This window comes from Photobacterium sp. GB-50 (assembly GCF_003026755.1).
Lineage (GTDB): Bacteria > Pseudomonadota > Gammaproteobacteria > Enterobacterales > Vibrionaceae > Photobacterium.
Genome location: NZ_PYNX01000010.1, coordinates 57,672 through 115,342 on the forward strand (window position 1 = coordinate 57,672; position 57,671 = coordinate 115,342).

The window sequence follows — 57,671 nt, forward strand, 5'->3', positions numbered from 1 at the left end:
TCGACTTTGGATCTTGCTCAATAATTTTTTGGCTTGATCACTGCCACCTTGTGCTTCGTGAATTAAAATTTGGCGCTTCACATCAGCAAAGCGGACTTTGTAGAACTCATCTGTATTGCTGGAAAAAATACCGAGAAATCGTACTCGTTCAATGAGAGGAACAGACTTGTCTGCTGCTTCTTGTAATACTCGTTCGTTAAAAGAGAGCCAACTTAGCTCTTTTTCAATATATAGATTTTCGGTAGTCATGCGCGGTGTTCGTCCTTGTTACTTTGCATTATAAAACTAAGCTGTTTGTGGCAAATATAAGGTATTAGCGTTACAGTGAGATGTAAATTTGAGTGATTGTTTTATCAGCCAGATATTTAAATTATTGTTCAATATCTATGGTTAAATCATCGGCTAATAATTCTAATTGTTCTTGTACGGTATCCATGCTGAGATCGGTTGGCAGCTCGAGTTGAAATTGCGCGGTAAAAATCGGGTATCCCCAGTTAGGTGCGCTTTCCGTTTTCGTTTTGAGCTTGTAGATGTTTATGCCTAGTTGATGCAGATGGGTAGTGACGTCTTTAACAATCCCTAACCGATCATTACCTGTAACGGTTAATTTCTGCATTTGCTGTTGTGAGGAAGCTTTGATTTGTGCTTCTACAATGTGGATCTGCAACCCCGAAATTTGCGATAATGCATCGCTAAGTTGTTGAATGTGTTGAGGGGAAACTTCAACTTGAACAATCCCTGCAAATTGGCCGCTTAGCTGAGTTAATGAACTTTTTAGCCAATTCGCATGGTTGTTATATACCGTGTCTGAAAGTTGCTCTACCAGTCCCGTTTTATCTTTACCTATAACAGTAATTATGAGTTGTTTCATTACAGCTCTCCTTATTTGTAATGGTTGTTGATGCCGTGACAATTAGCAACAAACTTATTGATACTTATCAATAATTATCCTAATAACCATTTATGCTGTCTATGGTTGAAATGGACATAAATGAGTAAATGCGTAAGTTGTCATGATTTATTGATTGTTAATGACATTCTCTTTCAGTTCTGATTTATAAATTTGTGCACTATGTAATTTTGAGTAATATCACCTGTAATAAAAGTGTCATGTAATAGAAATACACTTTAGTCCGTATAAATAGGTTTGAGGTAATAATGGCACACGCCAGTTCGTTTTTAATGGGAGAAAATCATCTTCGTCGAATGAAAGATAAGTTAGCGCGTTTAGGTGTGACGGCTGGCGGTATTTTTGTACTTGTAACCTTGGTACTGATTTTTTTCTATTTACTCTACGTTATTGTTCCGATTTTCTCTTCTGTTTCGGTTAAACCAACCTCCCAGTTCTCATTGACCTTGCCGGGGCACACTGCGCGAGTAGGCATTGATGATAGTAATACCTTAGCTTATCGTTTTACCACGGAAGGTCAGGTAGATTTTATCCGACTATCACCACCGCCAGCATCAGGACAGGTGATTAAACAACAGACACTCGTTAATGATCCTACTGCCGTTGCAACCAGTTTGCCGCGGGATGGATTGGTCGCCTATGCATTGGCAGGTGGCCAAGTAAAAATAGTGAAAGCGGATTTTAATTTCACGTTTGATCAAAACAAAAAGCAGCTATTTCCGGTTATTGATTACCCTGTTGGAAAAGCGTCGTTATCTATCGTTGCCAAACAAGATATTATTGATAAATTAGCCATATCAGGGCGTGATAACACTATTATTTTAGCCGCTTATACTAACCAAGATAAACTCTCTGTGGTTAGGTTCTCTCATTCAGAAATGAGCGCAGCAGATGATAAAACATGGCAGCAATTTCAATTTAATATTGATGATGTACCTGCGAGTGTTGAGCAGCTTGTATTAACGCCTGACGGTAAAACACTTTATGTTTTAAGTGGTAAAACACTCTTTACTTATTCTCTTCAACATCAGCACGCGGTATTGAGACAAACAACGAAACTCTCTAATGATAAAACAGTAACGCCTGAGCGGATTAATTTATTATCAGGGGCGAATTCCTTATTAGTAACAAACTCTAATAATACGATCACCCAATGGTTTGAAGTGGTCAAAGAGGGGAAACGTCAATTAGTGAAGGTGCGAGATTTCCTTTTTTCTTCTAGCCCTATTGTGAAAATCGTCCCTGAGTATTACCGCAAAGGCTTTTTTGTTATTCAACAAGATGGTCGAGTATCGGCTTATTATACCTCTGAGCGCGATGTGATTTATCAAGATCAGGTATTTGAGACTGTCCCTCAAGATATCGCTATATCACCAAAAGCGAATATGTTGCTCACGCTAGATAATGGTAAGTGGCAAACCTATAAAGTGAATAATTCCCATCCGGATATTGGTATTTCCTCACTGTGGCAAGAAGTGTGGTACGAGGGATATCCTGAGCCTGATTATGTTTGGCAATCAACGTCAGCAAGTGACGAGTTTGAACCCAAATTAAGCTTGGTACCGATTATTTTCGGCACATTGAAAGCTGCGTTTTTTTCGATGTTATTTGCTATACCGTTGGCACTGGCGGGGGCGATTTATACCGCTTACTTTATGTCCTCTAAAGTGCGTCGATTAATCAAGCCAACGATTGAATTAATGGAAGCTTTACCGACGGTGATCTTAGGTTTTTTAGCTGGAATTTGGCTTGCACCTATCGTTGATCAGAATCTGACTGGGGTTGCATTAAGCTTTATTACATTACCGATAAGCATGATTGTAATTGGTTTGATTTGGTCAATGTTACCTGGACAATGGCGTTCACGTATCCCTCATGGTTTTCACATCGCTATTTTGATCCCGATGATCGTCTTGATAGGTTATGGCTGTTTTGCTGTTAGTCCTTGGTTGTCTCAGTGGCTATTTGGCAGCGATTTACAAAGTTATTTATCTCATCATTATGGTATTGGTTACGATCAACGTAATGCGTTAATTGTTGGTATTGCAATGGGATTTGCGGTGATCCCCACTATTTTTACGATTGCAGAAGATGCAGTGTTCTCTGTCCCTAGCCATTTAACGAAAGGCTCTTTGGCATTAGGTGCGACTCAATGGCAAACCTTAACCAAGGTGGTTTTGCTAACAGCAAGCCCAGGTATTTTTTCTGCGGTAATGATGGGGCTAGGTCGAGCTGTTGGAGAAACGATGATTGTACTGATGGCGACGGGGAATACCCCTGTCATGGATTGGAATTTATTACAGGGCTTAAGAACATTGGCTGCAACCATTGCAATTGAAATGCCTGAGTCTGAAGTGGCAAGTTCGCATTATCGCGTATTGTTTTTAGCGGCGTTTGTATTGTTCGTCTTTACCTTTGTATTCAATACAATCGCTGAGGTTGTGAGGCAACGTTTACGTGAAAAATACAGTTCACTATAAGAGAGGGAGGTGATCATGATTAAATGGTTTAAATCTGGCTCTCCTTGGATTTGGGTAACTGCGGGTGCGGTTAGCCTAAGCCTTGTTGCTGTTTTAGGATTATTATTACTTATTGGTTATAAAGGCTTAAGCTACTTTTGGCCTTCACCTGTTTATCAATTCGATATTGATATTGCAGGTAAACACCAAACCGTGATTGGTGAGTTATATGACAGTAAGGCGATCCCGTTGCAACAATTGCGTGAAGCTGGGGTTGATGTATCTCATATGCCAGGTCCGGTTGAGATGCGTTATCTCATTAAGATCGGTAATCGTGAACGAGTGGGGACCGACTTTTTTACGGTATTAAAAAGCCAAATAAAACATCAAGAAATAGCGAAAAACATTGCTGTTGTCGATCGAGAAACGAATGGTAAGTTTTATGGCTATCCTATCGCAATTATGGCAAATGGTGTGCGTAATAGCATGGACTATTTACCTATCGCGTTAAGTGAAGCTTCTGCAATTAGAACTGAATTAAAGAAACTACAACAGATCGAAATTGCAGATACGAATTGGCATTTAGAAAAGCTACGTTTAGAAAAGCGTCAATTAGCTTTAAAAGATAAATTAACGTCTGACGAAAAAGCACGGATTGAACGTGAGGAACTGAACTATAAAACGATTTATAAAAACATTGAAAATCGTTTGTTTTCATTACAGTCTCAACTAGATAGTGCCAGTTTATTACTTCGAGATAGCCAAGGTAAAACGATCACCTTATCGATGTCTCAAGTACTAGATATGTGGTACCCCAATAAATTAACCTTCATTGAAAAGTTTCAGCATTGGGGGAAACAGGTTTATAAATTTTTAACCGAAGCGCCCCGTGAAGCTAATACCGAAGGCGGTGTATTTCCGGCAATCTTTGGTACAGTATTTATGGTGTTGCTAATGAGTGTCATGGTGACGCCATTAGGCGTATTAGCAGCAATTTATCTTCATGAATATGCAGGGAATAATAACTTTACAAGGATCATACGTATTGCGGTGATTAACCTTGCGGGTGTACCGTCTATTGTTTATGGGGTGTTTGGGTTAGGCTTTTTTGTGTACATGGTAGGGGGGACAATTGATGATGTCTTTTTCTCTGCTCAATTGCCAACACCCACATTTGGCACCCCTGGGATTTTATGGTCGGCATTAACATTGGCGATCATGACATTACCGGTTGTTATTGTTTCAACAGAAGAAGGTTTATCGCGAATACCGAGTTCAGTGCGAAATGGCTCTTTGGCACTAGGTGCAACTCAAGCGGAAACCTTATGGCGTATCGTGCTTCCTATGGCAAGCCCTGCCATTATGACGGGGTTGATTTTAGCGGTCGCAAGGGCGGCGGGTGAAGTGGCGCCGTTGATGTTAGTTGGGGTCGTAAAAATGGCACCAACATTACCCGTTGATGTTCATTTTCCTTTTGTTCACCTTGATCGTAAGTTTATGCATTTGGGGTATCATATTTATGATGTTGCGTTCCAAAGTCCAAATGTTGAAGCGGCAAGGCCCTTGGTTTATGCGACGTCATTTTTATTAGTGACGGTGATTGTAAGTTTGAATTTAACCGCAATTGGGATCCGTAATCATCTGCGTGAAAAATTTCGCTCATTAGAATTGTGAGCAAACGTAGTGCGATGAATAGTCGATTATAAACAGAGAGAACATTATGTATTCTGCTTCACCATCAATAGGTTTATTTGAACCCGTCGATCTCTCTTCGTTACCCGATGAGCAAACGGCATTATCGATTGAAGGTTTGAACCTACACTATGGTAAAACGCAAGCTTTGTATAATATCAATATGCGTATTCCTAAAGGTCAGGTTACTGCATTTATCGGCCCTTCAGGTTGTGGTAAATCAACGTTATTAAGTTGTATTAACCGAATGAACGATTTGATTGAAGGCTGCCATGTCGATGGTAAAATTATGCTACATGGACAAAATATCTACGATACAAAAGTGGATGTTGCGTCATTACGTCGTCGTGTAGGAATGGTGTTTCAACGCCCGAATCCCTTTCCTAAATCCATATATGAAAATGTGGTTTATGGTTTACGTCTACAAGGGATCAGTGATCGACGTATTTTAGATGATGCGGTTGAAAGTTCATTGCGTTCGGCAGCGTTATGGGATGAAGTAAAAGACAGGTTGCATGAAAATGCGTTTGGTTTATCAGGAGGCCAACAGCAGCGTTTAGTGATTGCGCGTGCGATTGCTATTGAACCTGAGATATTACTACTTGATGAGCCAACATCAGCGCTGGATCCAATATCAACCTTAACGATTGAAGAGTTGATCAATGATCTAAAAACCAAATATACCGTGATTATCGTGACACATAACATGCAGCAAGCAGCACGGGTGTCAGATCAAACAGCTTTTATCTATATGGGAGAGCTGGTGGAATACTCGAGCACCAATGATATTTTCACCACCCCAAGAGAAAAACGTACTGAAGATTATATTACAGGACGTTATGGTTAAGGACACACCATCATGTTAAATAACATTAGCCTTGGTCGACATATTTCTGGTCAGTTCAATCATGAATTAGAAAGTATTCGTACCCATGTTTTAGCGATGGGCGGCTTAGTTGAACAGCAGTTGGCAGATGCCTTAAAAGCACTGCATAAACAAGAAGAAGATTTGGCGAAACGCGTGATCCAAGATGATCGCAAAGTTAATGCAATGGAAGTCGCAATCGATGAGGCGTGTACGCGTATTATTGCTAAACGCCAACCGACAGCCAGTGACTTACGTCTTGTTATCGCAATTATAAAAACCATTACCGATTTAGAACGTATTGGTGACGTGGCGGAAAGTATTGCTAAAGTCGCACTAGGGAATTTTACTAATAAGCAATATAACTTGTTGGCATCGCTAGAATCTTTAGGTCAAAATGCAGTACGCATGCTACATGAAGTGCTAGATGCTTTCGCCCGTATGGATGTTAAAGCCGCGATTGATGTTTATCAAACGGATGATCGAATTGATCGAGAATATGAAGCAATTATTCGTCAACTGATGACTTACATGAAAGAGGATCCCGATTCTATTCCTAGTGTGATGAAGGTGATGTGGGCGGCGCGCTCTATTGAACGTGTGGGGGATCGTTGCCAAAATATTTGTGAATACATTATCTATTTCGTGCAAGGTAAAGATATTCGCCACACTAACCCAGAAGATATTACTAACTTCCTATAATACTCGGGATACATGAATCTGTAATAAGGGCGCTGAGCTTGATTTAGAAACTTAGCGCTCTTTTTAGTTGTGTTCATTTACCGGCTTATTCTCTTCTCAGCTTAGATTTGACACTTTTGATCGTATCAATACTTGTCACTGGGATTTGAAAATCATCAAAGATGGCGTTGCCCATATGTGCACTAGAAGTGTGATTTAATATTTTACTGGGGCGCGTTGTTTTACCAGAAAGATGCACTTCTTTTATTCCCGTCTCAGCAACTAAGGTTTGAACATTATCTGGTGTGACGCCAGCACCTGCCATAATACTGAGCCTATCACCACAATAGCGAACCATTTTTTTGATCATAGCGGCGCCTTCAGGTGCGGTAGCTTCAAGCCCAGATGTCAGTACGCGCTCGCAGCCGCAGCTCATAATGGTATCTAATGCTGCAAAAGGATCGACACATTGATCGATGGCTCGATGAAAAGTCACCCCTAAGCCTTTCGCTTGTTTTATTAAGCTCGCAACGGTTGTGCTATCGATAAGGCTTTGTTCTGTGAGTGCGCCAATGACGATTCCTTGTAATCCTGCTTGATGGGCTGCATGAATGTCGGCAAGCATGATCTCAATATCGTCACCACTAAATAAAAAGTCCCCTTGGCGTGGTCTGATCATGGCGTAAACCGGAATGTGTGCTTGTTTTGCGGCTAAGTGCATAAAACCAGCACTTGGCGTTAACCCGCCTAGTGCGAGAGAGGAACACAACTCGATACGTGTTGCGCCACCTTGTTGGGCATAGTGGAGTGATTCAAGATTATCGATACAAACTTCAAGTTGAATAGACATAATTTTTAATGAAATAAAAAGCGTGTATTGCAGTGTAGAGGATTGGCAAGGTAGGAGCGAACAAAGACGGGATATAATGTGCGATTGGTTGTAAATTACAGATAAAAAAAGGGCCTGGTATAATCCAGGCCTCATTATATTTCTTATCTTTGAGCTGACTGTAGCTTTATGTTTAGCTGATTGTCAGAAATAACACCGTGAGCATGGTGTTATTAGATAATTATTTCTTACCTAGGTCTGCAGTGTGCTCAGATAGGTAGTCTGCTACACCTTTTGGTGATGCGTCCATACCTGCTTTACCTTCTTCCCACTGTGCTGGACATACTTCACCGTGTTTTTGGTGGAAGTTTAATGCGTCAACCATACGTAGCATTTCGTCGATGTTACGGCCTAGAGGTAGATCGTTAACCACTTGGTGACGTACAAGGCCATCTTCGTCGATTAGGAAAGAACCACGGAAAGCAACGCCTGCTTCTGGGTGCTCAACGTCGTAAGCTTTACAAATTTCATGCTTAACGTCAGCAACTAGTGGGTACTTAACTTGACCGATACCGCCGTCTTCAACAGCAGTGTTACGCCATGCATTGTGAGAGAATTGAGAATCGATAGAAACACCAATTACTTCAACACCTTTCGCTTGGAAATCTTCGAAACGCTTGTCAAAAGCGATCAGCTCAGATGGACATACGAATGTGAAGTCTAGTGGATAGAAGAAAACTACCGCTTTTTTACCTTTAGTGAACTCTGCAAAGTTGAAGTTATCAACGATTTCGCCGTTACCTAGAACAGCTGCAGCAGTAAAATCTGGTGCTTGACGACCTACTAGTACCATTTTGGTGCTCCTGAGATATTGGGTTTTGCTAACCTTCGGTGGTTAGCTCCATACTTGGACGAGACAAACTATAGCCAAACTGTTAAATTGAAAAAAGCGGAATAAACAGATTGAAGTAATCGAAAAATACGATGAATAAGTTTCCCTCGTTAAAACAATTGCATTACCTAGTTACTCTATCGGAAACCCGGCACTTTGGCGAAGCGGCAAAAAAGTGTTTTGTGAGCCAGTCGACACTTAGTTCGGGGATCCAGAATTTAGAAGATTTATTGAGTTGCCAACTTATTGAGCGTGATAATAAATCCCTTGTTTTTACCAGTATGGGGGATGAGGTTGTGGTGCGTTCCCGTGAGTTACTGGCACGCAGCCAAGATTTAATTGAATTGTCCCATTCTGCCGGTGATGGTATGGAAGGTCCTCTTCGTGTGGGATGTATTCCAACGATAGCGCCTTTTCTATTGTGTGATTTGGTGCAGGAGGTTAATCGACGCTATCCCAACCTTAACTTACTCTTACGAGAAGATACGACCACGAATTTACTTACAGCTCTACGCAATGGTGAAATGGATGTTCTGATCCTTGCACTACCGATTGAGATTAACGGTATGCACAGTAAAGTGGTTGGGCGTGATGCATTTAAAATGGTGATCAGTAAAAACCAAGCTGAACGTGTCTCTGTACCGTTACGTTATGCAGATTTACCTGATGAATCCGTCTTCTTACTAGAAAAAGAGCATTGTTTAACTGAGCATGCTGTTTCTGCGTGTAAGCTAACAACGAAAGAAAAAATTAATCCATTCACTGCAACTAGCTTGCATACCTTGGTTCAGATGGTAGCCAATGGATTAGGAACGACATTTATTCCCCAAATGGCAATTGAGCACGGTATCTTAGATAACCAGAATCTGGTGGTGATTGAGCCACCAGGCCAAGCGGCATTTCGTGAAATAGGATTAGTTTGGCGACCAACGTCTAGTAGGGTTAATACCTTTGAAAAGCTTGCCTCTCTCGTTGAAACCTTATTATAAGTAAATTATCACTATATTAGAGAAGTCTGAATGGGTGCCGTTATTATTTGAAATGATAATAAGTGGTATTTTTCAGGCTTTTTTTATTTAACTTTGTCGTCATAATAAAAAATCATTAATTTGGATTAAAATATCGAAAATTCTCAATTAAACGGTATTTTAATCTTTTTGTTGTAATGGGTTTAAGTTGCTGTTTTGATGGATTATTTTGTTTTGCGTCACAAACAAAGAATAGTGATATTTATCAGTATATTCCTCCTTTGTTTAACTACAGTCTTAATAATTACTTTTAAAATATATTAAATCAGATAATTACCTTCCCTTGATAAAATTATTTTTGTTTAAAACAAATATTATCAATAAATTCTAACTTCCTCGTTATGTAATAAAATTACGTAACTACCTACAAAAAATATCATTATTAAAACAAGTTGTTGATTCCGAGTTATTTACTGACTTTTGTTTTAATTCAGTGTTTTGACTTTTTACTCTAATTTTTTTAACTTTTTGTTTTTGAAGGGTTTTGTTGTTTTATTGTGATTTTGGTTAGAAAAGGTGAAATTTGCTTTTTGTTATATGTTGCGGCAACGTAAAGGGAAAGTTAAGAAGTAAATAACATTAAAAAGCTCTTGAGGCTTATTGATAAAAGTAGTGATTAAGTTACAAGGATGGGGCGTTATGGCAGATACTGCGGTTCAATCTAATTACCAAATGAAATTATCATTACAGCAACCGTTAACAGAAACTCAGCGTGAAATCCTAACTGATGACGCGTTACTTTTCTTAGAACGCTTAGTGGATCGTTTTGCTGAACGTGTTCCATTGTTGCTAGAAGATAGAGAACGTCGTCAATGCCTGATAGATAAAGGGCAATTACCTGACTTCAACCCTGAAACAGAGTCTATTCGACAAGCAGAGTGGAAGATTCAGAATATTCCAGCAGATTTGCAAGACCGACGAGTTGAAATAACAGGCCCTGTCGATCGTAAAATGGTTATTAATGCACTTAACGCCAATGTGAAAGTGTTTATGGCTGACTTTGAGGATTCCTTCGCGCCGGCATGGAATGAAGTTATTGAAGGTCAGCGTAATCTGCGGGATGCGGTGAATGGTACGATTAGCTATACCAATCCCAACACTGGTAAGCATTATCAACTTGCTGATGATCCTGCAGTATTAATCTGCCGTGTGAGGGGATTACACCTTCCAGAAAAACATGTGCTGTGGAATGGAAAACCCATCCCTGGGGCGCTATTAGACTTTGCCTTATACTTTTTCCTGAATCAAAAAGCATTACTAGCCAAAGGCAGTGGTCCTTATTTCTACCTACCAAAACTACAGGCTTATCGTGAAGCCGCATGGTGGAGTGATGTGTTTAGCTACACCGAAGATGAGTTCGGTTTAATGCGCGGAACAATTAAAGCAACGGTACTTATTGAAACTTTACCTGCCGTGTTTGAAATGGATGAAATCCTTTTTAGTTTGAAAGAACATATTGTTGGGCTTAATTGCGGTCGTTGGGATTATATCTTTAGCTACATTAAAACCCTTCGCCAGTATCCCGATCGTATTTTGCCTGATCGCCAAGTTGTAACCATGGAAAAACCGTTCCTTAATGCTTATTCACGTTTGCTGGTGAAAACCTGCCACCGTCGTGGCGCATTTGCGATGGGAGGCATGGCCGCTTTTATTCCATCTAAAGAAGCAGAGCGTCAAGCATGGGTGCTTAATAAAATTCAAACAGATAAAGCACTGGAAGCGAGTAATGGTCATGACGGTACATGGGTTGCACATCCAGGTTTGGCTGACACCGCTTGTGGAGTCTTTGATCAGGTACTGGGTGATCGTAAAAATCAATTAGATATTACCCGAGACGGCGATGCACCCATTACTGCTGATGAGTTATTAGCGCCGTGTGATGGTGAGCGTACAGAAGAGGGGATGCGTCATAACATTCGTGTTGCGGTGCAATATATTGAAGCTTGGATCTCCGGCAATGGCTGTGTACCTATCTATGGCTTAATGGAAGATGCAGCAACAGCTGAAATATCGCGAGCTTCAATATGGCAATGGATTAAACATGGTAAAGCATTATCAAACGGTAAAGTCGTAACTAAAGCTTTATTTGAGCAAATGCTAATAGAAGAAATGCGAGTTGTAGAAGCTGAGCTCGGTGATGAGCGCTTTAAGCAAGGGCGATTTGATGAAGCTGCAGCATTAATGGCAAAACTAACGACAAGTGAAGAGTTAGATAATTTCTTAACCCTTCATGGCTATGAATATTTGAATTAAACGCAGTCGCGTTTGAGTAAAACTGAGGATCCGCGGTAGTTGAGGGTAAGCAGTAATAGAACCACCTTAGAACGTAATATCAATTGACCATCATACCAACGGATTAATGCGGACAGAGACGAGGGATAACCATTATGACATTAACACGCCAACAGCAAATTGAAGCAATTGAAAAAGACTGGGCAGAAAACCCACGTTGGAAACATGTTAAACGTACCTATACTGCGGAAGAAGTCATTAACCTGCGCGGCTCATTTGCACCTGCAAATACGATTGCCCAGCGTGGCGCAGATAAATTATGGCAATTAGTGAATGGTGATGCCAAAAAAGGCTATGTAAATTGTCTTGGCGCTTTAACTGGCGGTCAGGCAGTACAACAAGCAAAAGCCGGGATTGAAGCGATTTATTTATCAGGTTGGCAGGTTGCGGCTGATAATAATACTGCGTCGACCATGTATCCTGATCAATCTCTCTATCCTGTCGATTCAGTACCTGCGGTTGTTAAACGTATCAATAATTCGTTCCGTCGCGCAGATCAAATTCAGTGGGCGAATGGTGGTAACCCTGAAGATGGCGTTGATTACTTTTTACCTATTGTTGCTGATGCAGAAGCCGGATTTGGTGGCGTATTAAATGCGTATGAATTAATGCGTAGCATGATTGAAGCAGGGGCGGCTGGTGTTCACTTTGAAGACCAATTAGCATCGGTAAAAAAATGTGGTCATATGGGCGGCAAGGTATTAGTACCGACACAAGAAGCGGTACAAAAGTTAGTTGCAGCTCGTCTTGCGGCTGACGTGGCGGGAACCACGACTTTAGTGATTGCTCGTACCGATGCCAATGCAGCAGATTTATTAACGTCCGATTGCGATCCGTATGATAAAGATTTCATTATTGGAGAGCGTAGCGCAGAAGGTTTTTATCGTGTTCGTGCAGGGATTGATCAGGCCATTGCTCGTGGCTTAGCGTATGCGCCTTACGCTGATTTAATTTGGTGTGAAACAGCAACACCATGCTTAGAAGAAGCACGTAAGTTTGCAGAAGCCATTCATGAACAATACCCAGATCAACTCCTGGCTTATAACTGTTCACCTTCTTTTAACTGGGAGAAAAACCTTGATGCTGAAACCATTGCTAAATTCCAGCAAGAACTTTCCGACATGGGCTATAAATACCAGTTCATTACATTAGCGGGTATTCATAATATGTGGTTCAACATGTTTGAATTAGCCCATGCTTATGCGCAAGGTGAAGGTATGCGCCATTACGTTGAAAAAGTTCAGCGCCCTGAATTTGAAGCAGCCGATAAAGGTTATACCTTTGTTGCTCACCAGCAAGAAGTGGGAACAGGGTACTTTGATACCATGACCAATACGATTCAAGGGGGGAATTCTTCAGTGACCGCATTGACGGGGTCTACAGAAGAAGAGCAATTTAAGTAAACCTAAAAACAGTTTTAAGATAACGTGTTTATAGTAGTGACTATCCTAGCAGTGTTGTTATCAACAGTACTCATGTATTAAGCCGCATATAATACCAGTACTTGTTAATTACGTTATCATCGGGGAGCAGTGATGCTCCCCTTTTTTATTAATCAAGAATATCAAGGGTATCTAAATCAGGCTCAATAGGATCGACTTCTTCTTGCATTTCTAGCAGTGAAATTGCAATTGATACAAAATCACTATCTGTAATAATACCCACTAATTTTTTATTTTTTAGTACGGGTAAGCAACCTATTTTATGCTTTTGCATATAAAGTGCTGCTTCTTTTAATCCTGCACGATAATCCACACTCATTATTTTTGTTTTCATGCCTTGTTCAATTAAAACATCAAGTGGGGAAGACAGTGGATTTTCAATAATTGATTTTAGATTGGAATCTTGGGCTGACAAAATATCGCGCTGGCTTACTAACCCGATAAGTTCATTGTTGTGGTTGGTGATCGGTATATGGCGAATAGATAAAGTATCCATCATTTCTTTCGCATCAAGCAACGTATCATTACGTGACAAAGTACGCGGTTGGGGTGTCATCATATCGGCAACGGTAAACATATAAACCTCCATGCAATACTGCAAAAAATCGCGAACTGTGGTTCTATTCGCTGATCTTTTTTCAATATATCGGAATACGTTGTTTGCACGCATGATGAATATCAAATATTTCAATATAATATTTGTGGTCTTTATTCCTTGGTGGGATGAGTGTCTGATATCAGACGATATGAAAGAAATTCTCATATTACGAGATCTAAATTACAGTTGGGTTTCGCATCTTAAGGGAAGTTAAGTATATAATGCCCGCTTGCTGTGATTTAGGGCGTAATACAATGCAAGTTTCAGATTTTGATTTTGACTTACCAGATGAGCTGATTGCTCGTTATCCTCAACCTGAACGTACCGCGAGTCGTTTATTACAAATGACGGGCAATACGGGTGAATTGGCACATAAAGGTTTTAAAGATGTGCTAGATCTTGTACAAGCTGGTGATTTACTTGTATTTAATAATACTCGTGTGATCCCTGCGCGTATGTTTGGACATAAAGCTTCAGGTGGTAAAATTGAAGTTTTAGTTGAGCGTATGCTTGATGACAAATCTATTTTAGCGCATGTTCGTGCCTCTAAGCCGCCGAAACCAGGTAATGAATTATTATTGGGTGAAAATGGTGAGTTTTCAGCTGAAATGGTTGCCCGTCATGATGCATTGTTTGAAATTCGTTTTAATAGCGATAAAACAGTGCTGGAGATCTTAGATGCAGTGGGTCATATGCCGTTGCCTCCTTATATTGATCGCCCAGATGAAGATGCTGATAAAGAGCGCTACCAAACAGTATATAATGCCAAGCCTGGTGCGGTAGCTGCACCAACAGCAGGCTTACACTTTGACGATAAGCTAATGGCGGATCTAAAAGCAAAAGGTGTTAATTTTGCTTTTGTCACTCTGCATGTCGGTGCTGGTACGTTCCAGCCTGTGCGTGTTGATGATATCAATGATCACCATATGCATTCTGAATATGTGGAAGTTCCTGAAGAGGTTGTTACTGCTGTTAACGAGACGCGTGCAAATGGCGGACGAATTATTGCTGTGGGGACAACATCTGTACGTTCATTAGAAAGTGCCGCACAAGATGCCCTAAAAAATGGTACTGAATTTAAGCCATTTTTTGGTGATACTGAGATCTTTATTTACCCGGGTTATCAGTTCCAACTCGTGGATGTGTTGATTACTAATTTCCACTTACCAGAATCAACATTAATTATGTTAGTTAGTGCTTTTGCGGGTTATGAAAACACCATGAATGCCTATCATGAAGCAGTAGCAAATAAATACCGCTTCTTTAGTTATGGCGATTCAATGTTTATCACTCGTAAAGATGTATAAGGCTTAATAGGTATACATTTTTACCAAGAAAAGGTTGAGGCTGCTTTTTGTTACAATTGCAGCCTTTGTTGTGTCTGTAGCATAGTATAAATTCTATGATATTAAGCCAGCCACAACGTTACGTTCTTCCGCTACGCTTTAGGTTGTCATTGCCAATATGGTTTGATGAGTTAAGGTGCAGTCGGCAATCATATATCTATATATTGTGATTGTTTTTTGTGGCTGATCAGGCGTTTGCCTGTGGGGCTAGGTCCTGTAATGGGAAATACGTCAGATTGTTTCTCTGGCTTTTGGAGGTTTTGTGAAATTTGAATTAGATAAAACGCAAGGTCGTGCTCGTCGCGGTCGTTTGCAGTTTGAACGTGGTACGGTAGAAACACCTGCGTTTATGCCGGTAGGTACTTACGGTACTGTTAAAGGCATGACACCTGAAGAAGTTAAAGATACGGGTGCTCAAATCTTACTGGGTAACACGTTCCACCTATGGTTACGTCCTGGTCAAGAAGTGATGAAGTTACATGGTGATTTACATGACTTTATGCAATGGCAAGGTCCGATCCTTACCGATTCAGGCGGTTTCCAAGTATTTAGCCTTGGCTCTTTACGTAAAATCACTGAAGAGGGGGTTCACTTCCGTAACCCTGTTAATGGTGACAAGATTTTCATGGACGCTGAAAAGTCGATGGAAATTCAAAAAGATCTTGGTTCTGATATCGTAATGATTTTTGACGAGTGTACGCCATATCCAGCGACACACGACGAAGCGAAAAAGTCGATGGAAATGTCACTACGTTGGGCACAGCGCAGCCGTAATCATTTTGATAAGCAAGAAAATCCAAATGCACTGTTTGGTATTGTTCAAGGTGGTGTATACGAAGATCTTCGTGATGTTTCTGTTGAAGGTCTAACCAAAATTGGTTTTGACGGTTATGCAGTAGGCGGTTTAGCGGTCGGTGAGCCTAAAGAAGACATGCACCGTATTCTTGAGCACACGTGTCCACAACTGCCAGAAGATAAGCCTCGCTACCTTATGGGTGTAGGTAAACCTGAAGATTTAGTGGAAGGTGTTCGTCGCGGTATTGATATGTTCGATTGCGTAATGCCAACACGTAATGCCCGTAATGGTCACCTATTTGTGACTGGTGGTGTGATCAAGATCCGTAATGCGAAACATAAAACAGACACAACGCCTTTAGATCCGCATTGTGACTGTTACACTTGTAAAAATTACTCTAAAGCGTATTTGTACCATCTAGATAAATGTAATGAAATCTTAGGTGCACGCTTAAATACAATTCATAATTTACGTTACTACCAACGCCTAATGGCAAGTATTCGTAAATCAATTGAAGAAGATCGTTTCGATGCGTTTGTAGAAGAGTTCTACGCGCGTCGCGACCGTGAAGTTCCACCATTACAAAATGTTTAAAACGAGGACGTTATAAATGAGTTTCTTTATCTCACAAGCACACGCAGCAGCAGAAGGTGCCCCTCAGGGCGGAAGCATGCAGCTATTTATTATGCTTGGTTTATTTGCTGTTATTTTTTACTTCATGATTTATCGTCCACAAGCTAAGCGTGTGAAAGAGCACAAAGCGCTAATGAGCTCGATGGGCAAAGGTGATGAAGTAATGACGAACGGTGGTCTACTAGGCCGTATTACTAAAGTTTCTGCTGAAAGTGATTACATTGTTCTAGCACTTAACGACAATACGGAAGTAACAATTAAAAAAGATTTCATTACGGCTGTTTTACCAAAAGGCACAATGAAGTCGCTTTAATATAAAAACATTCGCTTTGAAGGATCATAGCAGTGCTTAACCGATACCCCCTGTGGAAGAACCTGATGGTGTTGTTTGCGCTTATCATTGGTTTGCTTTATGCACTTCCTAACGTATACGGTGAAGATCCAGCGATTCAAATTACCGGGGCGCGTGGCGCCTCGGTTAATATGAGTGCTTTGGATACTGTCATCGAAGATTTAAAAAAGAACAATATCCCATACAAGTCAGCTGTTTTTGAAAAAGGTTCAGTGCTTGTCCGCTTTAATGATACTGATACCCAAATCAGTGCTCGCGATATCTTAAATAGTGAGTTAGGTAATGATTATGTTGTTGCACTAAACCTTGCAGCTTCCACTCCTTCTTGGCTTGAATCTATTGGTGCATCACCAATGAAATTGGGTCTCGATTTACGTGGTGGTGTTCATTTCTTAATGGAAGTGGATATGGATGCGGCTATGGATAAACTTCTTGGTCAACAAGAAGAAACATTCCGTACTGAGCTTCGTGAAGAAAAAATTCGTTACCGTGCAATCAGTAAAACAAAAGACAGTGTTCAAGTTCGTCTTCGTGATGAAGCGCAATTGGAACAAGCTGAACTCGCGTTAGAAAAATTGCATCCTGATATGCTGTTCACAACCAGTAAAATCAATGGTCGTTATGTATTAACGGCGAAGTTTACTGAAGAACGTTTACAGGAAATCCGTAATTATGCTGTCGATCAAAACATCACCATTTTACGTAATCGTGTAAATGAACTCGGTGTTGCTGAGCCATTAGTACAGCGCCAAGGCGCAAACCGTATAGTGGTAGAGCTACCGGGGGTTCAAGATACGGCTCGTGCAAAAGAAATTTTAGGTGCGACAGCAACGCTTGAATTCCGTGAAGTTGATAATAATGCTGATTTAGCTGCGGCTGCGGCTGGACGAGTACCGGCTGGCAGTGAAGTAAAAATGACCCGTGATGGCCGCCCTGCGGTACTAAAAAAACGTGTCATTCTTGCGGGCTCTCATATTACGGATTCAAGTTCGAGTGCGGATGAATATGGTCGTCCACAAGTTAACATCTCGCTAGATACCGAAGGTGGTAGCAAGATGACAGCTTTCTCGAAAAATAATATCGGTAAGTTGATGGCAACGGTTTTCACTGAATATAAAGACAGTGGTAAGCGAACGCCTGAAGGGAAAGTTATCCTGACTAAACACGAAGAAGTTATAAACCAAGCAACGATTCAATCTGCACTTGGCCGAAGCTTCCGTATTACAGGTATCGACTCTCAAGCTGAAGCACACAACTTATCATTATTATTACGAGCAGGTGCATTGATTGCGCCAATATCGATAGTTGAAGAGCGTACGATTGGTCCATCAATGGGTCAGCAAAACATCGATATGGGTGTACAAGCATGTATCTGGGGTATGGTTGCGGTAATGCTATTTACGCTGCTTTACTACCGTGGGTTTGGCATGATTGCTAACTTAGCATTGATAATGAACTTAGTGCTTATTATCGGCATTATGTCGATGATCCCGGGGGCTACCATGACCTTACCAGGTATTGCTGGTATCGTACTGACTGTCGGTATGGCGGTTGATGCCAACGTGCTTATTTTTGAACGTATTCGAGAAGAGCTTCGTGAAGGACGTAGTCCACAACAAGCAATTCAACAAGGCTATGGAAATGCGTTTAGCACGATTGCAGATGCAAACATCACAACCTTAATTACAGCAATTATTTTGTTTGCTGTGGGTACGGGCGCAATTAAAGGTTTTGCCGTGACATTATCGATTGGTATTTTAACGTCGATGTTCACCGCAATTATTGGTACACGTGCCGTTGTTAACTTGATCTATGGCGGTAAACGCGTAGATAAGTTGTCGATTTAAGGAGTCGCAGAGATGAGAGAGTTATTGAATGCGAACAAAGTCGTCGACTTTATGCGTTGGTCAAAGTTTGCCTTTATCTTTTCATTGATAATGATCATGGGATCGATTGCCACTATCTCGACCAAAGGTCTAAATTGGGGCTTAGATTTTACTGGCGGAACGCTGATCGAAGTTAGCTTCAAAGAGCCTGCTAATTTACCCTTAATACGTGAATCATTAGAGAAAGCGGGTTTTGGTGATGCCGTTGTGCAAAACTTCGGTACTGCGCGTGATGTGATGGTGCGTTTGCAGCCTCGAGAAGGTGTTAAAGGCGAAGTACTTGGTAACCAAATCCTTGATGCACTAAAAGACGGTACTGCACAGTCGGTTGAAATGCGCCGTATTGAGTTTGTCGGTCCTAATGTTGGTGATGAACTAGCAGAAGCCGGCGGCATGGCTATTTTAATCGCTTTGTTGTGTATCTTACTTTACGTATCACTGCGTTTTGAGTGGCGTTTAGCGGCAGGTGCTGTGTTGTCGTTAGCACACGATATCATCATTACTGTTGGTATTTTCTCTGTGCTACAAGTAGAGGTTGATCTAACGATTGTTGCGGCATTACTAACAGTAGTTGGTTACTCACTTAACGATACTATTGTTGTATTTGACCGTATTCGTGAAAACTTCCGCAAAATGCGTAAAGGAAGTCCTGCTGAAATAATGAATTGTTCAATTTCGCAAACATTAAGCCGTACCTTAATTACATCCGGTACAACCTTGTTTGTTGTCATTGCGCTATTTGCTCAAGGCGGATCAATGATCCATGGATTTGCATTAGCACTTCTGATTGGTATCACGATTGGTACTTATTCTTCTATTTACGTTGCGTCAGCATTAGCGCTTAAATTGGGTATTACCCGTGAGCATTTAATGCCAACGCCAGTAGAAAAAGAAGGTGAAGAGCTTGATGCAATACCATAATCAGTTGGTATAAGTTATGAATGAGAAAGGACCGCTTGCGGTCCTTTTTTTATATTTTTATTCTAGCTGCTCAGGATAGACAGTTTTAGAAAGTTGATGCAGTGATAATGTCTTTTTCATATCTACTTGGTATATAGTGCTTTACAGTGATTGCAATGTACGCTGTTTAATTATGACATTATTTAATTATAATATTGTTATAAAAAAACGCCCTGCTGTATAACAGCAGGGCGTTTTGTAATCTTACTGGATAATCAGTGGATTATTTTGCTAATGCGTCACTACCGAATTCACGGATTTTTGCAAGCATTGGCTTAACTACACGCGCATTACCAGCAACAATGTTGCCAGATGTTAGGTAGTTAGTGTTACCAGTAAAGTCAGCACAGATAGCACCAGATTCGCGAGCGATTAGTTCGCCTGCAGCAAGTTCCCAAGGCTTTTGGCCTAACTTGAATACACCGTCAACACGGCCAGCCGCTAAGTAGCAAAGATCCAATGCAGTAGAGCCTGATTGACGCATGTCATCACAGTCTGCAAATAATGCATTTTGGATTTTTAGGTAGCTTTCTGCATGCTGTTTAGCGGCAAAAGGAAGACCCGTTGCTAAAACAGTTCCTGTTAGATCACGAGGTTGTGATGAACGGATACGCTGGCTGTTAAGCTGAGCACCTGCACCGCGAGTTGCAGTGAATAATTCGTTACGTACAGGATCGTAAACAGCAGCAACTTCAGTGCGACCACGCATACGTAGTGCAACTGATACTGCAAAGTGAGGGTAACCGCGAACGAAGTTCATGGTGCCATCCACTGGGTCGATAATCCATTGACACTCTTTGTCACGTCCTTCTTTGTTACCAGATTCAGCTGCAATGATGCAGTGATCAGGGTAAGCCTTAAGGATAGTTTCGATGATGATAGCTTCAGCTTCATGATCGATATTGGTAACAACATCATTACCTTTATTAGCAACCTCAATAGATTGAGGCTTTTCTAGAGATTTAATGACATGGTCACCAGCCTTTCGCACAGCGCGAATGGCAATATTAAGCATCGGATGCATAGGATCTTCCCAACGGATGTTAAAGAACTAAAAAGCGGCGGCGAGTATAACAGAGCTAAAAAAAAAAGGAAGTGGTTATTTTTTCGACATTGTTCAGATTGTAGTGTGCGCTTTTGCGAGGTAATACGTATAAGTTACTAATAAATAGTGTTGATTATCGTTATCTGATTATTGAATAGCAGCAATAGATAATTACTGCTATCAAAAACACATGTTTTCACCACTTTTATTATGGCTGTGCTAAAATCTGTCAGCTTTAGTTAATTGTTGGAATGTTGCTTCATCATGTTAGATAAAATTCGCGTTGTTCTTGTTGGTACGTCACATCCAGGTAATATCGGTTCAGCTGCACGTGCAATGAAAGTTATGGGATTGACGAATTTGGTATTAGTTGATCCTGCCTGTGAAATTGACGGCCACACTATTGCATTGGCGGCAGGTGCTGCTGATGTTGTCGAAAACGCAAAAATTGTAAAAACATTAGATGAAGCGGTTGCAGATTGTGGTTTTGTTGTTGGGTCAAGTGCACGCTCTCGTACCCTTGAATGGCCACAATTAGATCCACGAGAGAACGGCATCAAAGTGGTTGCTGAATCTAATCAGCATCCAGTCGCTATTCTTTTTGGCCGTGAGCGAACAGGGTTAACTAATGAAGAATTACAAAAGTGTCATTGCCATGTCTATATTCCAGCAAATCCTGAATATAGCTCATTAAATTTAGCAATGGCTGTACAAACAGTAAGTTATGAAGTCCGTATGGCTTATTTGGATTCTCAAAAGTATACGGGTAAAACGGAAGTTGAAGAATATCCTCGCGCTCAAGAACTTGAAATGTTTTATGAGCACCTCGAAAAAGTCACTCGTCAAACCCGCTTCATAAATAAAAACCATCCAGGTGTAGTGATGGCTAAATTACGCCGTTTATTCACCCGTGCTCGCCCAGAGCAGCAAGAGTTGAATATTTTACGCGGTATTTTATCGTCAGTAGAAAAGACGATAGAAACACTAGAAAAGACTGAAAAATAACCACTTAAACTTAATGGTTTAATAACCAACTAAAACAGTCAAGTAAATACTTGACCATTTTAGTTGGTTATGAGAAGCTTGCTTTAAATATTCAAGCAGGTAGCAGTGTTATGAAGTTGACTTCAAAGGGAAGATACGCGGTAACAGCAATGTTAGATGTTGCATTACACTCGCATAATGGACCGGTTCCATTAGCGGATATTTCAGAGCGCCAAGGAATATCGCTGTCTTACTTAGAACAATTATTTTCGCGTCTTCGCAAAGCAGGGTTAGTAACCAGTGTACGTGGTCCTGGCGGTGGTTACCGTTTAGGCGAAGAAGCATCTGATATTGCTGTCGGTATGGTTATCGCTGCAGTTGATGAATCAGTTGATGCAACCAAATGTCATGGAAAAGGGGACTGCCAAGGTGGTGCTCGTTGTTTAACTCATACGTTATGGCATGACCTAAGCGATCGCATTAGCGGCTTTTTAAATAACATCACTCTTGGTGAGTTGATGAAAGATAATGATGTACAAAGCATTTCTGATCGTCAGGATGAAATCCTACAAGGAAATAGCAAAGCATCTTTTGGACATAAAAAATCACACGACAGCGCCACAATAGGTGTCGATGTCCGCTCCTAGAGACCAGACGTTCGTGTTTTCGGAGAAGAAAATGAAACTGCCAATATATTTTGATTATTCCGCTACTTGCCCTGTAGATCCTCGCGTTGCCGAGAAAATGATGCAGTGCCTAACTATGGAAGGTAACTTCGGTAACCCAGCATCACGCTCTCACCGTTATGGTTGGCAGGCAGAAGAAGCAGTAGATACTGCTCGTGAACATATCGCTGATTTAGTAAATGCAGATCCTCGTGAGATCGTATTTACCTCTGGTGCAACGGAATCTGATAACTTAGCGATTAAAGGTGCGGCACACTTTTATAACAAAAAAGGTAAGCACATTATTACCTGTAAAACTGAACATAAAGCGGTTCTTGACCCATGTCGTCAGCTAGAGCGTGAAGGTTTTGAGGTAACGTACCTTGAGCCTGAATCTAACGGTTTGATTGATTTAGCTAAGCTACGCGATGCTATGCGTGAAGACACAGTTCTAGTTTCAATCATGCACGTGAACAATGAAATTGGTGTGGTTCAAGATATTGCAGCAATCGGTGAACTTTGCCGTGAAAACAAAACAGTTTTTCATGTCGATGCAGCACAGTCAGCAGGTAAATTACCGATTGATGTACAAGCAATGAAAGTTGATTTAATCTCTTTCTCAGCGCATAAAATTTATGGCCCTAAAGGTATTGGCGCACTATATGTTCGTCGTAAGCCTCGTATTCGCCTAGAAGCGCAAATGCATGGTGGTGGTCATGAGCGCGGCTTCCGTTCTGGTACATTACCAACGCATCAAATCGTAGGTATGGGTGAAGCATTCCGTATCGCGAAAGAGGAAATGGATCAAGATTATCAACACGCGGTTAAATTACGCGATCGTTTGTTAATGCGTTTAGAAGGCATTGAAGAAATGTCTATTAACGGTGACTTAGAGCAACGCGTACCCCAAAACTTAAACATTAGCTTTGCTTTTGTGGAAGGCGAATCACTGTTAATGGCATTAAAAGATCTTGCTGTATCATCAGGTTCAGCGTGTACCTCTGCAAGTTTAGAACCTTCTTATGTACTTCGTGCATTAGGTCTTAATGATGAACTAGCACATAGCTCTATTCGTTTCTCATTTGGTCGTTTTACGACGGAAGAAGAAATTGATTATGCAGCAGCCCAAATTAAAGGTGCCGTAGATAAACTACGCGAAATGTCACCACTTTGGGATATGCATAAAGAAGGTATTGATTTAAACACAGTTGAGTGGGCGCACCACTAATCTGCGGCTAGACTGTTTTCGAGGAAATTTATCATGGCATATAGTGAAAAAGTCATCGATCATTATGAAAATCCGCGTAACGTGGGTTCATTTGACAAAGATGATCAAAATGTAGGTAGCGGCATGGTGGGTGCACCAGCATGTGGCGATGTAATGAAACTTCAGATCAAAGTAACTGAAGAAGGCATTATCGAAGATGCAAAATTCAAAACCTACGGTTGTGGTTCTGCAATTGCTTCTAGCTCACTAATCACTGAGTGGGTTAAAGGCAAAACATTAGATGAAGCCGCATCAATCAAGAACTCTGCAATTGCTGAAGAACTTGAGTTACCGCCGGTTAAAGTTCACTGTTCAATTCTTGCAGAAGATGCAATTAAAGCGGCAGTTAGCGATTATAAAAAGAAACACGAGCAAAAATAACTTTCTGAGGTTTGTTGTATGGCCATTACTATCACTGAAGCGGCAGCAAGTCGCGTATCGACTTTTTTAGCCAATCGTGGCAAAGGCCTTGGTTTACGACTAGGTGTTCGCACTTCAGGATGTTCTGGAATGGCTTATATCCTTGAGTTTGTAGATGAACTCGATGAAGGGGATCAGGTCTTCGATGAAAAAGGCGTTAAAATTATCGTTGATGCAAAAAGTTTAGTTTACCTTGATGGAACTGAACTGGATTTTGCCAAAGAAGGCCTAAATGAAGGTTTTCAGTTTAACAACCCTAACGTGTCTAGCGAATGTGGTTGTGGCGAAAGCTTCAACGTATAAACGTTTTTAGTGTTTCAGTTGAACCTGACTGCTAATCGTCTTTGGCGAGTTAGTCGTCAGGTTTAATTTTTATTAATGGTCATAATATGAATCATTTCGAATTATTCGGGTTACCTTTTCAGTTTGAATTGGATAACAGCCTTCTTGCCTGTCAGTTTCGAGAATTACAGCGTCGCTTTCATCCTGATAATTATGCGACAGCGTCCGAACGTGATCGTTTGTTGTCAGTTCAAAAAGCTGCACAAATTAACGATGCATTTCAAACCTTAAAAAATCCGGTATCACGTGCCGAATACATGTTGGCTGAGCGTGATGAAGATATTCGTGGTGAACAAAAAACCTTGCAAGATATGGCTTTTTTAATGCAGCAAATGGAACTGCGCGAAGCATTAGAAGCGATTCCTGATTCATCCGATCCTGAAAGTGCGTTATTTGATTTTGAGCAGCAAGCTTCTGCGATGTATAAAGAACAATTGGCGCAACTTGCTGAGTTATTGAATAATGAACAATGGCTCGAAGCGGCTGATGGCGTACGAAAATTAAAGTTTATTGTAAAATTGCGTGATGAAGTTGAGCGCCTTGAAGAGTCGCTATTCGATTAATCATCCACATGCGTTATTTAGATAGGAATGACAATGGCACTGTTACAGATTGCTGAACCGGGTCAAAGTGCTGCACCGCATCAACACAAGTTGGCGGTGGGTATAGATCTAGGTACAACTAATTCACTTGTTGCTGCAGTACGCAGTGGCGTTGCAGAAACATTAAATGATGCAGAGGGGCGTGCTATTTTACCTTCTGTTGTTCATTTCGGTGACAATGAAGTCCTAACCGGTGATGCAGCCCGCGCTTTCGCTCAACAAGATCCAACCAATACTATTTTATCAGTTAAACGTCTAATGGGACGTTCACTGGCTGATATTGAGCAACGTTACCCGCAACTACCATACCAATTTGAAGCATCGGATAATGGATTACCTCAGCTTATTACGCGTAGTGGCAATGTAAACCCTGTTCAGGTATCTGCTGAAATTCTTAAATCATTAAGTCAACGTGCGGTTGATACGCTGGGTGGTGATCTTGAAGGTGTGGTGATTACGGTCCCTGCTTATTTTGATGATGCGCAACGTGCAGGCACAAAAGATGCAGCGAAATTAGCTAACCTTAATGTGCTTCGTTTACTTAATGAACCAACAGCTGCCGCGATTGCCTATGGCTTAGATTCAGGTCAAGAAGGTGTGATTGCTGTCTACGATTTAGGTGGTGGTACGTTTGATATTTCTATTTTACGTCTTTCTAAAGGTGTATTTGAGGTATTAGCGACGGGCGGTGATTCGGCATTAGGTGGTGATGACTTTGATCACTTGTTAGCAACGTGGATCTTAGAACAAGCGGGTTATACTGAGGTACTTACAGCGCAGCAACGTCGTGCGCTACAAGACACGGCACAAGCGGCAAAAGTGGCGTTGACTGATGCTGATAGCGTTGATCTTGATGTCTTAGGTTGGCAAGGTCAGATTAGCCGTGAGCAGTTCGATGCACTTATTCAACCATTAGTGAAAAAAACACTGATGGCGTGTCGCCGTGCATTAAAAGATGCTGATATAACCACTGATGAAGTCATTGAAACAGTGATGGTTGGTGGTTCAACACGCGTACCATTGGTTCGGGATATGGTCGGCGACTACTTCGGTAAAACACCGTTAACCTCTATCGATCCTGATGAAGTTGTTGCGATTGGTGCTGCTATTCAAGCTGACATTTTGGTGGGCAATAAGCCTGATTCTGATATGTTATTGCTTGATGTGATCCCACTGTCACTAGGTATTGAAACGATGGGAGGCATGATTGAGAAAATTATTCCTCGTAATACGACGATTCCTGTTGCTCGTGCTCAAGAGTTTACCACGTTTAAAGATGGTCAAACGGCAATGTCCGTTCACGTTGTACAAGGTGAGCGTGAAATGGTCAGTGATTGTCGTTCACTAGCACGATTTACCCTACGTGGTATTCCTGCGATGGCTGCGGGTGCTGCTCATATTCGTGTCACTTACCAAGTTGATGCTGATGGTTTATTGTCAGTAACAGCAATGGAAAAGAGTAGTGGCGTACAGTCTTCTATCCAAGTTAAACCATCGTATGGCTTATCTGAAGATGAAATTGCGACTATGCTTCGTGATTCAATGACCTATGCACAAGATGATAAAGATGCACGTGCATTGGCAGAACAGCAAGTGGAAGCAGATCGTGTGTTAGAAGGGTTAATCGCAGCACTTGCCGCTGATGGTGATACCTTATTGAGCACACAAGAGCGTGCCGAATTAGAAACAGTAATGATGGAACTAGTTCAATTGCGTCAGGGATCAGATTCTCGCGCTATTGAAGCTGGAATTAAGAAAACAGATAAAGCGAGCCAAGAATTTGCTTCTCGTCGAATGGATAAGTCTATTCGTCAAGCATTGGCTGGCCAATCTATTGATGAGGTTTAAGCATGCCTAAGATTGTTGTACTTCCCCACGAAGAGCTATGCCCTGAAGGTGCAGTATTAGAAGCAGAGTCAGGTGAGACAGTGCTTGATGTTGCACTACGTAATGGTATTGGAATTGAACATGCGTGTGAAAAGTCTTGTGCATGTACTACGTGTCACGTTGTGATTCGTGAAGGTTTTGATTCATTAAATGAAAGTGATGAACTAGAAGATGACATGCTTGATAAAGCATGGGGGCTAGAGCCTGAATCACGTCTAGGTTGTCAGGCTCGAGTCGCTGATGAAGATTTAGTGGTTGAAATTCCACGCTATACGCTAAATCTTGCCTCTGAGGCTGCGCACTAATTATAAAAAAGGTTACCATTAGGTAGCCTTTTTTTTCATCTCAGCGTTGTTATTATTATATCTATCAATATATAAGAGGGTATTTCGATGAGCTTGAAATGGATTGATTCGCTCGATATTGCTATTGAGCTTTGTGAACAGCACCCTGATGTTGATCCCAAAACAATTCGCTTTACTGATCTTAGTGAATGGGTGCAAGCATTGGATGATTTTGATGATGATCCTAACCACTGCAGTGAAAGAGTGTTAGAAGCCATTCAAATGTGTTGGATTGAAGAAGCAGACGAATAAACGGTTGTAATAGAGTAAGCATCTAATTGATTGTCGAAACAATTGAATTAGGTGCTTTTTTTGTTTTTATTCGTAGATAAATATTTTAAATCTAATTGCAATCAGCGGACTTTACCCCCATAACTATTTATCTATAACGCATGTATTTGTTTAACACTGCGCAGTTGCTACATTCAAGGAGTTTTTAATGTCGACTATCATGGCTGTTTCTCTCACCCAACAAGCAGCGAATGCACAATGGGGTGCCAATGCCTTACTTAGCTTTAGTGCTGAAGGTGCTGTTATTCATTTAATGGAAAATGAGCAACTTGCTAATATCCAACGCGCAGCCCGTCGTTTAGATACCCAGGGTATCAAACAGGTAGAACTTTCAGGTGAAGGCTGGGATTTAGATCGAACGTGGGCATTTATCCAAGGACATCGTACATCTAAGCCTGGTAACAGTGTGGTTTGGTCGGCGTTAAATGAGACAGATGAAGCGGAATTACAAGCACGAATCAAAGCGACTGAGTGGGTACGTGAAATTATTAACCAGCCAGCAGATGTAGTGCGCCCGTCACAGTTAGCGACACGTGCTGGTGAATTTATTAAATCGTTAGCACCAGAACATGTAACTTATAAGATCATCAAAGGCAATGATTTATTGGATGAAGGTTGGAACGGTATCCATGCTGTAGGTCGTGGCTCTGAGCATCGTCCAGCCATGCTTCGCCTAGATTATAATCCAACAGGTGATGCTAATGCGCCAGTGTTTGCATGTTTAGTTGGTAAAGGGATCACATTTGATTCCGGTGGCTACAGTATAAAACCCTCAGCGGGTATGACGGCGATGAAAGCCGATATGGGTGGGGCAGCATTAGCGACCGGTGGTTTAGCATTAGCGATGGCACGAGGTTTAAACAAGCGTATTAAGCTGGTGCTATGTTGTGCTGAAAATATGATCTCAGGTCGTGCATTAAAACTTGGCGATATCATTAAATATAAAAACGGTACGACAGTCGAGATTTTAAACACGGATGCCGAAGGACGTTTAGTCTTGGCTGATGGTTTAATTTACGCGAACAGTCAAAACCCTGAATTAGTGATTGATTGTGCAACATTAACAGGTGCAGCCAAAATGGCGCTTGGTAATGATTACCATGCGTTACTAAGCTTTGATGCGGAATTGTCTCATACTGCATTAACAGCAGCGGCAGAAGAAAATGAAGGTATGTGGCCGTTACCACTTGCCGATCTTCACCGTAACATGTTGCCATCAAATTATGCCGATCTTGCCAATATCTCAAGTGGTGATTTTATGCCTGGGGCAAGTACTGCTGCAGCATTCCTTTCTTACTTCGTTGATGATTATAAAAAAGGCTGGATGCACATTGATGCCAGCGGTACCTTCCGTAAAAGTGCTAATGATCAGTGGTCAGCTGGTGCAACAGGTATGGGTGTAAGAACACTTGCAAACATCCTAACTAAATAAGTTCCGTTTCAAAATTAAAAGCCTTCTTACGATAAGAAGGCTTTTTGCATTATCTGAATAAGAAAGGAAGACTTCATTATGCTCAATGTTTATTTATCAACTGAAGAGTCCAACGGTCCTTGGGGATTAAATTCGCTACTAAGCTATCAATCAGATAGCGCGACGGTTCATTATCGCAGTGATTTTCCATTACGTCGTATTCAGCAGGCTGGTCGTCAAATTCAATCACAAGGTGCACAAGCTGTACGTTTAGTGGGTGACGGTTGGAATTATGAGCGTCAATGGGCGTTTTACTGTGGTTTTGCAGCAACGATTACACCAGTAGAAATTCAATGGGCCTCCATTGATGAAGATGAATTAGAGCTGTTAAATGCCCGTCGTCATTGCTCTGACTGGCTACGTAAAACAGTTAACGCGACACCTGAAGAGATGTCACCTGAGAAGTTAGCCCATGAAGCAACTTGTTTTCTAAAAAAAATCGGTGGTGACAATATTCATGCACAACAAATTGTGGGCGATGAACTATTAGCTGATGGTTGGGTAGGAATATACAATGTTGGTCGCGGTAGTGTGCGACCACCTGTAATGCTTGAAGTGGATTACAATCCTACTGGCGATCCAGAAGCGCCAGTATCGGCTTGTTTAGTTGGTAAAGGGATCACCTTTGATTCTGGTGGCTACAGTTTAAAACCTAGCGCAGGCATGGTTGCGATGAAGTGCGATATGGGTGGGGCTGCAACGGTTACTGCGGCATTAGGTTATGCGATAGAGCAAGGGCTAGGTCAACGTGTGAAGTTGATCCTATGCTGTGCTGAAAACCTCGTATCAGGTAACGCTTATAAGCTTGGTGATGTGCTAAGTTATAAAAATGGTGTTACGGTGGAAATAGTTAACACTGATGCTGAAGGGCGCTTAGTGTTAGCTGATGGTTTAATTGCAGCTTCTGCGACAGGCGCACCACTGATTATTGATGCTGCGACGTTAACAGGCGCAGCAATGGTTGCAGTAGGTAGCGACTATAATGCAATTTTTGGTTTAGATAAGCCATTATTACAACAAGCACAGCAGTTATCCGAGCTAGTAAATGAGCCTGCATGGCCATTACCATTAGAAAAATGGCATCAGGAATATTGCCCGTCACCTTATGCTGACACCGCGAATAGCCGTGTACAAAAAGGTGGTGGTATGGGAGGCGCATCCAATGCCGCAGCGTTTTTGTCCCGCTTTGTTGACACCGAAAATAGTCGTTGGATCCATTTTGATTTAGCGGCATGTTTCCGTGATGGCGGAGATCCGCGTTGGGCTGCTGGCGCGACAGGGTTAGGTCTTGCTAATATTGCAGGTTTGTTGCTGTAACTTAAATTCATGAATTTGTTTTTGGCTCGCAGAAAGCAATAAGACTCAAAAGGAAAATATAATAATGACAATCGAAAGAACTTTCTCAATTGTAAAACCAGATGCGGTTAAACGTAATTTGATTGGTGCAATCTATCAGCGTTTTGAAAATGCAGGTTTGAATATTGTTGCGGCTAAAATGTTGCATTTAGACAGTGCGAAAGCGCAAGGTTTTTATGCAGAGCATGAAGGTAAACCTTTCTTTGATGATTTAGTGGCATTTATGACATCAGGTCCTGTCATGGTTCAAGTACTTGAAGGTGAAAATGCGATTACACGTTACCGTGAGTTGATGGGTAAAACTAACCCTGAAGAAGCGGCTTGTGGCACTATCCGTAGTGACTTTGCATTAAGTATGCGTCATAACTCAGTACATGGTTCAGATAGTCCTGAATCTGCTGCGCGTGAAATTGCATACTTCTTTGCTGAAGATGAAATTTGCCCACGAGGTGAATAAAGGTTTTAATTTTATGAGTATTCAGTGAGTGGTACTAATGCGAAGCACTGAAAAAATAGATTAATCATATTATTAACGGGAAGTATTGACTTCCCGTTGTTGTATCTAGCGTTTTGAAATTGGCAACACTAAAATAACCATAGAGTCTAGGTGTGGAAACCATGCCATAAAGTCTGTACAATTTCGCGCCTTAAACCCGAGATAACTAAGCCATCGATAGAGCTTGGTTATTAAGGCGCAGCAATAGTCATTTTTAGTGAGGCACCAACCGATGACAACTGTCAAAATCAATCTGCTGGATTTCGATCGCAAAGGTCTGCGTAAATACTTTGCCGAAGAACTTAATGAGAAGCCATTCCGTGCAGATCAGATCATGAAATGGATTTATCATTTCGGTTGTGATGACTTCGATCAAATGACCAATATTAATAAAAAATTACGTGAAAAATTAAAACGTGTCGCTGAAATTCGTGCGCCGCATGTATCTGAAGCTCAGTACTCAACGGATGGTACGATTAAATGGGCGATGCGTGTTGGCGATCAAGATGTTGAAACCGTTTATATTCCTGATGAAGATCGCGCGACTTTATGTGTTTCTTCACAAGTTGGCTGTGCATTAGAATGTAAATTCTGTTCAACAGCACAACAAGGCTTCAACCGTAACTTACGTGTATCAGAAATTATTGGTCAGGTATGGCGTGCTGCAAAAGAAGTCGGTATTCAAAAAGACACCGGTCGTCGTCCAATCACCAACATCGTAATGATGGGAATGGGTGAGCCATTATTGAACATGAAAAACCTGATCCCTGCATTAGAAATCATGCTTGATGATTTAGGTTTTGGTTTATCTAAGCGTCGCGTTACAGTTTCAACCTCGGGTGTTGTATCAGGCCTTGAGCAAATGATTGATACAATTGATGTTGCTTTAGCTATTTCATTGCATGCACCAACGGATGAGCTGCGCTCTCAAATCATGCCAATCAATGATCGTTGGAATATTGAAACATTTTTAGATGTTGTTCGTCGTTATGTGAATTCAACGAATGCGAACCGTGGTCGAGTAACGGTAGAATACGTATTGTTAGATCATGTTAATGATGACATGGAGCATGCTCGTCAATTAGCGAAAGTATTAAAAGATACGCCAGCAAAAATTAACTTAATTCCGTTTAACCCGTACCCTGGCTCACCATATAAAAAGCCAAGTAATTCTCGTATTGATCGTTTTATGAAAACACTGATGGAATACGATTTCACAGTAACGGTTCGTAAGACTCGTGGTGATGATATTGATGCGGCTTGTGGTCAGTTAGTCGGGGATGTTATTGACCGTACTAAGCGTACCCAAGCAAAATTGAATACGGGTGAACAAATTGCAGTAAAAGCGGTCTAAAATCAGGCTACTATAAATAACTGCGCAATTTCACATGGATGTTGAGGTGAGCGAAAATGGTACGATGGAGCGTGTATCCACTGTTGTCATGCCTATTATTTACAGGCTGTGCCACAGTTGATGTGGTCGATAATGGTAAAGAATTTGATGCCAAAGCAGCCTCAGAAGCGAGATTGAACCTAGGGCTAAATTATTTAAAAGATGGTCAGTGGGAGCGTGCACGAGAAAATTTGGAAATAGCATTAAGGTATGATCCTAATTACTACCGTGCACAAATTTCAATGGCTTATTATTATCAAAAAGTTGGTGAAAAAGACGCTGCAGAGAAAATGTACCGAAAAGCATTAAAACATTCGCCTAAAAATGGCGATGTTTTGAATAACTATGGTGTATTCTTGTGTAGTGAAGGGCGCTATGATGAAGCCATTGCCGCTTTTGTTAAAGCGATTGAACAACCTTATTATTATCTGATTTCGGCAAGTTATGAAAATGCAGGCTTATGTAGTCGTAAACAAGGTAATTTAGAAGCAGCGACGGGTTATTTTGAAAATGCGCTTTCCCATGACCCGTACCGACCGAGATCTATGTTGCAACTGGCGCAAGTTGAAATTGAATCTAACAATTTTAAAGATGCTCGCGTACAGTTATTCAAATTTAATAAGAGATATGGGTACACAGCAGACAGTTTGTGGTTGCTCATTCAGTTGGAAAGACAAGCTGGACGTTTAACGCAGTCAAAAAAATACGCTATTTTGCTGAAAGAGAAATACCCAGATTCTCTGCAATATCAGAATTATTTGGCCAATGAATACTGAAAATAATGAAGAACAAAAAATAACAGAAGGAACACAGCTTCCAGGTGACGTACTCCGTCAAGCTAGAGAGCAACTAGGCTATTCACAAAAGGATATTGCGAACCGTTTGAGGTTGCGACTTTCTGTTATTGATAACATAGAAAATAATCGATTTGACCAAGCCCAATTAGCCACGTTTACACGTGGCTATGTGCGTTCATATGCAAAATATGTCGGTTTGGAAGAAGAAGCTGTATTAGCCTTGCTTGACAAATGTGGACACACCAAGCCAAAAGCGCAAGAAATGCAAAGCTTTTCACGTCGAACGAAACGTGAAGCACATGATAGTCGCATTATGGGATTAACATGGATTCTTGCTGCTGTTTTTGTTGGTGTAACCGCTGTTTGGTGGTGGCAAAATATTCATTTAGAACAAGCGCCAGTTGCTACAACAACTACAGCAGATCAAACCGCGGCTCATGAAAAGCAAGAGCAGGGCTCTGATGAAACGATAGTAACGACATTAAATGGTGATGATGCATCAATTAGTGCGACTCAACCAGCAACAGTCGATACCGATGTGGATCACTCAGCATCAACTAGTACAGAACAAAAAAACGCCGCATCGACAACATCTGCTGATGCTGTGACAGATTCATCTCCAACAACCGCATCGACGGCTGCAACGGGTACTACAGCGGAAGTGTCAACAACGCCTGCTGAGAATGCTGAAACAGCCGCAACATCAGTATCAACAGCCACTGATACAACTGCTAATGCTGAAACAATAGCGAATGTAACACCTGTCGTTGATGCAACTGCACCACAGTTACAGTTAAAGTTTTCAGCTGATTGTTGGATAGATGTGCGTGATGCAACGGGTAAACAATTAGAGTCTGGTATCAAGAAAGCTGGTCAAGTATTAGATTTAGAAGGTAAAGCACCATTTCGTGTTCGACTTGGTGCACCTGGTGCCGTTAAAATTAATATTAAAGGTCAACCTTTTGATTTAAGTCGTTACTCCGCGTCTAAGCCAGTAACACTTAAGCTACCGCAGTAATGTAGAGAAAGAGCAATGCATAACGAATCACCAATTATACGCCGTCAATCGAGCCGAATTTATGTCGGTAATGTTCCTATTGGCGATGGTGCACCTATCGCCGTTCAGTCGATGACCAATACTCGTACAACAGATATCGAAGCGACTGTTGCACAGATCAAGGCATTAGAAAAAGTTGGTGCTGATATTGTACGTGTCTCTGTACCAACGATGGATGCCGCGGAAGCTTTTAAATTGATCAAGCAACAAGTGAATATTCCGCTGGTTGCTGATATTCATTTTGATTACCGCATTGCACTTAAAGTGGCAGAATACGGTGTGGATTGTTTACGTATTAACCCTGGTAATATTGGTCGTGAAGATCGTATTCGCTCTGTGGTTGAATGTGCTCGTGATAAAAACATTCCTATCCGTATTGGCGTAAATGGAGGTTCTCTTGAAAAAGAAATCCAGCAAAAATACGGTGAACCGACACCTGAAGCTTTGGTCGAGTCAGCAATGCGTCATGTGGAAATATTAGACCGTTTGAACTTTGACCAATTTAAAGTCAGCGTAAAAGCGTCAGATGTTTTCCTTGCTGTTGAGTCATACCGTCAGCTTGCGAAGCAAATTATTCAACCCCTTCACCTTGGTATTACCGAAGCTGGTGGTGCTCGTGCTGGCTCGGTTAAATCAGCCGTAGGTTTAGGCATGCTTCTATCAGAAGGTATTGGTGATACGTTACGTATCTCGCTTGCAGCTGATCCTGTTGAAGAAATCAAAGTTGGTTTTGATATATTAAAATCATTACGCATTCGTTCTCGTGGCATCAACTTTATTGCTTGTCCAACATGTTCACGTCAAGAGTTCGATGTTATCGGTACGGTAAACGAGTTAGAACAACGTTTAGAAGATATCGTTGTTCCAATGGATGTTTCAGTGATTGGTTGTGTGGTTAATGGCCCTGGTGAAGCAGAAGCGTCTCACTTAGGCATTGCTGGCGGTAACCGTAAGAGTGCTTTTTATGAAGACGGTATTCGTCAAAAAGAGCGATTTGATAACGACAATGTGATTGATCAGCTTGAGAGTAAAATTCGAGCAAAGGCATCAATGTTAGATCAAAACAACCGCATTGATGTAAAACAACAAGATATATAATCAAAAAACCATGCTCATATCGGTGAGCATGGTTCACTATTTCAAAAAGAAATTATATATTCGATTCTAATACCCAGCGGTTAACGAGAATAAACGTGGCGAAACAAATTCAAGCAATTCGAGGCATGAACGATTGCCTTCCAACACAATCTCCACTTTGGCAGAAAGTCGAAGGTACAGTTAAACAAGTGATCAGTGCATACGGTTACAATGAAGTTCGTATGCCGATTGTTGAATCAACACATTTGTTTAAACGTGCTATCGGTGAAGTGACCGACGTTGTTGAAAAGGAAATGTACACTTTTGAAGACCGTAACGGTGATAGCTTAACGCTACGTCCTGAAGGGACTGCGGGATGTGTACGTGCTGGTATTCAAAATGGTTTACTATATAACCAAGAACAGCGTCTTTGGTACATTGGTCCCATGTTCCGTCATGAGCGCCCTCAAAAAGGCCGTTACCGTCAATTCCACCAAGTCGGTGTAGAAGTCTTTGGTCTTAATGGCCCTGATATTGACGCTGAATTGATCATGATGACATCACGTCTATGGCGTGAACTTGGTATTAATGAGCACGTACGTTTAGAGTTAAACTCAATAGGTTCACTCGAAGCGCGTGCAGAATACCGTAAAGCTTTAATCGCATTTTTAGAGCAACACTTAGATGTGCTTGATGAAGATGCAAAACGCCGTATGTACACCAATCCATTACGCGTTTTAGATACTAAGAATGCAGCAATTCAAGAAATTCTAGAAGATGCACCTAAACTTTCAGAGTACTTAGATCTAGAGTCTAAAGAACACTTTGCTGGTTTATGTGAACTATTAGACGCTGCTGGCATCAAATATCAAGTAAATGAACGTCTTGTACGTGGTTTAGATTATTATAACCGTACTGTATTTGAATGGATCACAGAGAGCCTTGGTTCACAAGGCACTGTTTGTGGTGGTGGTCGTTATGATGGTCTAGTTGAACAACTAGGCGGTAAAGCGACACCTTCAGTTGGTTTTGCGATGGGGCTTGAGCGTCTAGTATTACTAATGGAAGCATTAGAAAAAGATGAGGTTCGTCGTTCTGTAGATGTATACATGGTTACAGCTGGTGAAGGCACATTAGCTGCGGGTATGAAGTTAGCTGAAAAACTACGTACTGAAGTACCAGGTTTACGAGTGATGACTAACTTTGGTGGTGGTAACTTCAAGAAGCAATTTAAGCGTGCTGACAACGTTGGTGCCGCGGTTGCACTAGTTCTTGGAGAAAATGAAATAGCTGAAAACTCCGTAGTAGTAAAAGATTTACACGGCGGTGAGCAGACGACCATGGCACAGGATGAGGTTGCCGCGAAGCTGGCAGCATTGATTTAAGAGAGGACAGGAAGTGAACGACTACGCCACAGAAGAACAACAGGTTGAAGCGATTAAATCGTGGTGGCAAGAAAACGGCAAAGCCGTTGTTCTAGGTGCCGTGATTGGTTTAGGTGGTCTTTGGGGCTGGCGTTACTACCAGTCTGAAGTACATGTTGCAAAACACGTTGCATCTGACACCTATACACAAGTTGTTTCTGCGCTTGATGAAAACAGCAAAGACGCAGTCGCTGAAGCAAAAACGTTTATTGATGCGAATAAAGATAGTCAATATGCGGTACTGACAGCACTACAGCTAGCGAAAGTTCAGGTAGATAATAAAGATCTGGACGGTGCGGTTGAGCAACTTCAGTGGGTGATTAATCACACTAAAGATGACGCTATTTTGCCATTGGCAACAACACGTTTAGCTCGTATTTATGCTGAGCAACAAAAATTTGATGAAGCATTAGCTGAGCTTAAAAAAGTAACAGTGCCAAGCTGGAAGTCAAACGTTGCTGAACTGCGTGGTGATATCCTGTTACAAAAAGGTGATATCACTGGTGCACGTGAAGCATATGTAGAAGCTCAGCAGGAAGGTTCGTCACCTGCGCTGCAAATGAAACTTGATGATTTAGCGCAATAAGGCAGATGATGATGCATAAGGTGTTAAAACGTGTTTTGGCCGTTGCTGTTGCAGTAAGCGTGCTATCGGGTTGTGCAAGTGAAGTCGATTCAATTCAAATGGCACCATTGCCAAAGGTTGATAATACTTTCACACCAAAAACAGATTGGAGCCGTAGCGTAGGTAACGGTGTTTCTGGTTATTACTCAAAACTCACCCCCGTTGTTGGGCTAGATAAAGTGTACGTTGCAGATCGTAATGGTTTGATCGAAGCACTGAATCCAGCAAATGGTAAAGTTGAATGGAAAACTGATCTAGAAAAAGACAGCAGCGCGTTGTTGACTGGTGGACTTGTTTTAGGTGATGGTAAACTGTTCGTCGGTACAGCCAATGCAAAAGTCATTGCACTTGATGCAGAGACGGGTAAGGAAGTATGGCGTACCACTGTCGCTGGTGAAGTTCTGTCAAAACCACTTGTTTCTGATGGCTTAGTTGTTGTTAATACCAGCTTGGGTGTGCTGCAAGCACTTGATGCTGAAACGGGCGTTTCTAAATGGCAAGTCAGCAATGAAGTTCCAACCTTGACATTACGAGGTGATAGTTCACCGGTTGCTGTTTCTGGTGGTGTGTTCTGGGGCTTAGCGAATGGACGTATAGCTGGCGCATTAATGTCTGATGGACGTATGTTGTGGCAACAATTGATTGCGTCACCAAAAGGTTCAACAGAAATTGATCGTTTAGTTGACGTTGATGCGTCACCAGTTATTGATGGCGATCGTTTATATGCTGTTGGTTATAATGGCACATTAGTATCGATCGATCTTCGTTCTGGTCAGATCGCATGGAAACGTAACTATTCGTCAGCAACTGACTTTGTTATTGATGGTAGTGAGCTATTCTTAGTAACAGCGAAAGATCATATTGTTGCTGTTGATGCGCGTAGTGGTACAGAGCTATGGCAGAACACTGATTTACAATATCGCCAGCTAAGTGCGCCTGCTGTGATTGATGGTTATTTAGTTGTGGGTGATGCTGAAGGTTACTTACACTGGCTTGATACCCAAAGTGGCGAGTTTGTTTCTCAAGAATCAGTCGACGGTAGTGGTATTGCTGTACCGCCTGTTGCACTAGACGATAATGGCTTTATTGTTGTAACCCGAGATGGTGAAATCAACAAAATGCAAATACCGCAATAAAACGGTATAATGTCGCTAGATTAATTTGTCGGCTCCAGCTGCGATACGTAGTTGGAGCCGTTGTTGTTATATCCGTTGAATATATTATTGTCGGATGAAGGTTCTCAGAAATGTGAACTGGAGGCAAGAATGAACGGTAAAAATGTCAATAAGACTATGAAAAGTAAGAGGTAGTTATGATTCCTGTTGTTGCCCTAGTCGGGCGCCCGAACGTGGGTAAATCGACGCTATTTAATCGTCTTACTCGCACAAGGGATGCACTTGTTGCTGACTTTCCTGGCTTAACTAGGGATCGTAAATACGGTAGAGCAGAGCTAGAAGAGCATGAATTCATTGTTATCGATACCGGTGGTATTGATGGTACTGAGGAAGGCGTTGAAACAAAAATGGCTGAACAGTCATTAGCAGCGATCGAAGAAGCTGATGTTGTTCTGTTCCTAGTAGATGGTCGTGCTGGTTTAACTGCCGCAGACGAAGCAATTGCTAAGCACTTACGTAGCCGTCAAAAACCAACGTTCCTTGTGGTAAACAAGGTTGATGGTATTGATGCAGACAGTGCTTGTGCTGAATTCTGGCGTTTAGGCGTTGATGCAATGTACCAAATTGCAGCAACTCAAAACCGTGGTGTTACTGCATTGATGGAGCGCGCATTAGCACCGTTCTCTGACAAACTGAATGCAGAGCTTGCAGAAGAAGGTGAAGAGCAAGAACTTCAACTTGAAGATCTCACATCGGTTGAAGATATCGAGAAAGCAAACCTTTCTGAAGCGGATGCAGAAGCTGCCTATAAGCGTCTTCAAGAGCAGCCAATTAAGCTTGCAATTATTGGTCGTCCAAACGTAGGTAAATCAACACTAACAAACCGTATTTTAGGTGAAGAACGTGTTGTTGTTTACGATATGCCAGGAACAACGCGTGACTCTATTTACATTCCAATGGAACGTGATGGTCAAGAGTACGTATTGATCGATACTGCGGGTATCCGTCGTCGTAAGAACATGCACCAAGCGGTTGAGAAATTCTCAGTTATTCAAACGTTAAAAGCGGTTGAAGATGCTAACGTTGTATTGTTGATTATCGATGCTCGTGAAAACATTTCAGATCAAGATCTAAGCTTATTAGGTTTTGCGCTAAATGCAGGCCGTTCATTAGTGATTGCTGTGAACAAGTGGGATGGTTTAGATAACGAAGTGAAAGAGCGTGTTAAGTCTGAACTTGACCGTCGTTTAGGCTTCGTTGACTTTGCGCGTATTCACTTTATTTCAGCACTTCACGGTACCGGTGTTGGTCACTTATATGAGTCAGTGATTGAAGCATACCAGTCTGCAACTAAGCGTATTAGTACTTCGCTACTAACGCGTATTATGCAAATGGCACAAGATGATCACCAGCCACCAATGATCCGTGGTCGTCGTGTGAAGCTTAAGTATGCGCACGCCGGTGGTTATAACCCACCGATCATTGTCGTTCACGGTAACCAAGTTAATGATCTTCCGGGTTCATATAAGCGTTACCTAATGAACTACTACCGTAAGTCATTAGAAATGATGGGGACACCGATTCGCATTCAATTCCAGAATAGCGAAAACCCATTTGAGACTAAAAAGCAGAAGCTAACTGTTTCTCAAGAACGCCAACGTAAACGTCTAACGAATGTACTGCGCGATCGTAAGAAGTAATATTTTACGATAAATAAATACGAAAAAGCCCGATACGTGAACTCTTAGAGTTAAAAGCGTATCGGGCTTTTTGCTATTTATACTTTATCGAATTAATACATCAAAGAGTAAAGCTGACGGCGGTAAGAGGCTGCAATTGGATTGCCTTGACCTAATGCTGCAAGAATATCCATCATGGTTTTCTTTGCATTACCATCTGAGAAGTTCATGTCTTTACGTAAAATTGCAATCAATAACTCTAGCGCTTCTTCATTACGGTTTACTTGGCTGTATTGCACGGCGAGTTCATAACGTAATTCAACATTGTCAGGTTCGGACGCTAGTTTCTGTTCTAGTTGTTGGATCTCTGGCGAGTTACCCGCTTGCTTGTGTAATTCTAATTTAGCGACCAAGCCTTTGTATTGTGCATCCTGATCTTGCATTGGGATTGTCGCAAGAATCGGCTCGGCCTCATCAAACAAAGCGGTTTCAATCAGGCACTCTGCAATAGCGAGTTTTACTAAGCTATCGTTAGGAAGTTGTGCTGACAGTTGACGTAGTAGCGGTAGAGCTTGAGCGTATTCTTTATTATCAACTAATACCAATGCCTGTTTTAATGCCAGCTCTTCTTGACTTGGTAGATGACGAGTTAGCATTTCACGTAATGTTTGCTCTGTTTGTGGCCCTGCAGAGCCATCAGCAGGTTGACCATCTTTAAACAGAGCAACAGTAGGTAAACCACGGACACCGAACTGAGAAGCGACCATTTGTTGGGTTTCACAGTTTAGTGAAGCAAGGATAAATTGTCCTTGGTATTCACGAGCCAGTTTTTCTAGCGTTGCATTCACTTCTAGCGTTTCAGGCATCGATGGCGCCCAAAAACTGATCACAACAGGTGTTTGCATCGATTGCTCGATAACCTGTTGCAGATTTTGTTCATTAATTTCTAGCGCAGTATTTTGGTACATGTAATTCGATCCGTTGACTATTTGAAAGGCTATACCAAATATATGGGGATGAATCGATGTGGATCAAGTTGAGATAATGAATCAGAAATTAGTAAGTGTTTAAAAAACGAGAAAGAACAGTATTAATTACCGAATACCAGCAAAAGCACTAACGTGATACACGCGCATAGTAAGTTAATTTGGCGCAATGTCATATATACACCTTAAACGTAATGAAGAAAGAGCTAAGTTTGATAATTAGCTTAAGTTATGGGATCACATTACATTTGTTATATGACAATAATATTACGTTTTATAGAAAATGTTATATTGGGTGATATTCTTAACTGGAGTAAGTGTTTTTTTATGTTTAGTGGTTATAAATCAGCATATTAATCATCATTGATTTTATAAATGTTGTTTTTATCACCACTTTTATAAGGTGAGAAAACTGCCTAAAAGCGATGGGTTTTAAGCAGATTTTTTCTTTATTAATTGCTTTTTATCAGTAACTTATCAAGAAATCTTGTTGGTAGGATACGACGTAAGAAACCAAAAATATAAGTCGGTTGTGTCACGTAATAGCGTGATTTTGGGCGAGAGCTATTAATGATGTCCAATAGTGGTCGTAATACTGCATCAGGTTTTAAAGTGAATTTGTTGGTCACCTTTTCTTTACCAAGGCGAGAGAGGGTGTCTTGGTAGTTGTCATAATGGCGAGAGTTGTTCATATCAATATGACGTTCAAACATGCGTTTTGCGTTTGCGCGAAATTGGCTTTCAATTGGTCCTGGCTCGATCAAAGAAATACTAATCGGCGTATTGTCTAACTCTAAACGTAAGGTATCGGTATAGCCTTCAATTGCAAATTTACTGGCGTTATATGCGCCGCGATATTTCATGGCGACTAATCCCAGTACTGAGCTGTTTTGTACAATTTTACCGTGACCTTGGGTAAGCATCAGTGGGATGACTTGCTTGGTTAGCTCGTGCCAGCCAAAGAAATTCGCTTCAAATTGTTCACGTAGAGCTGAGGTCGGTAAATCTTCTAATGCGCCGGGTTGTCCGTAAGCGGCATTATTAAATAACACATCTAATTTTCCGCCAGTGATGGCTAGTGCTTGGCTTAAACCTTCTGTGATGGATGACTCTGAAGTGATATCCAATTGAACGCAACGAATACCTTCTTGATTGAGCCTTTCTACATCCTCTGATTTTCGACAACTAGCAACAACGTTAAGGCCTTGCTCGGTCAGTGTTTTTGCGCAGTAATAGCCAATACCAGAGCTACACCCTGTCATTAAAATAGATTGTGTCACTGTGAGCTTTCCTTGTTGAGATAAGGTTGAAGATGCTTTGCCATAAATTGAGCGATCAGCGGCTGTGCTTGTGCGGTTGGGTGAAGGCCATCTTTCATCATTAATTCTGGCTTTACAATAATATCGATAAGAAAAAACGGCAATAAAGGCACATTGGTGTCTTCACTTAATGATGGGTAAGTATTACGAAACAGTTCGTTATAACGTTTCCCATAATTGGGTGGGACTTCAATTTGCATTAATAGTGGCTGTGATCCCACTTTTTGGATCTCATTGATCATTTGGCTAAGGTTATTACGTAATATTTTAGGATGAAACCCACGTAAGCCATCATTCGCACCTAATTCGATTAAAACAAAATCAGGCTTATGTTGTTCCAATAATGCTGGTAATCGTGCCAACCCATTACCACTGGTATCGCCAGAGATACTCGCATTCACAATGGTCGTTGGTTGTTTTTGCTGTTCTAACAGTGGCGGCAGTAGTGCAGGCCAGCTTTTCTCTGCTGGCATCTGATAACCAGCACTGAGGCTATCGCCAAGAACTAACAGTGTTTGACTCAATGCGGTGGATGAAAACACCAGCATCAACAATGAAAGGATTCGTATCATGTCTGTCTCCGTAATTAAGGCACACTCTGTTTCAAAACAAGTCACGACTACCTTGTCGCCTATGACTATTTTGCAGGATGTTTCGCTTGAGGTCGAGCAAGGAGAGTCTATTGCCCTTGTCGGTGTCTCTGGCGCGGGTAAATCAACCTTGATGACATTACTGGCGGGGCTCGATGTACCAACACAAGGTGAAATAGAGTTACTTGGTCATAACCTTTCTACGTTAGATGATGAACAACGCGCTCAATTACGTAGTGAATCTATTGGTTTCGTGTTTCAAAACTTCCTGTTACTACCGACTTTAAATGCGCTGGAGAACGTCACGTTACCGTGTTTGATCCAAGATAATGATGTGGATGTTGAGCGAGCAAAAGAATTGCTTGCTGTTGTTGGTTTGAAAGGGCGAGAAACCCACTTACCGAGTCAATTATCCGGTGGTGAACAACAACGCGTCGCGCTAGCCCGTGCATTTATGATCAAACCGAAAATTTTATTTGCTGATGAGCCAACGGGAAACCTCGATCAGCATACCGCAGCCATGATCATTGAGTTGTTGTTTGAACTTAATAAAAACAGCGGTACAACACTGGTGCTTGTCACTCATGACGATACATTAGCGGCTCGTTGCGATCGAATTATGCGATTAGATAACGGCAAACTCGCGAGGGATGAACGTCATGCAGAGTGATTCACTTTCGATGAAAAAACGTCCGTTCTTTTTACGTTGGGCGTGGCGTGAAATACGACAAGGTCAGTTGTGGCTAGTTACCTTGGCACTGAGTTTAATCATTGCTTGTGTGTTTGCGTTATCGGCATTGGTAAGCCGTGTTGAAGGGATCATAGTTTCGCAAGGTCGCTCTGCGTTAGCGGCAGATATGGTATTGAAGTCATCGCAAGCGGTAGATTTACAACCGTTATCAACCAATAAGATCACCACTTCACAGCAAACTCGCTTTGGTACCATGGCATTTAGCGATAACGGTATGCAGTTAGTCAGCGTTAAAGCGGTTGATGCGAAATTTCCATTGCGTGGCGATTTACGATTACAAGCGGCTGATAAGTCTGTGCACCATCATGTGAGCCCCGGTGAGTTGTGGTTATCAGAACGCTTATTTTCGCTGCTGGATGTCAAAGAGGGCGATACACTCATGCTGGGGGATGGGGAGCTAACCATTAGTGGGAGAATCTTAGAAGATCCTGAGCTGTCTTTTAACCCTTTTAGCCAAATGCCAGCAGTATTGATCAACAATAAAGACATTGCTGCCATTGGTGGAATTCAAGAAGGTAGCAGGATCAGCTATCGCTACTATTTTTCCGGCTCCGATCCTGATCTTGCTGATATTCGTGAAACGATGAAGTTAACCCCAAGCCAACGCTGGTTAACTGAAAACGATGCAGGGCGCAGTGGTGATTTTATTGAACGAGCAAGGCAATACCTATCACTGACTTTAGTGCTGGTAGTACTCATGGCATCAGCAACCTTAGTACTTACATGTCAGCACTATGCATCGACGCGGATCACGTCAGTCGCAATGATGAAGAGCCTTGGCGCAAGTCGTCGTTTTTTATGGCGATGGTTATTACAACAAATAGCGGTTGTGTTCTCAGTCGCGATTGGTGTTGGTTTGCTATTGGGTTTTGGGCTCGAATGGTTACTGCGCTATCCACTGCAACAGTTGTTACCTGATGAATTACCGGCTATTGGGTTTGCGCCATTAGTGATCAGCTTACTGCTTGCTCTTTTCATTTCATTGCCAGCGTTGGGTATTCCGCTTTCTCGTTTAGTGAATGCTTCTGCAATGAATACGGTGCAAGCAACCTATACTCCGACGTCTAAGTTCTCAGCTATATGGTTGTTGTTGATCTTCCCTGTTTTTTCAGCAGTATGGTGGATTGGTAGCAATGTATTTGTTTGGCTGACCTTATTGGGCATGGTGGCATTGTTAGTGTTACTGGCTTTAGTTGGCCTTGCTGCCATCGCATTACTTAAGAAGATTAAGCTTGGCTCTGCTTATGCATTGGCGTTAAGTCGTGTCAATCGTAGTAAAGCGAAGACCGCGACGCAATTGGCGGCATTGACGTGTTCGTTAATGCTATTAGCTGTGATTGGATTATTACGTAACGAGTTACTTGCGGATTGGAAAAATACCTTACCTGCTGATGCGCCTAATGTGTTTGCAATTAATATTGCGCCAGATCAGCAACAAGCCTATTTAGATTATTTAGATGCGAATCAATTAGCTCGCTCTGAAGGTTATCCTGTGACCCGTGGAAGATTGGTCGCGATTAATGAGCAACGCTTTTACTTATCAGAAGATGAAAGCCAAAGTGGCGTAGCTGCAGAGATTACTTCCGACAATAGTCCAGAACGCGATCCTGCATTAAGACGAGAGCTTAACTTCACATGGGCGGAAAGCTTACCGAGTCATAATGAGGTGATTGCAGGTAAATGGGGAAGTAGCTCAGGTGTTTCAGTGGAATCTGGCATTGCGAAACGCTTAAACATTGCATTGGGTGACAAGCTGGCTTTTACCATTGGTGGGCTAGAGTTTAACGCCACAGTAAACAGCATTCGTGATGTGGAATGGCGTAATATGAAGCCGAACTTCTACTTCATTTTCACCCCAGATGTATTGCAGTCGTTTCCTGCTACATGGTTAGTGAGTTTTAGAGTGAATGATCAGCAAAGTGATTTACTCAATACCTTAGCCAGTAATTATCCAACGGTGAGTGTGCTTGATCTACGTATGATGGCAACACGGATTCAAGCTTTATTAGCCCAAGTGAGTTGGTCACTTACGGTATTAGCTGGCTTAGGTGTACTGAGTGGATTACTGTTGATTATGACCTTATTACGCTTGAGTATTTCAGAGCGTCAAACCGAAATTCAGCTTTATCGCACACTCGGTGCCAGCCGAAAACGCATTGCTGCTACCTTGTGGTTTGAATACGGCATTATTGCGTTATTAGCTGGGATTATTGCAGCGATTGGTGCTGAATTTGTTGTCGGTTTGCTGGTGGTAAAAGGTTTTGAACTGCCGTTTACCTTGCATCCATTAATGTGGATAGGCTTACCTGTGCTGGCAATTGGGTTGGTGTATTTAGTGTCACGTTCGCAGATCAAGAAGTTGTTGTTGCCGTTAAGGTAATGAAAGCTGTTAGCTGTTAATAGTTATGTTTAATAAGGTTAGTTCGTACAATGGTTGCTTGTTATCAGTAAGAACAACTTGGTATGTAATGATTAAGAGGTAATGAATGTCAATCGATAGCACTGGTCCAATAACTACTCATATCAAGTATCAAGATATGGATAATGAACAACTTTATCATTTTGCAGCTTCTAATTTTAAAGATGGAACACCAAAACTGGCATTATTAGAAATAGAAAGACGAAGAAGAATTGAAGATAAAGAACACAATAAAAAAATGTTGAAGTTGACTATTATTGGGACCGTTTTTGCTTCTTTAATTGGGGCTGCAGCTGGTCTAAGTGGGAATTTTTTTATAAATCAAAGTGAGCTAACAAAAGCTAAATATGAACTTGAACAAAAAAATAAAATGATAAAACTTTTAGAAAGTAAATCTTCAACGCTATAAGTATATAAGCTTTTGACTATGATAATTACCAAACAGGGCTCTTCAGCCCTGTTTGTTTCTCTCAATCACATAACGTCTGCTTTAACGCTTGCTCAATACAAGGGAAGCTAAAGTTAAACCCTTCTTGCTGTAACCTATTCGGTAGCGCACGTTGGCTATCAAGCAATAGTTGTGCTGATTCTCCAAGCCCTAGTTTTAGAACCCAAGCAGGGGTAAATAAAATGTGTGGACGCTTTAGAGTTGCGGCTAAGGTTTGGCTAAACACTTTATTCGTCACCGGTGTTGGTGCAGTAAAGTTAAATGCGCCATGGGCTTCTGGGTGATTAAGTAAAAAGATGATGCCTTTGATCATGTCTTGTATATGGATCCAAGGAAAGTATTGTTTACCATCACCCATTTTTCCGCCTAATCCTAGTTGATAAGGCAGTAACATGCGCGCCAATGCACCGCCTTGTTTGCCAAGTACGATACCTGTGCGGATCAAGCACACACGGGTTTGTTCTGATTGGGCTTCAAGAGCAATTTGCTCCCAGCGGTAACAGACGTTCTGGGCAAAGTCGTTATCGTTAATATCAAGCGGGATGGATTCATCAATGGTTTTATCTTGGTTATCACCATAAATGCCCACCGCAGAACCACTAAGAAAAGTATGCGGAGGATGACGACTGGCTTTAATTTTATCAACGAGTTGCTGGGTAATATCCCAACGACTTTGACAGATTTTCTCTTTTTGTTTGTCACTCCAACGCTTATTGATGATCGGCTCACCCGCAAGGTTGATAACAGCATCAAATTGGTCGAAATTGTCGAAGCTATCTAGGCTATCAACGGCGAGGATATGATGACCGAGTTGATTGTAAGCACGAGTCGGGTTACGTGTAAGTATGGTGACGTGATCATGATTGAAATGAGGAATCAGTGCTCGTCCGATAAAACCTGTTGCGCCTGTCATTAAAATATTCATGTCGTTATTCCATTATCAGTCATCATCTAAGCTTTGATGTGTTGCTTATTTCTATTATATATCAGCATTCTATATCAGTTAAATTATCAGTATAACGAGAGACTTAAAATCCATTATCTTAATATTGTGACGTAAGAGAATTATCACGAATATTATGCACGCATAAGCATTTGGTTGCATTTCGTGGTGAGATATCAGTACCGCTAACATGGAAATTTGATAAGACTACGAGTAGACTTCGAATCTGGATTAATGACTGGTTTTTGATTATGAAATTATTTTTTGCCTCTGATATTCATGGCTCTTTAGCGAGTGCTGAAAAGATGATTGCTGCTTTTGAACAAAGTGGTGCAGAGCACTTAATTCTGTTGGGTGATATTTTAAATCATGGCCCGCGTAATCCATTACCTGAAGGGTACAATCCTATCAAGGTATCTGAGCTGTTAAATCGCTATGGCGAACGTATTACGGCGGTACGCGGTAACTGCGACAGCGAAGTCGACCAAATGCTACTTGAGTTCCCTATTATGGCAGATTACAACCTTGTGTTATTGCCAACAGGACAGCGTCTTTTTTTAACGCATGGTCACGTGTATAACGCCAATAAACATCCTCGTTTACGTGCTGGTGATGTGATTGTATCGGGACATACTCATATTCCTGTTGCAGAAGCAAAAGATGAGCTATTTGTGTTTAACCCAGGCTCTGTCGCTATTCCTCGTAATGGGTTACCTGCAAGTTATGGTTTATTAGATGGCAACCAGCTATCTGTGATCAGCTTTGACGGTGAAGTACTGGTACACACCCAGATCTAATTTTTAATTGATAAAAGTAACGCCCTGAATGCAGCTCTCTGGTTTTAAGCGCAAAGCCACTTAATAGAGAAAGCACATTCAGGGCGTTATTGTATTTAGAACTATACCCAAGCGACTTCAAGATGCCTGATTCAGAGCGATGTCACTGAGTTGAATTCAAGGAAGGCAACGAAGCGGAATAGTGAGCTCTTTCCAAGTTGTCTGACGCAAGAAGTCGGCTCAGTGACACGCTCCCAAAGGGCGAGCGTCCTTAGCTCTCAGACTTTGTTAACGATTCTCAATGTAGAACCACTATATCTACGAATCGTTGCCGCGCCTGAGAACTAAGGTCGTCTCGCTGAACACTGCATCTTGAGGTTGCTTGGGTATAGGTATTATCGCTTATGGCTTACTATGGCGATCTACATGGCCTAAATCGCGTTCTGGGTCGATAACATCACGAATACGTTGCTTTAGCTGTTTCGCATCAGGAAAGCCACCATCGGCTTTACGTTCCCAAATAAGCTGACCATTACAATGAACTTCAAAACGACCACCTGTGTCTGGGTGAAGGCTGATGGTTTGGATTTCTTCACTGAAGGTATGCAGTAGCTCTTGGGTCATCCATGTAGAGCGTAGCATCCAATTGCATTGACGGCAGTAGTAGATATCAATGATCGCTTTATCCATGAAATACTCCTTAAATAACGTGGACTAGAAAGCTGAGAAAAGTAACTTAAAGCCAATAATAAAAGTCAGGGCTTCAAAGCAACGTTTAATGAGTTGATTACTTTTTTGATGAGCAAGATGAGCGCCTAAATAACCACCCAGTAATGAACCGAGTAATAATACGGGGATCCAAGGCCAGTAAATCGGTGCGCCTGCTTGGTAAATTGCGATAGCGCCAATTCCATTCCAAAATAGCCCAACGCTCACCAAGGTTAGTGCTACCGCTTGTTTGTAGTTAAAGCCAAACCAACGGATTAAAAATAAGGTAACAAATAGCCCTGTTCCGGCGGTAAGTGAGCCATTTAATACCCCAATAATGGCTAGACCAAGCCCACCAATGATCATCCCTTTTATGTCGCGATGAATAGCGTTTTCGTTTTGTCCTAGCTCTTTTTTCATCAGTGAATAAATACCAAGACTGAGTATTAACATACCGAGTGCAGCTTCAGCGATATTTTCAGGAAAAGAGAGGATCAGGTTTGCGCCAATAATCACACCTATTGCGCCTGTAAGGATCACATAGAGTGTAAATTTCAACGACAGTGTGCCTTGACGTAAATGTTTAATGGCTGCACCAACACCTAATGCCACACTTGCTACTTTGTGGGTCGCAAGGGCGATACTAAAGGGTAAGCCAAGAAAGATAAGTAGAGGAAATTGAATTAAGCCTGCGCCGCCACCAGAGAGTGATGCGAGGGTATTGGAGATCAGTGAGCCAATAAATAGCCCGAGAGAGTTGAGAAAATCCATGCTAACAGGTTGTCCTTAACCGTTAATTAGCTTGCCAGCATAAAGGGTTAAAACACCTTATTCCAGTAATAAAAAACGCCCCAATACACATTTCAATAAAAATTGAAGACATGTATTGGAGCGTTTTATCAGTCGATTAAATAAGTATTAAAACTTACTTAGCTGAAGCTTGTTCTGCCTGAATCGCAGTTAGTGCAACTGTGTAAACGATATCGTCTACTAGTGCGCCACGAGAAAGGTCGTTAACTGGCTTACGCATGCCCTGAAGCATTGGACCGATAGATACTAGATCTGCTGAACGCTGTACCGCTTTGTATGTTGTGTTACCAGTGTTTAGGTCTGGGAATACAAATACAGTTGCTTTACCTGCTACTGGAGAGTTAGGTGCTTTAGAAGCAGCTACGTTTTCCATGATTGCAGCATCGTACTGAAGAGGACCATCGATCACTAGATCTGGACGTTTCTCTTGAGCGATCTTCGTTGCTTCACGTACTTTATCTACGTCTGCACCCTTACCAGATTCACCAGTAGAGTAAGAGATCATAGCAACACGCGGGTCGATACCAAATGCTTTTGCAGAATCTGCAGATTGGATAGCGATTTCAGCTAGTTGCTCAGCTGTTGGATCTGGGTTGATCGCACAGTCACCGTAAACCAATACTTGGTCTGGTAGTAGCATGAAGAATACAGAAGATACGATAGATGCATCTGGTGCAGTCTTGATGATTTGGAACGGAGGAACGATAGTGTTTGCTGTTGTGTGAACAGCACCAGACACTAGACCGTCAACTTCGTTGTTCTCAAGCATCATTGTGCCTAGGAATACTGAATCTTGTAGCTTCTCACGAGCAACAACGTCAGTCATACCTTTCGCGCCACGTAACTCAACTAAACGAGCCACGTAGTTTTCACGTACTTCGTCAGAGTTGATGATAGTTACGCCAGCACCAAGAACGACGCCTTGTTGCTCAGCAACGCGACGGATTTCATCTGGGTTACCTAGAAGCACACATTCCGCGATACCGCGCTCAGCACAGATAGCCGCAGCTTTAACTGTACGTGGCTCGTCACCTTCAGGAAGAACGATACGCTTAGCCGCTTTACGAGCTAGCTCAGTTAGCTGGTAACGGAATGCTGGTGGGCTTAGGCGACGCTCACGGTTTGAACCTTCAGTTAGAGACTCAATCCAGTTACCGTCGATGTGGCTTGCCATGTACTCGTTAACTAGCTCTACACGCTCTTTATCGTCTGCAGGTACTTCTAGTGTGAAGCTCTGTAGATTTAGAGAAGTCTGCCAAGTGTTACCTTGAGCAGTCATGACTGGAAGACCAGTCGCGAATGCGCGCTCACATAGATCCATAACAGGTTTTGGTAGTTCGTAACCACCTGTTAGAAGTAGTGCACCTAGCTCTACACCGTTCATTGCTGCAAGACATGCTGCAACGATTACGTCTGGACGGTCAGCTGAAGTGACGAGTAGTGAACCTGGACGGAAGTGCTCAACCATATTAGGGATAGAGCGTGCACAGAAAGTGATGCTCTTAATACGACGAGTTTCGATGTCACCTGCATTGATAATTTCAGCATTTAGGTGCTGAGCAATATCAGTTGCACGTGTAGCGATAAGCTCTGCGCTCCAAGGTGCACAACCTAGTACACGAATTGGGCTTGAGTTGAACACTTGCATGATTTCAACATTTGAAGGAACAGTACCTTCTACGTCATCAAAGATCTCAGAAAGATCTGGACGCGTACGGCCTTCAGCATCAACTGGTGCGTTAAGTTTGTTAACGATAACACCAGAGATTTGCTTGTTCTTGATACCACCGAAGTTAGAACATGCTACTTCAATACGCTCTTTAAGTTGAGCTGGGTTATCAGTACCTGGAGATACAACGAACACGATTTCAGCATCTAGCGTTTTTGCAATTTCAAAGTTGATTTGGTTTGCAAAAGGGTGCTTACGAGTAGCAACTAGACCTTCGATTAGCGTTACGTCAGCATCTGCTGTTGCCGCTTTAAAGCGTGCAACAATGTCTTCTAGAAGAACATCAGTTTTGTCGTTACGGATCAATTCTTCAGCGCTTGCCATTGAGAATGACTCAGCAATTTTCATATCGCTGTTAGCACTAATAATTGTTGTTGTTAGATCTGGCTGATCGCCACCTTTACGCGGTTGCGCAATAGGCTTAAAGAAAGAAACGCGAACGCCTTTGCGTTCCATTGCACGAAGTACACCAAGGCTAACACTTGTTAGACCAACGCCAGCGCCAACTGGAACAAGCATAATAGTACGGGACACTATGAATTCCTCAAACTATTGAATGATAAAGCACTGTTCAATAACAATTCATTTTAATTAGTAGAATAACTATAGAACAATACCACATGAGAACATGACGGGATGTCATGAAGAAACGGCTGACTTATAAAGCCAGCCGTTAAGATAATCGTTAGATTAGATTTCAGCTAGAAGCGCTGTATCTTCTGCGATTACTAACTCTTCGTTAGTAGAAACAACCATTGCAGGGATGCGGCTGTTTGCAGAAGTGATAACACCTTCGTTACCGAAGCGTGCTTTAAGGTTTGCTTCGCTGTCTACTTCGATACCGAAGATAGATAGACGCTTAAGTACTTCTTCACGGATAGGAGCAGAGTTCTCACCGATGCCGCCTGTGAATACGATAGCGTCTAGACGACCATCCATGTTTGCAGCGTAGCTAGCTACGTACTTAGCAAGACGGTGACAGAATGCGTTCATTGCACGCGTTGCTTCTTCTTTAACGCCGTAGTTTTCTTCAACGAAACGACAGTCAGAAGTCACACCAGTTAGACCTAGTAGGCCAGACTCTTTAGTGAACATTGTGTTGATTTCAGCAACGCTCATGCCTAGACGATCGTGTAGGTGGAACATAACTGCTGGGTCAAGGTCACCACAACGTGTACCCATTACTAGACCTTCAAGAGGAGTTAGACCCATAGAGATATCTACAGATTTACCGCCTTTGATAGCACATACAGATGCACCGTTACCTAGGTGACAGTTGATGATGTTTAGCTCATCAAGAGGCTTGTCTAGAAGTTTCGCTGTTTCACGAGCGATGAAACGGTGAGAAGTACCGTGTGCGCCGTAGCGACGGATACCGTTTTCTTTGTATAGGTTGTAAGGGATAGCGTATAGGAATGCTTCTTCAGGCATAGTCTGGTGGAAAGCCGTGTCGAATACCGCTACGTTCTTAAGATCAGCGAAGTTGTGTTTAGCAGCTTCGATACCAACAACGTGTGCAGGGTTGTGTAGTGGTGCGAAATCAGACGCATCTACGATACCTTGAAGAACAACATCGTCGATTAGAGCTGAAGCAGAGAACTGCTCGCCACCGTGTACGATACGGTGACCGATAGCGCCTAGGTTCTCTTTAAGCTCAGGCTTAGAAGCAAGGATAGTATCAACCATGAATGCTAGAGCTTCTTCGTGAGCCGCGCCTTCACCTAGTTGTGCTTCGTGCTTGCCATCAAGTTTCCACTTGATGCGTGCTTCAGGAAGACCTAGACATTCTGCTAGACCTGAAAGGTGTTCGTCACCTGATACAGGATCGATGATTGCGAACTTAAGAGATGAACTACCGCAGTTTAGAACTAAAACCAGCTTAGACATGAGAGTGACTACCTATAATCTGTCTGAAAGTTGATATTCATTTTTGAATAAAAAAGTACCCATAGAATAGACGATGATATATTTATCGGTCTAGTCAGGGTGAAATTCGTGCTCATTCTTGAGTATTTGAATTGAGTTACCTGCAATTCTGGTTCATCCTTGAGGGTGCCTAACTTGCAGTTAATACCATTAACAGCAACAATTACCTTTAGGCGTGCTTAGGATAGCGATTGTTAAGCAATATAACAAAAACATTTTTAGATAAATTTAATTTTAATCAAGTTTATTGCTTAAAAATTTTAAAGATTATATTTTTTTTTGATAAATGGTGCTTTATGACTCAACAAACAAAGTGGAAGTATTTCCAAGACGGTCAGCATTACATGAGCACATGGCCAATGCGTAAAGAGCTGGCTGCTGTTTTTCCTGAACATCGCTATATCAAAGCAACAAAGTTTGCCACTAAGGTGATGCCGGCCGTCGCTGCTATTAGTATTTTGACCCAAATGGTATTTCATAATTATGCAGGCATGCCGCAAGCTGTTGCCATTGCGTTATTGGCGTTATCGATGCCATTACAAGGTTTATGGTGGCTAGGTAAACGTAGCCAAACCGTACTCCCACCATCACTGGCGAAATGGTACAGCGAGATCTACCAGAAAATTGTCAGTGAAGGTTATGCGATGCAACCGAAAAAATCACAACCTCGCTACCAAGAACTTGCTGATGTACTCAGCCGCGCATTTAAGCAATTAGACCGTAGTGCATTAGAACGCTGGTTCTAATCAGAGATATTTAACGTACAAAAGCAGCCTAATGAGCTGCTTTTTTTTCGTTAAATATTTTACCGTTCGTTTTCTAAATATTTTGCCACTATTTAGCGTGAGCTCTCATCTTATATACCGAGGCCGCTTTTCTATGCGTATTACTTTTGTATTTACAGCGACTGTTAACAAAGACCGATATATTTATTTATCTTAATCTATGGGGATGAAATACAACGTTTAAATATGTGCTGTTTGAGTTTTATCTTATTTAACCTTTTGAATTTAAATGCTTTTTATTGTTGTGATATTGGTTTCTATCGTTTTTTAAATATATTTTAAATAAAAGGTTATTTAAATTTTATGCTATTTAATGTTTGTTATTTTTATAAAAAAGAGCCACCGTAGTGACTCTTTTATCGTAAAGAATATAACCTAAAACGTGATGTGATTATTCTTCGTCGAAATCAAAATCTGGACGTTGTGCGCGTGTTGCAGGCTTTGCCAAGATTTCTAAGTATAATGATGGTAGTTCTAACTTTTCAGCTTCATCGATGTACTTGTTGATTTCTTTTACATGAATAACTTTGGCTTCTTGCTCGGTATGACCAAACTTACAATCAAAATCCCAAAAGTCAGCGCCAGCAGGAAGTGCTTTGTTGCGCTCACGACGTAGGTATTTCTTAACTTCAAACTTCACTGCTTCAACAACGCGAGGAACAGCTTTTTTAGGGTGGGTTAAAGCAAATGTTTTTTTCATGGTTTTCCTAGTTTTCTTTGGCTCAAAATTGGGAGAGCTGTATTTTTTCTATTTTACTTTAATTTGGGATGGGTAGCGATGGCAGAGATAAGATTTCATGTGTTTTTCGTTCGGGGAAAGAAAGTGAAATGTGGTCTTAAAAAGTTTTCTCAAAAAAAATAACGAAAAAGTGCAACTAAATATCTACATAGCTGTCATAAAAAATACATAGAGGATTATTAGTATCTACACTGTTTTTCGCTATGGATGTTAATGAAAGTTATGTTGCCATTTACCTATTAAATGGGCGGAATGGATATGCTGTTCAGGTATTAGAAAGGTTGCTATGGCATTATAATATGGCTACTAAGAGATATAGCTGTTATCTCCCTTAAGAACCCCAACTGCTTGGCCGCCGATGGGGTTCTGCTCTATCTGGGCTATGGTAATTTACTGCTTTAAGTTATTTATAACACTTCAAATCCTTGTTTCTTTTCATCATATCCATCATTGCTTTGTTCTGTTTTTCTTTTTGTACGTAACGAACAGGAAGCGATGCCATAGTAACCTTATAATCTAGAGCATTATCAGAGAGTAGTTCTGAAGCTGTTATTGGGGTGACAAGTGCGACTTTTAAATTGGGATTACGCGCTTTAATGCGAGAAGCCGTACCCAGTCCTTCCATGGTATGAAAACGACCTGCGACATGAATGATTTGTTTATTTGGATGCGTGTTCAAATACGTGACCATACTTTCTGCCATAGTATCGTCCCACGCGGTTTGTGCGGCAAACATACGTAGGTTTTGCTCTTCATTGCCGTGATGCATTGAATTTAAAAATTTGGTTTGATATGCATCTTTATTAAGAGTCAATGAGTGTGCAATCCATGAGCGCTCTGATGGTGGCAGTTTATTTAAGTACTCAGGCCCATTTTTACTAATACAGCGTACAATACTTTTTGGCGCATTAGCGGCAATCACGTCTAAGTTATTCTGCTTGGCAAATTCAACCAGCGGACGGTAATCACTGTCGTAGTTTGGCCACGCATTACCTTCCGATACCAATGTTCGTTCACCAATCTTACCTGCAAGATATTGATCAACAACAGCTTGTTTATCTCGGGTGAATTGCTCCATTGATAAGGTTAATTGTGGATTTTGTTGGTATAACGCAGCGAATAATTGGCTTTGTAATAGGTGAGCTGCAGGATGGCTATGCCACTCACCAACTAAGATAATATCAGCATTCTTTAGCTCTGTTGCTAATTGATCGACTGTTAAGGTCTTTCCATTTGGTGATGTAATGCTGTAGTCGTATAGCGTGGTTAGGTTTGCTGAAGACGAAGATGTTATATCGGAGGTGTTAGATGCACAACCTGTTAAAAGTGTGGCAAAGCTAAAACTCAAAGCGAGCCATTTATTCATTATTGATATCCCTGAAAGTGAGCTTATTGATTAAAAATAAGCAAAATTCACAACAATAATAAATAATATAGTTAATACGAGTTATTATCAATTGCGTATGGTAATAACTCGCATTAATACAGTGTTACTGGCGGCGATATACGCGGATTGCGAAATCTGCCTCACAATGGAAATTATTGGCGTTAGCTAATTGCTGCCATACTTGCTCTGATGTTTTCCAAGCAAACGGCGTCATTTGCATCAATGCCGTGGCTTCCTCACCGCTTAATGTCATGTCGTAGTGTAGTTGCTCATCGGCAACCAGCTCAAAGCCAGGAATCGTTTCAACGGGGACATCATGAAGGCGTACACCATCATAAATTAATTCTTTTAATTGATATAAGTGGCGTGGTGCAGGGGTCACAGCCACTAAAATTCCACCGGGTTTGATGGCGCGTTCTAACTCTTCACCTTTACATGGCGCATAAATACGGACTACACCATCAAATAATTGATCGGCAAAGGGTAAACGGTGACTTGATGCAACACAGAAATCACATTCAGGGTAACGCTTAGCGGCGTATTTCACTGCAACTTTTGAAATGTCTAAACCATGGACGGAAAGTGCAGGAAATTGTTGGCGTAGTTTTACAAATTCAGAGGTGTAGTAGCCTTCACCACAACCAATATCAAGTAGTTCAGTCGCACCATCAGGGAGAAGTGATGCAAGTTGTGCAATGACGGCATCACGCAGTGGTTGATAATGTTCTGTATTGAGAAATAGGCGACGAGCTTGCATCATCTCTTTATTGTCACCAGGATTTTTCGAGCTTTTATGGTGAGCAGGCATGAGATTCACATAGCCTTCTTTTGCCAAATCAAATTGGTGATTATTACAACAACGGTAGGTTTTAGGTTGTTCGCTATGAGCGTCAAGAAGAAGCGACTCATGGCATAGAGGACATTGATAGGACATAAGAGTAAACCAAAGCGGAAAAACAGCCGCTAAGTGTAATGCTTATTGTGGGTTGTCGCTAACGTATTTTTGTTCTGATAGTAAAAAGCCTTCGCGAGAGAAGGCTTCTATTCAAGGAGTATTGATGAGCAGACCTGCTTAATGGCTTGGTCTTACTTTATATTCGGCTTTATCAAGTCCATGCTTTTTCATTCTTAGATAAAGCTTTTTACGTGGGATTTGCAAATATGATGATACTTCATTAATACGTCCTGCAAACAGGTATAGCGCATCTTCAATGACTTGTTTTTCATAGCCATCAACTAAATCATCCAGTGGGCTACTCATTTGCTCAAGGGGTTTAGAACGCTCTTGTCCGGCTAATTTCACAATGCCAATGGCATATAACTCTGCAACGTTTTTAAGCTCTAAGACATTCCCTGG

General features: G+C 41.5%; 55 protein-coding genes (2 of these 55 cut by a window edge). 37 read left to right on the top strand and 18 right to left on the bottom strand.

The genetic code is table 11. From position 1 onward, the window contains the following. Together ppk1 and C9J41_RS13740 are read right to left on the bottom strand one after the other, a co-directional pair. Nucleotides 1-249, bottom strand: the start of a protein-coding gene (gene ppk1, locus C9J41_RS13735; protein WP_107205966.1) for a polyphosphate kinase 1. The gene continues 1,839 nt to the left of window position 1, outside the view; only the first 249 of its 2,088 coding nucleotides appear in the window; its start codon is at nt 247-249; its stop codon lies beyond the left edge, outside the window. Nucleotides 250-370: 121 nt separating this feature from the next. Next, the gene (locus C9J41_RS13740; RefSeq protein WP_107205967.1) at nt 371-871 is read right to left on the bottom strand and encodes a glycine cleavage system protein R; all 501 of its coding nucleotides are present in this window, start codon (nt 869-871) and stop codon (nt 371-373) included. A gap of 287 nt (nt 872-1,158) precedes the next feature. Between C9J41_RS13740 and C9J41_RS13745 the strand changes: the two genes are divergently transcribed. Genes C9J41_RS13745 through phoU form a run of 4 tightly spaced genes read left to right on the top strand, consistent with a single transcriptional unit; the run spans nt 1,159 to nt 6,628 of the window. Further along, complete coding sequence (locus C9J41_RS13745) at nt 1,159-3,390, top strand: ABC transporter permease subunit (RefSeq protein WP_107294702.1); 2,232 nt, start codon at nt 1,159-1,161, stop codon at nt 3,388-3,390. A gap of 15 nt (nt 3,391-3,405) precedes the next feature. Next, entirely contained in the window at nt 3,406-5,043 is a 1,638-nt protein-coding gene (gene pstA / locus C9J41_RS13750; protein ID WP_107205969.1) for a phosphate ABC transporter permease PstA, read from the top strand. Between the two features lie 46 nt (nt 5,044-5,089). After that, the gene (gene pstB, locus C9J41_RS13755; RefSeq protein WP_107205970.1) at nt 5,090-5,908 is read left to right on the top strand and encodes a phosphate ABC transporter ATP-binding protein PstB; all 819 of its coding nucleotides are present in this window, start codon (nt 5,090-5,092) and stop codon (nt 5,906-5,908) included. Between the two features lie 12 nt (nt 5,909-5,920). Continuing rightward, the gene (gene phoU / locus C9J41_RS13760) at nt 5,921-6,628 is read left to right on the top strand and encodes a phosphate signaling complex protein PhoU (RefSeq protein ID WP_006646297.1); all 708 of its coding nucleotides are present in this window, start codon (nt 5,921-5,923) and stop codon (nt 6,626-6,628) included. 85 nt (nt 6,629-6,713) lie between these two features. On the opposite strand, the gene C9J41_RS13765 is transcribed toward phoU, so the two are convergent. Together C9J41_RS13765 and C9J41_RS13770 are read right to left on the bottom strand one after the other, a co-directional pair. Then, complete coding sequence (locus C9J41_RS13765) at nt 6,714-7,457, bottom strand: copper homeostasis protein CutC (RefSeq protein WP_107205971.1); 744 nt, start codon at nt 7,455-7,457, stop codon at nt 6,714-6,716. Nucleotides 7,458-7,677: 220 nt separating this feature from the next. Next, nucleotides 7,678-8,289, bottom strand: coding sequence for a peroxiredoxin C (locus C9J41_RS13770; protein WP_045084291.1), 612 nt, complete (start codon nt 8,287-8,289; stop codon nt 7,678-7,680). Nucleotides 8,290-8,420: 131 nt separating this feature from the next. Between C9J41_RS13770 and C9J41_RS13775 the strand changes: the two genes are divergently transcribed. From C9J41_RS13775 to aceA, 3 genes are all read left to right on the top strand, one after another. Beyond that, nucleotides 8,421-9,317, top strand: coding sequence for a hydrogen peroxide-inducible genes activator (locus C9J41_RS13775; RefSeq protein ID WP_107247366.1), 897 nt, complete (start codon nt 8,421-8,423; stop codon nt 9,315-9,317). A gap of 678 nt (nt 9,318-9,995) precedes the next feature. Continuing rightward, nucleotides 9,996-11,609 (top strand): malate synthase A, encoded by a 1,614-nt coding sequence (aceB, locus tag C9J41_RS13780; RefSeq protein ID WP_107205973.1) that lies wholly within the window; start codon nt 9,996-9,998, stop codon nt 11,607-11,609. A 134-nt stretch (nt 11,610-11,743) separates the two neighbouring features. Beyond that, nucleotides 11,744-13,051, top strand: coding sequence for an isocitrate lyase (gene aceA / locus C9J41_RS13785; protein WP_107205974.1), 1,308 nt, complete (start codon nt 11,744-11,746; stop codon nt 13,049-13,051). A gap of 148 nt (nt 13,052-13,199) precedes the next feature. On the opposite strand, the gene C9J41_RS13790 is transcribed toward aceA, so the two are convergent. Further along, entirely contained in the window at nt 13,200-13,667 is a 468-nt protein-coding gene (locus C9J41_RS13790) for a CBS domain-containing protein (RefSeq protein WP_045152137.1), read from the bottom strand. A gap of 275 nt (nt 13,668-13,942) precedes the next feature. Here C9J41_RS13790 and queA point away from each other — a divergent pair, with 275 nt between their 5' ends. From queA to secF, 5 genes are all read left to right on the top strand, one after another. Further along, nucleotides 13,943-14,995: a tRNA preQ1(34) S-adenosylmethionine ribosyltransferase-isomerase QueA gene (gene queA / locus C9J41_RS13795; RefSeq protein ID WP_005369318.1), complete on the top strand. Its 1,053-nt coding sequence runs from the start codon at nt 13,943-13,945 to the stop codon at nt 14,993-14,995. Between the two features lie 301 nt (nt 14,996-15,296). Beyond that, a complete protein-coding gene (tgt, locus tag C9J41_RS13800) occupies nt 15,297-16,424 on the top strand; it encodes a tRNA guanosine(34) transglycosylase Tgt (RefSeq protein WP_005369317.1) in 1,128 nt (375 codons plus the stop codon). Nucleotides 16,425-16,440: 16 nt separating this feature from the next. Continuing rightward, on the top strand, nt 16,441-16,776 hold the full coding sequence (gene yajC, locus C9J41_RS13805; RefSeq protein WP_107205975.1) for a preprotein translocase subunit YajC: 336 nt from the start codon (nt 16,441-16,443) through the stop codon (nt 16,774-16,776). 32 nt (nt 16,777-16,808) lie between these two features. Continuing rightward, nucleotides 16,809-18,662 (top strand): protein translocase subunit SecD, encoded by a 1,854-nt coding sequence (gene secD / locus C9J41_RS13810; protein WP_107205976.1) that lies wholly within the window; start codon nt 16,809-16,811, stop codon nt 18,660-18,662. A gap of 12 nt (nt 18,663-18,674) precedes the next feature. Next, a complete protein-coding gene (gene secF / locus C9J41_RS13815) occupies nt 18,675-19,622 on the top strand; it encodes a protein translocase subunit SecF (RefSeq protein WP_045084286.1) in 948 nt (315 codons plus the stop codon). A gap of 262 nt (nt 19,623-19,884) precedes the next feature. On the opposite strand, the gene suhB is transcribed toward secF, so the two are convergent. After that, nucleotides 19,885-20,685, bottom strand: a complete 801-nt coding sequence (gene suhB, locus C9J41_RS13820; protein ID WP_107205977.1) for an inositol-1-monophosphatase — start codon at nt 20,683-20,685, stop codon at nt 19,885-19,887. 285 nt (nt 20,686-20,970) lie between these two features. Between suhB and trmJ the strand changes: the two genes are divergently transcribed. From trmJ to der, 20 genes are all read left to right on the top strand, one after another. After that, nucleotides 20,971-21,711, top strand: coding sequence for a tRNA (cytosine(32)/uridine(32)-2'-O)-methyltransferase TrmJ (trmJ, locus tag C9J41_RS13825; protein WP_107205978.1), 741 nt, complete (start codon nt 20,971-20,973; stop codon nt 21,709-21,711). A 110-nt stretch (nt 21,712-21,821) separates the two neighbouring features. Further along, on the top strand, nt 21,822-22,337 hold the full coding sequence (gene iscR, locus C9J41_RS13830) for a Fe-S cluster assembly transcriptional regulator IscR (RefSeq protein WP_107206458.1): 516 nt from the start codon (nt 21,822-21,824) through the stop codon (nt 22,335-22,337). A gap of 31 nt (nt 22,338-22,368) precedes the next feature. After that, a complete protein-coding gene (locus tag C9J41_RS13835) occupies nt 22,369-23,583 on the top strand; it encodes an IscS subfamily cysteine desulfurase (RefSeq protein ID WP_107247367.1) in 1,215 nt (404 codons plus the stop codon). Nucleotides 23,584-23,616: 33 nt separating this feature from the next. After that, nucleotides 23,617-24,003 (top strand): Fe-S cluster assembly scaffold IscU, encoded by a 387-nt coding sequence (gene iscU, locus C9J41_RS13840; RefSeq protein ID WP_006646316.1) that lies wholly within the window; start codon nt 23,617-23,619, stop codon nt 24,001-24,003. Nucleotides 24,004-24,021: 18 nt separating this feature from the next. Next, the gene (iscA, locus tag C9J41_RS13845; RefSeq protein WP_005369297.1) at nt 24,022-24,345 is read left to right on the top strand and encodes an iron-sulfur cluster assembly protein IscA; all 324 of its coding nucleotides are present in this window, start codon (nt 24,022-24,024) and stop codon (nt 24,343-24,345) included. 86 nt (nt 24,346-24,431) lie between these two features. After that, nucleotides 24,432-24,947: a co-chaperone HscB gene (hscB, locus tag C9J41_RS13850; protein ID WP_107294703.1), complete on the top strand. Its 516-nt coding sequence runs from the start codon at nt 24,432-24,434 to the stop codon at nt 24,945-24,947. A gap of 33 nt (nt 24,948-24,980) precedes the next feature. Then, the gene (gene hscA, locus C9J41_RS13855) at nt 24,981-26,834 is read left to right on the top strand and encodes a Fe-S protein assembly chaperone HscA (protein WP_107294704.1); all 1,854 of its coding nucleotides are present in this window, start codon (nt 24,981-24,983) and stop codon (nt 26,832-26,834) included. 2 nt (nt 26,835-26,836) lie between these two features. Further along, nucleotides 26,837-27,178 carry an ISC system 2Fe-2S type ferredoxin gene (gene fdx / locus C9J41_RS13860; protein WP_005369292.1) on the top strand — a complete coding sequence of 114 codons (342 nt, stop codon included), beginning with the start codon at nt 26,837-26,839 and terminating at the stop codon, nt 27,176-27,178. An 87-nt stretch (nt 27,179-27,265) separates the two neighbouring features. Further along, nucleotides 27,266-27,469 carry a Fe-S cluster assembly protein IscX gene (gene iscX / locus C9J41_RS13865; RefSeq protein ID WP_107205981.1) on the top strand — a complete coding sequence of 68 codons (204 nt, stop codon included), beginning with the start codon at nt 27,266-27,268 and terminating at the stop codon, nt 27,467-27,469. 187 nt (nt 27,470-27,656) lie between these two features. Then, entirely contained in the window at nt 27,657-28,940 is a 1,284-nt protein-coding gene (pepB, locus tag C9J41_RS13870; RefSeq protein WP_107205982.1) for an aminopeptidase PepB, read from the top strand. A 78-nt stretch (nt 28,941-29,018) separates the two neighbouring features. Beyond that, nucleotides 29,019-30,296, top strand: coding sequence for an aminopeptidase PepB (pepB, locus tag C9J41_RS13875; protein ID WP_107205983.1), 1,278 nt, complete (start codon nt 29,019-29,021; stop codon nt 30,294-30,296). A gap of 64 nt (nt 30,297-30,360) precedes the next feature. Continuing rightward, nucleotides 30,361-30,792, top strand: a complete 432-nt coding sequence (gene ndk, locus C9J41_RS13880; RefSeq protein WP_005369284.1) for a nucleoside-diphosphate kinase — start codon at nt 30,361-30,363, stop codon at nt 30,790-30,792. 271 nt (nt 30,793-31,063) lie between these two features. Continuing rightward, nucleotides 31,064-32,185 (top strand): bifunctional tRNA (adenosine(37)-C2)-methyltransferase TrmG/ribosomal RNA large subunit methyltransferase RlmN, encoded by a 1,122-nt coding sequence (locus C9J41_RS13885; protein ID WP_045148230.1) that lies wholly within the window; start codon nt 31,064-31,066, stop codon nt 32,183-32,185. Nucleotides 32,186-32,241: 56 nt separating this feature from the next. Continuing rightward, nucleotides 32,242-33,000 (top strand): type IV pilus biogenesis/stability protein PilW, encoded by a 759-nt coding sequence (pilW, locus tag C9J41_RS13890; RefSeq protein WP_107205984.1) that lies wholly within the window; start codon nt 32,242-32,244, stop codon nt 32,998-33,000. After that, a complete protein-coding gene (gene rodZ / locus C9J41_RS13895; protein WP_107205985.1) occupies nt 32,990-34,039 on the top strand; it encodes a cytoskeleton protein RodZ in 1,050 nt (349 codons plus the stop codon). The genes pilW and rodZ overlap by 11 nt, the downstream gene beginning before the upstream one ends. Nucleotides 34,040-34,054: 15 nt before the next feature. Then, nucleotides 34,055-35,176 (top strand): flavodoxin-dependent (E)-4-hydroxy-3-methylbut-2-enyl-diphosphate synthase, encoded by a 1,122-nt coding sequence (gene ispG / locus C9J41_RS13900; protein ID WP_107205986.1) that lies wholly within the window; start codon nt 34,055-34,057, stop codon nt 35,174-35,176. Between the two features lie 95 nt (nt 35,177-35,271). Further along, complete coding sequence (hisS, locus tag C9J41_RS13905; RefSeq protein ID WP_107205987.1) at nt 35,272-36,540, top strand: histidine--tRNA ligase; 1,269 nt, start codon at nt 35,272-35,274, stop codon at nt 36,538-36,540. 13 nt (nt 36,541-36,553) lie between these two features. Beyond that, nucleotides 36,554-37,165, top strand: coding sequence for a YfgM family protein (locus C9J41_RS13910; RefSeq protein ID WP_107290894.1), 612 nt, complete (start codon nt 36,554-36,556; stop codon nt 37,163-37,165). An 11-nt stretch (nt 37,166-37,176) separates the two neighbouring features. Then, nucleotides 37,177-38,340 carry an outer membrane protein assembly factor BamB gene (bamB, locus tag C9J41_RS13915; protein ID WP_107205989.1) on the top strand — a complete coding sequence of 388 codons (1,164 nt, stop codon included), beginning with the start codon at nt 37,177-37,179 and terminating at the stop codon, nt 38,338-38,340. A gap of 176 nt (nt 38,341-38,516) precedes the next feature. Beyond that, nucleotides 38,517-40,019, top strand: coding sequence for a ribosome biogenesis GTPase Der (der, locus tag C9J41_RS13920; RefSeq protein WP_107205990.1), 1,503 nt, complete (start codon nt 38,517-38,519; stop codon nt 40,017-40,019). 92 nt (nt 40,020-40,111) lie between these two features. On the opposite strand, the gene C9J41_RS13925 is transcribed toward der, so the two are convergent. From C9J41_RS13925 to tesA, 3 genes are all read right to left on the bottom strand, one after another. Next, complete coding sequence (locus C9J41_RS13925) at nt 40,112-40,966, bottom strand: co-chaperone YbbN (RefSeq protein ID WP_107205991.1); 855 nt, start codon at nt 40,964-40,966, stop codon at nt 40,112-40,114. 470 nt (nt 40,967-41,436) lie between these two features. Further along, nucleotides 41,437-42,264, bottom strand: a complete 828-nt coding sequence (locus tag C9J41_RS13930; protein ID WP_107205992.1) for an SDR family oxidoreductase — start codon at nt 42,262-42,264, stop codon at nt 41,437-41,439. After that, a complete protein-coding gene (gene tesA, locus C9J41_RS13935) occupies nt 42,261-42,875 on the bottom strand; it encodes a multifunctional acyl-CoA thioesterase I/protease I/lysophospholipase L1 (protein ID WP_107205993.1) in 615 nt (204 codons plus the stop codon). Before tesA ends, C9J41_RS13930 begins: the two co-directional genes overlap by 4 nt. Between tesA and C9J41_RS13940 the strand changes: the two genes are divergently transcribed. The 3 genes from C9J41_RS13940 to C9J41_RS13950 all read left to right on the top strand — a co-directional run bounded on the left by C9J41_RS13940 (nt 42,874) and on the right by C9J41_RS13950 (nt 46,472). Further along, nucleotides 42,874-43,563 (top strand): ABC transporter ATP-binding protein, encoded by a 690-nt coding sequence (locus C9J41_RS13940; RefSeq protein ID WP_107205994.1) that lies wholly within the window; start codon nt 42,874-42,876, stop codon nt 43,561-43,563. The genes tesA and C9J41_RS13940 overlap by 2 nt on opposite strands. Further along, nucleotides 43,553-46,024: an ABC transporter permease gene (locus C9J41_RS13945; protein WP_107294705.1), complete on the top strand. Its 2,472-nt coding sequence runs from the start codon at nt 43,553-43,555 to the stop codon at nt 46,022-46,024. The genes C9J41_RS13940 and C9J41_RS13945 overlap by 11 nt, the downstream gene beginning before the upstream one ends. 106 nt (nt 46,025-46,130) lie before the next feature. Continuing rightward, nucleotides 46,131-46,472 carry a hypothetical protein gene (locus tag C9J41_RS13950; protein WP_107260040.1) on the top strand — a complete coding sequence of 114 codons (342 nt, stop codon included), beginning with the start codon at nt 46,131-46,133 and terminating at the stop codon, nt 46,470-46,472. A 61-nt stretch (nt 46,473-46,533) separates the two neighbouring features. On the opposite strand, the gene C9J41_RS13955 is transcribed toward C9J41_RS13950, so the two are convergent. Beyond that, entirely contained in the window at nt 46,534-47,436 is a 903-nt protein-coding gene (locus C9J41_RS13955; protein ID WP_107292383.1) for a TIGR01777 family oxidoreductase, read from the bottom strand. A 269-nt stretch (nt 47,437-47,705) separates the two neighbouring features. Here C9J41_RS13955 and yfcE point away from each other — a divergent pair, with 269 nt between their 5' ends. After that, on the top strand, nt 47,706-48,251 hold the full coding sequence (gene yfcE, locus C9J41_RS13960; protein ID WP_107205998.1) for a phosphodiesterase: 546 nt from the start codon (nt 47,706-47,708) through the stop codon (nt 48,249-48,251). 381 nt (nt 48,252-48,632) lie between these two features. Here the strand turns inward: yfcE and C9J41_RS13965 are convergent, their stop codons facing one another. From C9J41_RS13965 to C9J41_RS13980, 4 genes are all read right to left on the bottom strand, one after another. Next, nucleotides 48,633-48,920, bottom strand: a complete 288-nt coding sequence (locus tag C9J41_RS13965; protein ID WP_107205999.1) for a SelT/SelW/SelH family protein — start codon at nt 48,918-48,920, stop codon at nt 48,633-48,635. 24 nt (nt 48,921-48,944) lie between these two features. Then, on the bottom strand, nt 48,945-49,709 hold the full coding sequence (locus tag C9J41_RS13970) for a sulfite exporter TauE/SafE family protein (protein WP_107206000.1): 765 nt from the start codon (nt 49,707-49,709) through the stop codon (nt 48,945-48,947). 154 nt (nt 49,710-49,863) lie between these two features. Next, the gene (gene pta, locus C9J41_RS13975; RefSeq protein ID WP_199187094.1) at nt 49,864-52,011 is read right to left on the bottom strand and encodes a phosphate acetyltransferase; all 2,148 of its coding nucleotides are present in this window, start codon (nt 52,009-52,011) and stop codon (nt 49,864-49,866) included. A gap of 156 nt (nt 52,012-52,167) precedes the next feature. Continuing rightward, on the bottom strand, nt 52,168-53,364 hold the full coding sequence (locus C9J41_RS13980) for an acetate kinase (RefSeq protein ID WP_105059633.1): 1,197 nt from the start codon (nt 53,362-53,364) through the stop codon (nt 52,168-52,170). A 335-nt stretch (nt 53,365-53,699) separates the two neighbouring features. Here C9J41_RS13980 and yfbV point away from each other — a divergent pair, with 335 nt between their 5' ends. Then, on the top strand, nt 53,700-54,149 hold the full coding sequence (yfbV, locus tag C9J41_RS13985) for a terminus macrodomain insulation protein YfbV (RefSeq protein ID WP_158259290.1): 450 nt from the start codon (nt 53,700-53,702) through the stop codon (nt 54,147-54,149). A 430-nt stretch (nt 54,150-54,579) separates the two neighbouring features. Here the strand turns inward: yfbV and C9J41_RS13990 are convergent, their stop codons facing one another. From C9J41_RS13990 to C9J41_RS14005, 4 genes are all read right to left on the bottom strand, one after another. Next, nucleotides 54,580-54,888 (bottom strand): DUF6172 family protein, encoded by a 309-nt coding sequence (locus C9J41_RS13990; RefSeq protein WP_105059635.1) that lies wholly within the window; start codon nt 54,886-54,888, stop codon nt 54,580-54,582. A 442-nt stretch (nt 54,889-55,330) separates the two neighbouring features. Next, nucleotides 55,331-56,293 carry a ChaN family lipoprotein gene (locus C9J41_RS13995; protein ID WP_107287711.1) on the bottom strand — a complete coding sequence of 321 codons (963 nt, stop codon included), beginning with the start codon at nt 56,291-56,293 and terminating at the stop codon, nt 55,331-55,333. 124 nt (nt 56,294-56,417) lie between these two features. Beyond that, a complete protein-coding gene (gene rlmA, locus C9J41_RS14000; RefSeq protein ID WP_107294706.1) occupies nt 56,418-57,248 on the bottom strand; it encodes a 23S rRNA (guanine(745)-N(1))-methyltransferase in 831 nt (276 codons plus the stop codon). A gap of 138 nt (nt 57,249-57,386) precedes the next feature. Beyond that, a protein-coding gene (locus C9J41_RS14005) for a sigma-54 dependent transcriptional regulator (protein ID WP_107206006.1) crosses the window boundary here: on the bottom strand, nt 57,387-57,671 show its final stretch. 990 nt of this gene lie beyond the right edge of the window; 285 of the gene's 1,275 nt are visible here — the last part of the coding sequence; the start codon falls outside the window, past its right edge; its stop codon occupies nt 57,387-57,389.

Excerpts from the sequence above, each read along its gene's own strand:
- queA (WP_005369318.1), top strand. The coding sequence starts at position 13,943 with ATGCAAGTTTCAGATTTTGATTTTGACTTACCAGATGAGCTGATTGCT.
- ispG (WP_107205986.1), top strand. The coding sequence starts at position 34,055 with ATGCATAACGAATCACCAATTATACGCCGTCAATCGAGCCGAATTTAT.
- suhB (WP_107205977.1), bottom strand. The coding sequence starts at position 20,685 with ATGCATCCGATGCTTAATATTGCCATTCGCGCTGTGCGAAAGGCTGGT.
- aceA (WP_107205974.1), top strand. The coding sequence starts at position 11,744 with ATGACATTAACACGCCAACAGCAAATTGAAGCAATTGAAAAAGACTGG.
- C9J41_RS13790 (WP_045152137.1), bottom strand. The coding sequence starts at position 13,667 with ATGTTTACCGTTGCCGATATGATGACACCCCAACCGCGTACTTTGTCA.
- C9J41_RS13740 (WP_107205967.1), bottom strand. The coding sequence starts at position 871 with ATGAAACAACTCATAATTACTGTTATAGGTAAAGATAAAACGGGACTG.
- hscB (WP_107294703.1), top strand. The coding sequence starts at position 24,432 with ATGAATCATTTCGAATTATTCGGGTTACCTTTTCAGTTTGAATTGGAT.
- C9J41_RS13950 (WP_107260040.1), top strand. The coding sequence starts at position 46,131 with ATGTCAATCGATAGCACTGGTCCAATAACTACTCATATCAAGTATCAA.
- C9J41_RS13885 (WP_045148230.1), top strand. The coding sequence starts at position 31,064 with ATGACAACTGTCAAAATCAATCTGCTGGATTTCGATCGCAAAGGTCTG.
- pepB (WP_107205982.1), top strand. The coding sequence starts at position 27,657 with ATGTCGACTATCATGGCTGTTTCTCTCACCCAACAAGCAGCGAATGCA.
- tesA (WP_107205993.1), bottom strand. The coding sequence starts at position 42,875 with ATGATACGAATCCTTTCATTGTTGATGCTGGTGTTTTCATCCACCGCA.
- iscA (WP_005369297.1), top strand. The coding sequence starts at position 24,022 with ATGGCCATTACTATCACTGAAGCGGCAGCAAGTCGCGTATCGACTTTT.
- C9J41_RS13990 (WP_105059635.1), bottom strand. The coding sequence starts at position 54,888 with ATGAAAAAAACATTTGCTTTAACCCACCCTAAAAAAGCTGTTCCTCGC.
- hscA (WP_107294704.1), top strand. The coding sequence starts at position 24,981 with ATGGCACTGTTACAGATTGCTGAACCGGGTCAAAGTGCTGCACCGCAT.
- C9J41_RS13940 (WP_107205994.1), top strand. The coding sequence starts at position 42,874 with ATGTCTGTCTCCGTAATTAAGGCACACTCTGTTTCAAAACAAGTCACG.
- yfbV (WP_158259290.1), top strand. The coding sequence starts at position 53,700 with ATGACTCAACAAACAAAGTGGAAGTATTTCCAAGACGGTCAGCATTAC.
- phoU (WP_006646297.1), top strand. The coding sequence starts at position 5,921 with ATGTTAAATAACATTAGCCTTGGTCGACATATTTCTGGTCAGTTCAAT.
- pstB (WP_107205970.1), top strand. The coding sequence starts at position 5,090 with ATGTATTCTGCTTCACCATCAATAGGTTTATTTGAACCCGTCGATCTC.
- C9J41_RS13775 (WP_107247366.1), top strand. The coding sequence starts at position 8,421 with ATGAATAAGTTTCCCTCGTTAAAACAATTGCATTACCTAGTTACTCTA.
- yfcE (WP_107205998.1), top strand. The coding sequence starts at position 47,706 with ATGAAATTATTTTTTGCCTCTGATATTCATGGCTCTTTAGCGAGTGCT.
- secF (WP_045084286.1), top strand. The coding sequence starts at position 18,675 with ATGAGAGAGTTATTGAATGCGAACAAAGTCGTCGACTTTATGCGTTGG.
- ndk (WP_005369284.1), top strand. The coding sequence starts at position 30,361 with ATGACAATCGAAAGAACTTTCTCAATTGTAAAACCAGATGCGGTTAAA.
- iscR (WP_107206458.1), top strand. The coding sequence starts at position 21,822 with ATGAAGTTGACTTCAAAGGGAAGATACGCGGTAACAGCAATGTTAGAT.
- der (WP_107205990.1), top strand. The coding sequence starts at position 38,517 with ATGATTCCTGTTGTTGCCCTAGTCGGGCGCCCGAACGTGGGTAAATCG.
- C9J41_RS13980 (WP_105059633.1), bottom strand. The coding sequence starts at position 53,364 with ATGTCTAAGCTGGTTTTAGTTCTAAACTGCGGTAGTTCATCTCTTAAG.
- C9J41_RS13955 (WP_107292383.1), bottom strand. The coding sequence starts at position 47,436 with ATGAATATTTTAATGACAGGCGCAACAGGTTTTATCGGACGAGCACTG.
- C9J41_RS13835 (WP_107247367.1), top strand. The coding sequence starts at position 22,369 with ATGAAACTGCCAATATATTTTGATTATTCCGCTACTTGCCCTGTAGAT.
- bamB (WP_107205989.1), top strand. The coding sequence starts at position 37,177 with ATGCATAAGGTGTTAAAACGTGTTTTGGCCGTTGCTGTTGCAGTAAGC.
- C9J41_RS13945 (WP_107294705.1), top strand. The coding sequence starts at position 43,553 with ATGCAGAGTGATTCACTTTCGATGAAAAAACGTCCGTTCTTTTTACGT.
- pstA (WP_107205969.1), top strand. The coding sequence starts at position 3,406 with ATGATTAAATGGTTTAAATCTGGCTCTCCTTGGATTTGGGTAACTGCG.
- C9J41_RS13995 (WP_107287711.1), bottom strand. The coding sequence starts at position 56,293 with ATGAATAAATGGCTCGCTTTGAGTTTTAGCTTTGCCACACTTTTAACA.
- C9J41_RS13970 (WP_107206000.1), bottom strand. The coding sequence starts at position 49,709 with ATGGATTTTCTCAACTCTCTCGGGCTATTTATTGGCTCACTGATCTCC.
- aceB (WP_107205973.1), top strand. The coding sequence starts at position 9,996 with ATGGCAGATACTGCGGTTCAATCTAATTACCAAATGAAATTATCATTA.
- trmJ (WP_107205978.1), top strand. The coding sequence starts at position 20,971 with ATGTTAGATAAAATTCGCGTTGTTCTTGTTGGTACGTCACATCCAGGT.
- C9J41_RS13745 (WP_107294702.1), top strand. The coding sequence starts at position 1,159 with ATGGCACACGCCAGTTCGTTTTTAATGGGAGAAAATCATCTTCGTCGA.
- pilW (WP_107205984.1), top strand. The coding sequence starts at position 32,242 with ATGGTACGATGGAGCGTGTATCCACTGTTGTCATGCCTATTATTTACA.
- iscU (WP_006646316.1), top strand. The coding sequence starts at position 23,617 with ATGGCATATAGTGAAAAAGTCATCGATCATTATGAAAATCCGCGTAAC.
- yajC (WP_107205975.1), top strand. The coding sequence starts at position 16,441 with ATGAGTTTCTTTATCTCACAAGCACACGCAGCAGCAGAAGGTGCCCCT.
- iscX (WP_107205981.1), top strand. The coding sequence starts at position 27,266 with ATGAGCTTGAAATGGATTGATTCGCTCGATATTGCTATTGAGCTTTGT.
- C9J41_RS13925 (WP_107205991.1), bottom strand. The coding sequence starts at position 40,966 with ATGTACCAAAATACTGCGCTAGAAATTAATGAACAAAATCTGCAACAG.
- pepB (WP_107205983.1), top strand. The coding sequence starts at position 29,019 with ATGCTCAATGTTTATTTATCAACTGAAGAGTCCAACGGTCCTTGGGGA.
- C9J41_RS13770 (WP_045084291.1), bottom strand. The coding sequence starts at position 8,289 with ATGGTACTAGTAGGTCGTCAAGCACCAGATTTTACTGCTGCAGCTGTT.
- rlmA (WP_107294706.1), bottom strand. The coding sequence starts at position 57,248 with ATGTCCTATCAATGTCCTCTATGCCATGAGTCGCTTCTTCTTGACGCT.
- rodZ (WP_107205985.1), top strand. The coding sequence starts at position 32,990 with ATGAATACTGAAAATAATGAAGAACAAAAAATAACAGAAGGAACACAG.
- fdx (WP_005369292.1), top strand. The coding sequence starts at position 26,837 with ATGCCTAAGATTGTTGTACTTCCCCACGAAGAGCTATGCCCTGAAGGT.
- C9J41_RS13765 (WP_107205971.1), bottom strand. The coding sequence starts at position 7,457 with ATGTCTATTCAACTTGAAGTTTGTATCGATAATCTTGAATCACTCCAC.
- C9J41_RS13965 (WP_107205999.1), bottom strand. The coding sequence starts at position 48,920 with ATGGATAAAGCGATCATTGATATCTACTACTGCCGTCAATGCAATTGG.